This is a genomic window from Nocardioides korecus (assembly GCF_054778395.1).
This window is the reverse complement of the sequence record NZ_BAAGZO010000013.1, coordinates 1-56,354: the sequence shown is the minus strand read 5'-3', so window position 1 is coordinate 56,354 and position 56,354 is coordinate 1. Positions and strand designations below refer to the sequence as shown.

General features: G+C 73.9%; 56 protein-coding genes (1 of these 56 running past the window's edge). 46 read left to right on the top strand and 10 right to left on the bottom strand.

Annotated features, from left to right (window positions below):
- From ACYVDA_RS19675 to ACYVDA_RS19665, 3 genes are all read left to right on the top strand, one after another.
- Positions 1–957 carry the 3' portion of an ammonium transporter gene (locus tag ACYVDA_RS19675; RefSeq protein WP_460820211.1) on the top strand. The gene continues 438 nt to the left of window position 1, outside the view, so the window shows 957 of its 1,395 coding nt (coding positions 439–1,395); its start codon lies off the left edge, out of view; the stop codon is at positions 955–957.
- 12 nt (positions 958–969) lie between these two features.
- Entirely contained in the window at positions 970–1,308 is a 339-nt protein-coding gene (locus tag ACYVDA_RS19670; protein ID WP_460820210.1) for a P-II family nitrogen regulator, read from the top strand.
- Between the two features lie 81 nt (positions 1,309–1,389).
- A complete protein-coding gene (locus ACYVDA_RS19665; protein WP_460820209.1) occupies positions 1,390–3,621 on the top strand; it encodes a [protein-PII] uridylyltransferase in 2,232 nt (743 codons plus the stop codon).
- A gap of 15 nt (positions 3,622–3,636) precedes the next feature.
- Here ACYVDA_RS19665 and ACYVDA_RS19660 read toward each other — a convergent pair whose 3' ends face one another.
- Entirely contained in the window at positions 3,637–4,980 is a 1,344-nt protein-coding gene (locus ACYVDA_RS19660; protein ID WP_460820208.1) for an MFS transporter, read from the bottom strand.
- Between the two features lie 115 nt (positions 4,981–5,095).
- On the opposite strand from ACYVDA_RS19660, the gene ffh reads away from it, so the two are divergent.
- Entirely contained in the window at positions 5,096–6,658 is a 1,563-nt protein-coding gene (ffh, locus tag ACYVDA_RS19655; protein ID WP_460820206.1) for a signal recognition particle protein, read from the top strand.
- An 88-nt stretch (positions 6,659–6,746) separates the two neighbouring features.
- Here the strand turns inward: ffh and ACYVDA_RS19650 are convergent, their stop codons facing one another.
- Positions 6,747–7,715: a hypothetical protein gene (locus tag ACYVDA_RS19650; protein ID WP_460820205.1), complete on the bottom strand. Its 969-nt coding sequence runs from the start codon at positions 7,713–7,715 to the stop codon at positions 6,747–6,749.
- Between the two features lie 212 nt (positions 7,716–7,927).
- On the opposite strand from ACYVDA_RS19650, the gene ACYVDA_RS19645 reads away from it, so the two are divergent.
- From ACYVDA_RS19645 to ACYVDA_RS19570, 16 genes are all read left to right on the top strand, one after another.
- Entirely contained in the window at positions 7,928–9,001 is a 1,074-nt protein-coding gene (locus tag ACYVDA_RS19645) for an amidohydrolase family protein (protein WP_460820204.1), read from the top strand.
- A gap of 2 nt (positions 9,002–9,003) precedes the next feature.
- Positions 9,004–9,870, top strand: coding sequence for a putative protein N(5)-glutamine methyltransferase (locus tag ACYVDA_RS19640; protein WP_460820203.1), 867 nt, complete (start codon positions 9,004–9,006; stop codon positions 9,868–9,870).
- 125 nt (positions 9,871–9,995) lie between these two features.
- Positions 9,996–10,496, top strand: coding sequence for a 30S ribosomal protein S16 (gene rpsP, locus ACYVDA_RS19635; RefSeq protein ID WP_460820202.1), 501 nt, complete (start codon positions 9,996–9,998; stop codon positions 10,494–10,496).
- A 5-nt stretch (positions 10,497–10,501) separates the two neighbouring features.
- Positions 10,502–10,744 (top strand): RNA-binding protein, encoded by a 243-nt coding sequence (locus ACYVDA_RS19630; protein ID WP_460820201.1) that lies wholly within the window; start codon positions 10,502–10,504, stop codon positions 10,742–10,744.
- 164 nt (positions 10,745–10,908) lie between these two features.
- The gene (gene rimM / locus ACYVDA_RS19625; RefSeq protein WP_460820200.1) at positions 10,909–11,418 is read left to right on the top strand and encodes a ribosome maturation factor RimM; all 510 of its coding nucleotides are present in this window, start codon (positions 10,909–10,911) and stop codon (positions 11,416–11,418) included.
- Between the two features lie 2 nt (positions 11,419–11,420).
- A complete protein-coding gene (gene trmD / locus ACYVDA_RS19620) occupies positions 11,421–12,587 on the top strand; it encodes a tRNA (guanosine(37)-N1)-methyltransferase TrmD (RefSeq protein ID WP_460820199.1) in 1,167 nt (388 codons plus the stop codon).
- A 200-nt stretch (positions 12,588–12,787) separates the two neighbouring features.
- Complete coding sequence (gene rplS / locus ACYVDA_RS19615; protein WP_460820198.1) at positions 12,788–13,138, top strand: 50S ribosomal protein L19; 351 nt, start codon at positions 12,788–12,790, stop codon at positions 13,136–13,138.
- A 37-nt stretch (positions 13,139–13,175) separates the two neighbouring features.
- Positions 13,176–13,910 (top strand): signal peptidase I, encoded by a 735-nt coding sequence (gene lepB, locus ACYVDA_RS19610; protein WP_460820196.1) that lies wholly within the window; start codon positions 13,176–13,178, stop codon positions 13,908–13,910.
- A gap of 22 nt (positions 13,911–13,932) precedes the next feature.
- Positions 13,933–14,688 carry a ribonuclease HII gene (locus tag ACYVDA_RS19605; RefSeq protein ID WP_460820195.1) on the top strand — a complete coding sequence of 252 codons (756 nt, stop codon included), beginning with the start codon at positions 13,933–13,935 and terminating at the stop codon, positions 14,686–14,688.
- A complete protein-coding gene (locus ACYVDA_RS19600) occupies positions 14,685–14,996 on the top strand; it encodes a DUF2469 domain-containing protein (RefSeq protein ID WP_460820194.1) in 312 nt (103 codons plus the stop codon). Before ACYVDA_RS19605 ends, ACYVDA_RS19600 begins: the two co-directional genes overlap by 4 nt.
- Positions 14,997–15,099: 103 nt before the next feature.
- On the top strand, positions 15,100–15,549 hold the full coding sequence (locus ACYVDA_RS19595; protein WP_460820193.1) for a TadE/TadG family type IV pilus assembly protein: 450 nt from the start codon (positions 15,100–15,102) through the stop codon (positions 15,547–15,549).
- Positions 15,546–17,471, top strand: coding sequence for a hypothetical protein (locus ACYVDA_RS19590; protein WP_460820192.1), 1,926 nt, complete (start codon positions 15,546–15,548; stop codon positions 17,469–17,471). The genes ACYVDA_RS19595 and ACYVDA_RS19590 overlap by 4 nt, the downstream gene beginning before the upstream one ends.
- A 118-nt stretch (positions 17,472–17,589) precedes the next feature.
- Positions 17,590–17,955, top strand: a complete 366-nt coding sequence (locus ACYVDA_RS19585) for a YraN family protein (RefSeq protein WP_460820191.1) — start codon at positions 17,590–17,592, stop codon at positions 17,953–17,955.
- Positions 17,955–19,712, top strand: coding sequence for a YifB family Mg chelatase-like AAA ATPase (locus ACYVDA_RS19580; protein ID WP_460820190.1), 1,758 nt, complete (start codon positions 17,955–17,957; stop codon positions 19,710–19,712). The genes ACYVDA_RS19585 and ACYVDA_RS19580 overlap by 1 nt, the downstream gene beginning before the upstream one ends.
- Entirely contained in the window at positions 19,709–20,989 is a 1,281-nt protein-coding gene (gene dprA, locus ACYVDA_RS19575) for a DNA-processing protein DprA (RefSeq protein ID WP_460820189.1), read from the top strand. The genes ACYVDA_RS19580 and dprA overlap by 4 nt, the downstream gene beginning before the upstream one ends.
- A 196-nt stretch (positions 20,990–21,185) precedes the next feature.
- Positions 21,186–22,085 (top strand): tyrosine recombinase XerC, encoded by a 900-nt coding sequence (locus ACYVDA_RS19570; protein ID WP_460820223.1) that lies wholly within the window; start codon positions 21,186–21,188, stop codon positions 22,083–22,085.
- Here the strand turns inward: ACYVDA_RS19570 and ACYVDA_RS19565 are convergent.
- Positions 22,038–22,787, bottom strand: a complete 750-nt coding sequence (locus ACYVDA_RS19565; protein ID WP_460820188.1) for a murein hydrolase activator EnvC family protein — start codon at positions 22,785–22,787, stop codon at positions 22,038–22,040. The two genes, ACYVDA_RS19570 and ACYVDA_RS19565, sit on opposite strands and share 48 nt — an antisense overlap.
- A gap of 377 nt (positions 22,788–23,164) precedes the next feature.
- Between ACYVDA_RS19565 and rpsB the strand changes: the two genes are divergently transcribed.
- From rpsB to ACYVDA_RS19540, 5 genes are all read left to right on the top strand, one after another.
- Positions 23,165–24,163, top strand: coding sequence for a 30S ribosomal protein S2 (gene rpsB, locus ACYVDA_RS19560; RefSeq protein ID WP_460820187.1), 999 nt, complete (start codon positions 23,165–23,167; stop codon positions 24,161–24,163).
- A gap of 2 nt (positions 24,164–24,165) precedes the next feature.
- Entirely contained in the window at positions 24,166–24,978 is an 813-nt protein-coding gene (gene tsf / locus ACYVDA_RS19555) for a translation elongation factor Ts (RefSeq protein WP_460820186.1), read from the top strand.
- A gap of 215 nt (positions 24,979–25,193) precedes the next feature.
- Positions 25,194–25,943, top strand: coding sequence for a UMP kinase (gene pyrH, locus ACYVDA_RS19550; protein WP_460820184.1), 750 nt, complete (start codon positions 25,194–25,196; stop codon positions 25,941–25,943).
- Between the two features lie 2 nt (positions 25,944–25,945).
- Positions 25,946–26,500 (top strand): ribosome recycling factor, encoded by a 555-nt coding sequence (gene frr, locus ACYVDA_RS19545; protein WP_460820222.1) that lies wholly within the window; start codon positions 25,946–25,948, stop codon positions 26,498–26,500.
- A 22-nt stretch (positions 26,501–26,522) separates the two neighbouring features.
- The gene (locus ACYVDA_RS19540) at positions 26,523–27,392 is read left to right on the top strand and encodes a phosphatidate cytidylyltransferase (protein ID WP_460820183.1); all 870 of its coding nucleotides are present in this window, start codon (positions 26,523–26,525) and stop codon (positions 27,390–27,392) included.
- A gap of 22 nt (positions 27,393–27,414) precedes the next feature.
- On the opposite strand, the gene ACYVDA_RS19535 is transcribed toward ACYVDA_RS19540, so the two are convergent.
- Positions 27,415–28,512: a DNA polymerase IV gene (locus ACYVDA_RS19535; protein ID WP_460820182.1), complete on the bottom strand. Its 1,098-nt coding sequence runs from the start codon at positions 28,510–28,512 to the stop codon at positions 27,415–27,417.
- 152 nt (positions 28,513–28,664) lie between these two features.
- On the opposite strand from ACYVDA_RS19535, the gene ACYVDA_RS19530 reads away from it, so the two are divergent.
- The 6 genes from ACYVDA_RS19530 to ACYVDA_RS19505 all read left to right on the top strand — a co-directional run bounded on the left by ACYVDA_RS19530 (position 28,665) and on the right by ACYVDA_RS19505 (position 34,176).
- On the top strand, positions 28,665–28,937 hold the full coding sequence (locus ACYVDA_RS19530; protein ID WP_460820181.1) for a hypothetical protein: 273 nt from the start codon (positions 28,665–28,667) through the stop codon (positions 28,935–28,937).
- The gene (rlmN, locus tag ACYVDA_RS19525) at positions 28,930–30,057 is read left to right on the top strand and encodes a dual-specificity RNA methyltransferase RlmN (RefSeq protein WP_460820180.1); all 1,128 of its coding nucleotides are present in this window, start codon (positions 28,930–28,932) and stop codon (positions 30,055–30,057) included. Before ACYVDA_RS19530 ends, rlmN begins: the two co-directional genes overlap by 8 nt.
- 297 nt (positions 30,058–30,354) lie before the next feature.
- Positions 30,355–31,023, top strand: a complete 669-nt coding sequence (locus ACYVDA_RS19520) for an SDR family NAD(P)-dependent oxidoreductase (RefSeq protein WP_460820179.1) — start codon at positions 30,355–30,357, stop codon at positions 31,021–31,023.
- 135 nt (positions 31,024–31,158) lie between these two features.
- Entirely contained in the window at positions 31,159–32,373 is a 1,215-nt protein-coding gene (locus ACYVDA_RS19515; RefSeq protein WP_460820177.1) for a glycosyltransferase family 4 protein, read from the top strand.
- A gap of 146 nt (positions 32,374–32,519) precedes the next feature.
- Positions 32,520–32,927 (top strand): Crp/Fnr family transcriptional regulator, encoded by a 408-nt coding sequence (locus tag ACYVDA_RS19510; protein WP_460820176.1) that lies wholly within the window; start codon positions 32,520–32,522, stop codon positions 32,925–32,927.
- Positions 32,928–32,949: 22 nt separating this feature from the next.
- The gene (locus tag ACYVDA_RS19505) at positions 32,950–34,176 is read left to right on the top strand and encodes an adenylate/guanylate cyclase domain-containing protein (RefSeq protein WP_460820175.1); all 1,227 of its coding nucleotides are present in this window, start codon (positions 32,950–32,952) and stop codon (positions 34,174–34,176) included.
- Positions 34,177–34,182: 6 nt separating this feature from the next.
- On the opposite strand, the gene ACYVDA_RS19500 is transcribed toward ACYVDA_RS19505, so the two are convergent.
- Positions 34,183–35,373 (bottom strand): LOG family protein, encoded by a 1,191-nt coding sequence (locus ACYVDA_RS19500; RefSeq protein WP_460820174.1) that lies wholly within the window; start codon positions 35,371–35,373, stop codon positions 34,183–34,185.
- Between the two features lie 101 nt (positions 35,374–35,474).
- Between ACYVDA_RS19500 and ACYVDA_RS19495 the strand changes: the two genes are divergently transcribed.
- Genes ACYVDA_RS19495 through ispG form a run of 6 tightly spaced genes read left to right on the top strand, consistent with a single transcriptional unit; the run spans position 35,475 to position 42,366 of the window.
- Positions 35,475–36,134 carry a hypothetical protein gene (locus ACYVDA_RS19495; RefSeq protein WP_460820173.1) on the top strand — a complete coding sequence of 220 codons (660 nt, stop codon included), beginning with the start codon at positions 35,475–35,477 and terminating at the stop codon, positions 36,132–36,134.
- A 22-nt stretch (positions 36,135–36,156) separates the two neighbouring features.
- Positions 36,157–37,623, top strand: coding sequence for an NAD-dependent succinate-semialdehyde dehydrogenase (locus tag ACYVDA_RS19490; RefSeq protein WP_460820172.1), 1,467 nt, complete (start codon positions 36,157–36,159; stop codon positions 37,621–37,623).
- The gene (locus tag ACYVDA_RS19485) at positions 37,620–38,660 is read left to right on the top strand and encodes a LacI family DNA-binding transcriptional regulator (protein WP_460820221.1); all 1,041 of its coding nucleotides are present in this window, start codon (positions 37,620–37,622) and stop codon (positions 38,658–38,660) included. Before ACYVDA_RS19490 ends, ACYVDA_RS19485 begins: the two co-directional genes overlap by 4 nt.
- 31 nt (positions 38,661–38,691) lie before the next feature.
- Positions 38,692–39,843 carry a 1-deoxy-D-xylulose-5-phosphate reductoisomerase gene (locus ACYVDA_RS19480; RefSeq protein ID WP_460820171.1) on the top strand — a complete coding sequence of 384 codons (1,152 nt, stop codon included), beginning with the start codon at positions 38,692–38,694 and terminating at the stop codon, positions 39,841–39,843.
- Positions 39,840–41,156 carry a M50 family metallopeptidase gene (locus ACYVDA_RS19475; protein ID WP_460820170.1) on the top strand — a complete coding sequence of 439 codons (1,317 nt, stop codon included), beginning with the start codon at positions 39,840–39,842 and terminating at the stop codon, positions 41,154–41,156. Before ACYVDA_RS19480 ends, ACYVDA_RS19475 begins: the two co-directional genes overlap by 4 nt.
- Before the next feature lie 58 nt (positions 41,157–41,214).
- Complete coding sequence (gene ispG, locus ACYVDA_RS19470; RefSeq protein ID WP_460820169.1) at positions 41,215–42,366, top strand: flavodoxin-dependent (E)-4-hydroxy-3-methylbut-2-enyl-diphosphate synthase; 1,152 nt, start codon at positions 41,215–41,217, stop codon at positions 42,364–42,366.
- A 9-nt stretch (positions 42,367–42,375) separates the two neighbouring features.
- Here the strand turns inward: ispG and ACYVDA_RS19465 are convergent, their stop codons facing one another.
- Positions 42,376–43,803, bottom strand: coding sequence for a hypothetical protein (locus ACYVDA_RS19465; RefSeq protein ID WP_460820168.1), 1,428 nt, complete (start codon positions 43,801–43,803; stop codon positions 42,376–42,378).
- Positions 43,804–43,840: 37 nt separating this feature from the next.
- The gene (locus tag ACYVDA_RS19460; protein WP_460820167.1) at positions 43,841–44,572 is read right to left on the bottom strand and encodes a hypothetical protein; all 732 of its coding nucleotides are present in this window, start codon (positions 44,570–44,572) and stop codon (positions 43,841–43,843) included.
- Positions 44,573–44,676: 104 nt separating this feature from the next.
- Here ACYVDA_RS19460 and ACYVDA_RS19455 point away from each other — a divergent pair, with 104 nt between their 5' ends.
- From ACYVDA_RS19455 to ACYVDA_RS19435, 5 genes are all read left to right on the top strand, one after another.
- Positions 44,677–45,525: a GNAT family N-acetyltransferase gene (locus ACYVDA_RS19455; protein ID WP_460820166.1), complete on the top strand. Its 849-nt coding sequence runs from the start codon at positions 44,677–44,679 to the stop codon at positions 45,523–45,525.
- Positions 45,526–45,628: 103 nt separating this feature from the next.
- Positions 45,629–47,287 (top strand): acid phosphatase, encoded by a 1,659-nt coding sequence (gene acpA / locus ACYVDA_RS19450; RefSeq protein ID WP_460820165.1) that lies wholly within the window; start codon positions 45,629–45,631, stop codon positions 47,285–47,287.
- Between the two features lie 150 nt (positions 47,288–47,437).
- The gene (locus tag ACYVDA_RS19445; protein WP_460820164.1) at positions 47,438–49,210 is read left to right on the top strand and encodes a proline--tRNA ligase; all 1,773 of its coding nucleotides are present in this window, start codon (positions 47,438–47,440) and stop codon (positions 49,208–49,210) included.
- Positions 49,211–49,274: 64 nt separating this feature from the next.
- Positions 49,275–50,249: a zinc metalloprotease gene (locus tag ACYVDA_RS19440; RefSeq protein WP_460820162.1), complete on the top strand. Its 975-nt coding sequence runs from the start codon at positions 49,275–49,277 to the stop codon at positions 50,247–50,249.
- Positions 50,250–50,364: 115 nt separating this feature from the next.
- The gene (locus tag ACYVDA_RS19435; RefSeq protein WP_460820161.1) at positions 50,365–51,723 is read left to right on the top strand and encodes an acetamidase/formamidase family protein; all 1,359 of its coding nucleotides are present in this window, start codon (positions 50,365–50,367) and stop codon (positions 51,721–51,723) included.
- A gap of 27 nt (positions 51,724–51,750) precedes the next feature.
- On the opposite strand, the gene ACYVDA_RS19430 is transcribed toward ACYVDA_RS19435, so the two are convergent.
- The 3 genes from ACYVDA_RS19430 to ACYVDA_RS19420 are packed head-to-tail and all read right to left on the bottom strand — an operon-like array spanning position 51,751 to position 53,749.
- Complete coding sequence (locus ACYVDA_RS19430) at positions 51,751–52,620, bottom strand: alpha/beta fold hydrolase (protein WP_460820160.1); 870 nt, start codon at positions 52,618–52,620, stop codon at positions 51,751–51,753.
- Between the two features lie 59 nt (positions 52,621–52,679).
- Complete coding sequence (locus ACYVDA_RS19425) at positions 52,680–53,129, bottom strand: ferritin-like domain-containing protein (RefSeq protein ID WP_460820159.1); 450 nt, start codon at positions 53,127–53,129, stop codon at positions 52,680–52,682.
- The gene (locus ACYVDA_RS19420) at positions 53,126–53,749 is read right to left on the bottom strand and encodes a hypothetical protein (RefSeq protein ID WP_460820158.1); all 624 of its coding nucleotides are present in this window, start codon (positions 53,747–53,749) and stop codon (positions 53,126–53,128) included. The genes ACYVDA_RS19425 and ACYVDA_RS19420 overlap by 4 nt, the downstream gene beginning before the upstream one ends.
- A gap of 190 nt (positions 53,750–53,939) precedes the next feature.
- Between ACYVDA_RS19420 and rimP the strand changes: the two genes are divergently transcribed.
- The 4 genes from rimP to ACYVDA_RS19400 all read left to right on the top strand — a co-directional run.
- The gene (gene rimP / locus ACYVDA_RS19415; RefSeq protein ID WP_460820157.1) at positions 53,940–54,410 is read left to right on the top strand and encodes a ribosome maturation factor RimP; all 471 of its coding nucleotides are present in this window, start codon (positions 53,940–53,942) and stop codon (positions 54,408–54,410) included.
- On the top strand, positions 54,410–55,426 hold the full coding sequence (nusA, locus tag ACYVDA_RS19410; RefSeq protein ID WP_460820155.1) for a transcription termination factor NusA: 1,017 nt from the start codon (positions 54,410–54,412) through the stop codon (positions 55,424–55,426). Before rimP ends, nusA begins: the two co-directional genes overlap by 1 nt.
- 78 nt (positions 55,427–55,504) lie before the next feature.
- The gene (locus tag ACYVDA_RS19405; protein ID WP_460820154.1) at positions 55,505–55,879 is read left to right on the top strand and encodes a YlxR family protein; all 375 of its coding nucleotides are present in this window, start codon (positions 55,505–55,507) and stop codon (positions 55,877–55,879) included.
- 101 nt (positions 55,880–55,980) lie between these two features.
- Positions 55,981–56,354, top strand: a 374-nt coding sequence (locus ACYVDA_RS19400) for a translation initiation factor IF-2 N-terminal domain-containing protein (RefSeq protein WP_460820153.1), incomplete at its 3' end; no start/stop codon positions are given.

Genomic DNA, 56,354 nt, shown 5'->3' with positions numbered 1-56,354 from the left:
TTCGTCGCGGTCTGGACGCTGCTGGTCTACGCGCCGGTGGCGCACTGGGTCTTCGACGCCGACCGGCCCGGCCACCGCGGGGGCTGGCTGGCCAACACCGTCGGCACGATCGACTTCGCCGGGGGGATGCCGGTCGAGATCACCTCGGGCGCCTCGGCGCTCGCCCTGGCGCTGGTCGTCGGGGTGCGGGTGGGCTTCGGCAAGGACCCCATGCGCCCGCACAACCTGACCCTGGTCATGCTCGGCGCGGGCCTGCTGTGGTTCGGCTGGTACGGCTTCAACGCCGGCTCCGCCCTGGCCGCCGACCACGTCGCCGCCGTCGTCTTCGTGACCACGACCTGCGCCGGCGCGACCGGGGCGCTGGGCTGGCTGGCCCTGGAGCGGCTGCGCGACGGGCACGCGACCTCCCTGGGCGCCGCGTCGGGGATGGTCGCCGGGCTGGTGGCGATCACGCCCAGCGGCGGCTCGGTGACGCCGCTCGGGGCCCTGGTGATGGGCCTGGTCGCCGGGGTGGTCTGCGCGCTGGCCGTGGGCCTGAAGTACCGCTGGGGGTACGACGACTCCCTCGACGTCGTGGGCGTCCACCTGGTCGGCGGGCTGGTCGGCACTATCGGGATCGGGGTGCTGGCCTCGAGCGCGGCCCCGACCGGTGTCGACGGCCTGCTGCTCGGCGGTGGGGTCTCCCAGCTGGGCAAGCAGGTGCTCGGCGCCGCGGTCGTGCTGGTCTACGCCTTCGTGGTCTCCGGCGCCATCGCCTGGGTCGTGCACCGGACGATGGGGCTGCGGATCGACGAGGAGCACGAGGTCACCGGGATCGACCTCGTGGTCCACGCCGAGACGGCGTACGACCTCCACGCGACGGCCGGCGCCCGCAGCAGCGTGAGCCACGGATCGCAGCTCCCCCATCTCCCCAAGGCCACCAGCGGGCCGTTCGCCGCACCCGAGCACCGTGACTGAGAGGCTGGACCCATGAAGATCCTCACCGCCGTCATCAAGCCCCACAAGTGGGAGGACGTCCGCACCGCCCTGGAGGCGGTCGGCGTCACCGGCATGACCGTCAGCGAGGTCAGCGGCTACGGCCGGCAGAAGGGCCACACCGAGGTCTACCGGGGCGCGGAGTACGACATCGCGCTGGTGCCCAAGGTGCGCCTGGAGATCGTCCTGGACGACGAGGACGCCGAGGCCGTCCTCGAGGCCGTCGTGGGCGCCGCCCAGACCGGTCGCATCGGCGACGGCAAGGTCTGGATCTCCCCGGTCGACACCGTGGTGCGCGTGCGCACCGGTGACCGGGACGGCTCCGCGATCTGATGGGCGACCTGATGGGCGATCCGATGGGCGGCGTCCCGCTGGACCGCCCGGTGCGGACGGTCTGAGCGTGCAGGACCGAGGGTGACCGCGGCCGAGCGCGCCGAGCGCACCCGGGTCGCCGACGAGCTCTGCACGTCGGCCTTCGCCGCGGCGGGCTGCCCCGACACCGGGGTCGCCCTGGTCGCGGTCGGCGGCTACGGCCGTCAGGAGCTGGCGCCGTTCAGCGACCTCGACGTCGTGCTGGTGCACGACGCGAGCGTCGCGCCGGGGGAGTGGGCCGGCCTGGTCTGGTACCCGCTCTGGGACTCCGGCGCGACGATCGACCACTCCGTGCGCACCGTCGAGGAGGTCCTGGAGCAGGCCGCGGCCGACCTGCGGGTCGCCACCGGCATGCTCGACGTGCGCCACCTCGCGGGCGACCCGAACCTCACGCTGCGGCTGCGCACCGCCGTCCTGACCCAGTGGCGCCGCGAGGCCCGCACCCGCCTCGACGAGCTGCACGCGCTGGTGACCGGTCGCCGGGGCAGCCACGACGAGCTGGCGCACGCCTCGGTCCCGGACCTCAAGGAGTCCGCCGGCGGCCTGCGCGACGCGACCGTGCTCAAGGCGCTGGTGGCCAGCTGGCTGGTCGACGTGCCCCACGCCGACCTCGAGCGCTGCCGGCTGGCGCTGCTCGACGTGCGCGACGCGCTGCACACCGTGGCCGGCCGCGCGAGCGACCGGGTGGTGCCGGAGTACTGGGACGACCTCGCGACCGCGCTCGGCCTGGCCGACGGACGCGCCGCCCAGGAGCACACCCGCAGCCTGGGGCGGCGGCTGACGCACCTCTCGCGCCTGGCCTGGCGCCGCGCCGAGGCCGTGCAGCGCCGACCCGACCCGACCGGTCGTCGGCGGCCCGTGCTCGAACCGGTCGCCCCGGGGGTGGCCGTGGCCTACGAGGAGATCGTGCTGGACCGCGGCGCCCGGCCCGCGGAGGACCCGCTCCTGCTCCTGCGCTGCGCCGTCGAGGCCGCCGAGCGCGACCTGGTGCTGGCCCCCACCACCGTGGCCCGCCTGGTGCGCGAGTGCCCGCCGCTGGGGGACCCGTGGCCGGCCGGCGCCCGCGACCTGCTCGTGCGCCTGCTCGCCTCGGGTCCGGGCCTGCTCGGGGTCTGGGAGACCCTCGACGAGACCGGGGCGCTGGAGCTGGTGCTGCCCGAGTGGGAGCGGGTGCGGCTGCTGCCCCATGCCTCGGTGGTCCACCGCTTCACCGTCGACCGCCACCTGGTCGAGACCTGCATCGAGGCCGCCCGGCTGATCCGGCGGGTGGCCCGGCCCGACGTGCTGATGGTGGCCGCTCTGCTGCACGACATCGGCAAGGGGCAGCTGACCGAGCACTGCGTGGCCGGGGAGCCGATCGCGCGCGACCTCGCCCGACGGATCGGGTTCGACGCCCGCGAGACCGAGCTGGTCGGCGACCTGGTGCGCTGGCACCTGCTGCTGCCCGAGACCGCGACCACCCGCGACCCCGACGACCCCGCCACCACCGCGGTGGTCACCGCCCGCGTGGCCGACCGCGAGGTCCTCGAGCTGCTCGCGGCGCTCACCGAGGCCGACGCCCGGGCGACCTCGGACAAGGCTTGGACCCGCTGGCGCGCCTCGCTGGTGCAGAACCTGGTGCGGCGGACGGCAGCCGTGCTGGCCGACGAGCCGCTGCCCGAGGACACCATGGTCGACATCGACCTGCCCCCGCGGGTGCGCGACGACCGGTCGGCGGTCTCGGTGATCGCCACCGAGGTGGCCGACGGCTCCCGCGTGCAGGTCGTCTCCGGCGACCGGATCGGCCTGCTGGCCGACGCGGCGGCGATGCTCGCGCTCCAGCGCACCTCGGTGCGGGCCGCGCGCGCGTGGACCCAGGACGGCTACGGCGTGTCGGTGTGGGACGTGGCCGAGACCGGGCTCGACGACATCCGGCTGCGCCAGCGGCTCGAGGCCATCGTCGACCGGCGCATCGACCCCGACCAGCGGCTGGCCCGGGGCACGCCCGTCGCGCTGGAGCCCTCGGTCGCCGTACGTCCTGAGGCGTCGCCGACCGCGACCGTGCTGGAGGTGCGCTCGGCCGATCGGCCCGGGCTGATCCACGCGGTCTGCTCGACCCTGGCGGGCCTGGAGATCTCGGTGCGCTCGGCCCACGTCTCGACGCTGGGGCCGCAGGCGGTCGACGTGTTCTACGTGCGGGAGGAGCACGCCGGTGCGCTGTCGGAGGAGCGCGCCGCCGAGGCCGCCCACGCCGTGCGCCGTGCCCTGGCCGAGCGGTTCGGCCCGCGGGACTGAACCGCCCCGGTCGGCTCAGACGCCGGCGTCGGGGAACGTGCCGGGGTGGACGAACACCTGGCCGCGCTGCATCGACTCGACCGCGCCCGGGTGCACCCGGCGCAGGTGGGCCACGGCGCGGCGCCGGTAGCGCAGCACCTGCACGGCCCCCAGTGCCCAGAAGAGGTACTGCACGCACAGGGCGACCTTGAAGTCCCCCAGGTCGTACGCCGACGCCCCGCGCGGCTCGCGCAGGTCCAGCACCACCCCGACCAGCCACATGGTCAGCAGCGAGGCCAGGAAGCCGCCGATGTTGACCACGCCGTTGGCCCGCCCCACCGCCTCGACCGGGGTGAAGCTGCGGGCCAGGTCGAAGCCGACCATCGAGGCCGGTCCGCCCGAGGCGGTCGTGAACGCCATCACCACGAGCATCCACAGCGGCGCCCGGCCCGGCCAGAGCAGCACCACGGCCCAGGTGGAGGCCATCACCGCCACGACCGTGAGCACCATGTAGGAGCGGTAGAAGGGGAACCGGGTGACCAGGGCGGCCAGGACCAGCCCGCTGAGGATCACCCAGCCGGTCATCGCCATCAGGATCGTGCCGGCGGTGGTCGTGGAGAGCCCCTCGCCCTTGACCAGGAACGGGTAGCCCCACAGCAGGGTGAACACCGTCAGGCCGAACTGCGACACGAAGTGGGACCACATCCCCAGGCGGGTGCCCGGGTTGCCCCACACCAGGCGCAGCGAGCGGCCGAGCTCGGCCATCTTGACGCGGACGACCCCGGAGTCGGCGTACGGCGTGTCCTTGACGAGCAGCGCGACGCCCACCATCAGCACCACCCCGACCGAGGAGGCGGCGGCGAACGAGCGCGTCCAGCCGTAGGCGTGCAGCGCGAAGGACAGCGGGCCGGCGGCCACGATCGCCCCGACCTGCCCGATCTGGCCGGTGAGCTGGGTGACCAGGGGGACCTGGCGGGCCAGGAACCACAGCGAGACCAGCCGGATCACGCTGCCGAAGACCATCGCGTCGCCGGCCCCGATGGTGGCCCGCGCGAGGACCGCGGCGGGGAAGGAGGTGACGAAGGCGAACGCGAGCTGGCCCGAGGTCATCAGCGCCAGCCCGCCCAGCAGCATCGCCTTGGAGCCGTAGCGGTCCATCAGGACGCCCACCGGCACCTGGAGCACCGCGTAGACCAGGAGCTGGAGCACGGTGAAGAAGGCCAGCTGCGTGGCGCCGATGCCGAAGCGGTCGTAGGCGAGCAGCCCGGCGACGCCCAGGGAGCTGCGGTGGAACACCGCCAGGACGTACACCGAGAGGGCCACGGCCCAGATCGCCCACGCCCGTCGCCGGCCGATCTCGTGCTCCTGGTCGACCGCCATGGTCCACATCGTCCCATCGCGGGGACGGCGGTCGGGCCGCGGGTGGTTACGCTTGGTCCTTGATGCGGCCGCGCGCGCGGTCACCACCACCGACGTCTGACGAGGTCCACCACCCGTGTTCGCCACGCTCTCCGACCGGCTCTCCGACACCTTCAAGAACCTCCGCGGCAAGGGACGGCTCTCCGAGGCCGACATCGACGCCACCGCGCGGGAGATCCGGCTCGCCCTGCTCGAGGCGGACGTCGCCCTGCCCGTGGTCAAGGACTTCGTGGCCGCGGTCAAGGAGCGCGCCCGGGGTGCGGAGGTCAGCGGGGCCCTCAACCCGGCCCAGCAGGTCATCAAGATCGTCGACGAGGAGCTGGTCGCGATCCTGGGCGGGGAGACCCGCCGGCTGCGCTTCGCCAAGAACCCGCCGACCGTGATCATGCTGGCCGGCCTCCAGGGCGCCGGCAAGACCACGCTGGCCGCCAAGCTGGCGCTCTGGCTCAAGAGCCAGGGCAAGAGCCCGATGCTCGTCGCCTGCGACCTCCAGCGCCCCAACGCCGTCAAGCAGCTCCAGGTCAACGGCGAGCGGGCCGGCGTCACGGTGTTCGCCCCCGAGCCCGGCAACGGCGTCGGCGACCCGGTGGCCGTCGCCCGCGCCGGTGTGGAGGAGGCGCGACGCACCCTGCACGACGTCGTCATCGTCGACACCGCCGGCCGTCTGGGCATCGACGCCGAGCTGATGCAGCAGGCCTCCGACATCCGCGACGCGGTCACGCCCGACGAGGTCCTCTACGTCGTCGACGCGATGATCGGCCAGGACGCGGTCAACACCGCCCGCGCCTTCCTCGAGGGGGTCGGGTACGACGCGGTCGTGCTCACCAAGCTCGACGGCGACGCCCGTGGTGGCGCGGCGCTCTCGATCGCGAAGATGACCGGCAAGCCCGTCATGTTCGCCTCCAACGGCGAGAAGCTCACCGACTTCGACCTCTTCCACCCCGACCGGATGGCCTCGCGCATCCTCGACATGGGCGACCTGCTCACCCTGATCGAGCAGGCCGAGAAGACCTTCGACGCCGACCAGGCCGCCAAGGCCGCCGCCAAGCTCCAGGGCCAGGGCGGGGAGTTCACCCTCGACGACTTCCTCGAGCAGATGCAGCAGGTCCGCAAGATGGGCTCGCTGACCAAGATGCTCGGGATGCTCCCGGGGATGGGCCAGTTCCGCGAGCAGCTGGAGAACTTCGACGAGCGCGAGATCGACCGGATCCAGGCGATCATCCAGTCGATGACGCCGGCCGAGCGGGCCAACCCCAAGATGATTGACGGCTCGCGCCGCGCCCGCATCGCCCGGGGCTCGGGCCGCAACGCCTCCGACGTCAACCAGCTCGTCGACCGGTTCTTCGAGGCCCGCAAGATGATGCAGCAGATGGCCCGCGGCGGCGCCCCGGGCATGCCCGGCTCGCCCGGCATGGGCCTGGGCAAGAAGGCCAAGGGTCGCCAGGCCCCGCAGAAGAAGAGCGCCAAGGGCAAGCGCGTCTCCGGCAACCCCGCCAAGCGCGCCCAGGGCGCCGTCCCCGCCGAGAAGCCGGCCGCCGAGGCGGGCAGCGCCTTCGGCCTCGGCGCCCCCGACGAGAACGGCCTCCCCGCCGGCTTCGACCCCAGCCAGTTCGGCGACCTGAGCAAGTACCTGAAGTAGGCCGGGGGCTCCCTCCCGGAGCCCATCTGTGGTCGATCGCGTGCACCTGCTGCACGCGATCGACCACAGATGCGCTGGTGAGCCCGCCTCACGGCGGCCCTGCTACGCAGCCGGCCCGGCACGCCACCGCTCGGCCGGCCCACCCGCGGGCCAGCAGCACCGACGCGACCGCGCGCGCCGTCCGGCACGGGTCGAGCACCTGGCCCCACCCCAGCCGCAGGGTGAGCATCCCGTCGCGTGCCGCCTCCACGTCGCGCTGCAGGTCGTCCCACCGGTCTCGGGCGAGCTCGTGCCCCAGACGCCCGTCCAGCTCGACGACCACCCCCAGGTCCCCGTGCACGACGTCGCGCACGACCCGGTGCCCCGCGTCGCCGGCCGGCGACTGCCTCGCCGCCCGGGGGAGGTGGTGGGCACGCTCCACGTGCCGCAGGTACTCCCGCTCCAGCACGGAGTGGACGCCGGTCTCCACGTCGGCCAGGACCGAGGCGAGGAACGCGCGCCGTCGGAGCCGTGGCCTCTCGTCCAGGGCGATCCGCAGCCGCCCGGCCGTCGTCCGGCGACTGCCCACCCCGTCGGCGAGGACGGCGACGGCCGCCCGGTCGTCGGCAGCCGCGGCGGCGAGGTCGAGGAGGACCACCTCCAGCCGGACCCGCGGGGGAGAGAGGTTGCCCAGCACGTCGGTGCCGAACCGACTCAGGCGCACGATCTCGATCCCGGGGCGGGAGGAAACCTTCCGACGTCGCTCGACCGCGACCTGCACCGGCGCGGTGTCGAGGTCCCGGTCGGCGTCGCGTCCGGTGCGGACCCCGTGTCGGCCGAGTGCGGAGCGCCCGGTCAGGGCTGCCGGCGCGAGCAGGAGCACGGCCGCCCATTCACGCTCCGCCCGCGTCGGCTGCCCGGTGTGGGTCACGTAGACGCCAGGGTGGACCACCGACCACTCGCGGCGACGCAGCAGCCTCGCCACGTCGTGGTCGCCGGCCCCTCGGCGGCGGGCCTGGGCGCGGCTGACGACGCCCTCCTGGGTGTCGAGGAGGGCCCTGATCGCACCGGTGTCCACGGGCTGCATCGTCGTCCGCCCGGTCGACCCACCCGCCCGGTCCGGGGAGGCCCTGTGGACGACGCCGCCGGATCCGCGGCCTGTGGACGACGGGGCGGCGGAGGAGGCGCCGCCGCCCCGCGTCTGTGGTCGATCGCGTGCACCAGGCGCACGCGATCGACCACACATCGGCATCCGGGTGGCGCGGGCGACGATCGCGGTAGCGTCCGGCCATGGCTGTGATGCGATTCACCGGGCCGGTGCTGCCCGAGGGCGAGGCGCGCGACCTGTACGTCGTGGACGGGCGGGTCACCTACGAGCCCCAGGCGGGGGCCGAGACGGTCTCGTCGGGGTGGATCGTGCCGGGGCTCGTGGACGCGCACTGCCACCTCGGCCTCGACGACGACGGGGCGGTGGGGCGCGAGGAGACCGAGGCCCAGGCGATCGCGGACCGGGACGGCGGGGCGCTGCTGATCCGCGACTGCGGCTCGGCGGCCGACACCTCCTGGGTGCACGAGCGCGAGGACCTGCCGCGGCTGGTCCGGGCGGGTCGCCACATCGCGCGGACCAAGCGCTACATCCGCAACTACGCGCACGAGGTGGAGCCCGAGGAGCTGGCGGCGTACGTCGCCCGGGAGGCGCAGCGCGGTGACGGCTGGGTCAAGCTGGTCGGCGACTGGATCTCGCGCGAGAGCGGGGACCTGGCGCCGTCGTTCCCGCCGGAGGCCTTCGCCGAGGCCATCCGCGTGGCCCACGAGCACGGCGCCCGGGTGACGGCGCACTGCTTCGGCTCCGAGGTGCTCGCCGGGCTGCTCGACGCCGGCATCGACTGCCTCGAGCACGGCACCGGGCTGACCACCGACCTGGTCGAGCAGATGGCCCGCGACGGCGTCGCGCTGGTGCCGACGGTGATGCAGCTCGACAAGTTCCCGGCGTACGCCGAGGCCGGGGCCGCGCGCTTCCCCGACTACTCCGCGACCATGACCGACCTGCACGCCCGTCGCGTCGAGACGATCATGAGCGCGCACGAGGCCGGCGTCGCGCTGTACGCCGGGTCCGACGGCGGCGGGGTGGCCCGCCACGGCAACCTCTCGGGCGAGGTGCTCGCCCTGGCCGGGATCGGCCTGACCCCCGAGCAGGCCCTGGGCGCGGCGTCGTGGCGGGCCCGGGAGTGGCTCGGCCTGGACGGCACCCTGGCCGAGGGCACGGCCGCCGACTTCGTGGTCTACGACCGCGACCCGCTGGCCGACCTCTCGGTCCTGGCCACGCCCAAGCGGATCGTGCTGCGCGGGCAGCTGGTCGGCTGAGCGTGGGCCGGACCCCGGACCCAGCCCCGGCCCCGGACCCGGCGCCGGCGCTCGTCGCCGCCCTGCGTGCGGCCGGGTGCGTCTTCGCCGAGGACGAGGCCGCCCTGCTGACCGAGGCGTCGGCCGGCTCGGGCGCCGACCTCGACCGGCTGCTGGCCCGACGGGTGGCGGGGGAGCCGCTCGAGCAGGTGCTGGGCTGGGCGGCCTTCGACGGCCTGCGCGTGCGGGTCGCGCCGGGGGTGTTCGTCCCGCGGCGGCGGACCGAGGCGCTGGCCCGGCTGGCCGTCGAGATGGCCGCCGGGCTGGCCGTCGCGGGGGAGGCGCCGCTCGTGGTCGACCTGTGCTGCGGCTCCGGGGCCCTGGCCCTGGTGGTGGTGCGCGACGTGCCGCGCGCCGAGGTGCACGCGGCCGACCTCGACCCCGACGCCGTGGCCTGCGCCCGGCTCGACCTCCCGCCCGACCGGGTCCACCACGGCGACCTGTGCGAGGCACTGCCCGCCCGGCTGCGGGGTCGGGTGGACGTGCTGGTCTGCAACGCGCCGTACGTCCCGAGCGCGGAGGTGGCGCTGATGCCGACCGAGGCCCGTGACCACGAGCACCTCCTCGCCCTCGACGGCGGCGCCGACGGCATGGGGTTGCACCGGCGGGTCGCGCTCCAGGCGGCCACCTGGCTGGCCCCCGGCGGACGCCTCCTGCTGGAGACCAGCCGACGGCAGGTGACCCTGACCGTGGCGGCCTGCGAGGCCGCCGGACTCGTGGCCCGCGTGCACCGCGACGAGGAGCGCGAGGCGACCGTGGTCGAGGCCGCACGGACTGCTCGGCCCTCGATTGGTCCGACGGCCGCCCCGTCTGGCAAGATGGGACGCTGAGTCGTGCTCGTCCGGCCCCTCTCAACCGACCGGGCACGCCCACCAGGCACCGCACCGCACCTGGCCCCACTGGGTCGCGCGTCGGGCCAACCACCCCACACAACGTTCAAGGAGACACCACAAACGTGGCCGTCAAGATCCGTCTGAAGCGCATGGGCAAGATCCGTCAGCCCTACTACCGCGTGGTCGTCGTCGACTCCCGCAAGAAGCGGGACGGCAAGGTCATCGAGGAGATCGGCAAGTACCACCCCAAGGAGGAGCCCTCGTTCATCGAGATCACCTCCGACCGGGCGCAGTACTGGCTCGGCGTGGGCGCCCAGCCCAGCGAGGCCGTCGCCGCGATCCTCAAGGTCACCGGTGACTGGCAGAAGTTCAAGGGCCTCCCGGGCACCGAGGGCACGCTGCGCACCAAGGAGCCCAAGCGCGACAAGCAGGAGCTCTTCAACGAGGCCCTCAAGGACGCCGCCAACGAGCCCAAGGCCGGCGCGACGACCAAGAAGGCGTCGAAGAAGATGACCCCCTCGACCACCGAGGACAAGTCCGCCGAGGCGACCCCCGCCGAGGAGACTCCCGCCGAGGCGCCGGCCGAGGCCGCTGCCGACGACGCCGCCAAGACCGAGGCCTGAGCCTGATGCTCGCCGAGGCCCTGGAGCACCTGGTCCGCGGGATCGTGGAGCACCCCGACGACGTCGTGGTGCGCGACAAGGAGCTGCGTCGCGGCTCGATCCTCGAGGTGCGCGTGCACCCCGACGACCTCGGCAAGGTGATCGGTCGCGGTGGCCGGACCGCCTCGGCGTTCCGCACCGTGGTCGGCTCCCTGGCCGGCAAGGACGGCGCCCGGATCGACTTCGTGGACGTCGACCGACGCCGCTAGCCCCCGGCGTACGCGTCGCACCTGGCAGTTTCCCAGGTGATGAACCTTTCCTGCCTCTCTGCACACGTCGCATCGTGTGCAGAGAGGCAGTTCGGGTTCATCACCTGGGAAACCGTCGCCGCCCCAGCACCACCAGCGCCACCCGAGAGCACCAAGGAGCAGTCGTGGAGGACTACGTCGTCGTCGGGGTCGTGGGACCCGCGCACGGCATCAAGGGCGAGGTGTACGTCGAGCCGCGCACCGACGAGCCGGCCCGGCGCTTCGCCGCGGGGGCGGTCCTGACCACCCCGAGCGGGACCATGACCGTCACCACCTCGCGCGACCACTCCGGGCGCCTGGTCGTCCGGTTCGCCGAGCTGACCGACCGCAACGCTGCCGAGGGCGCGCGGGGCACCGAGCTGCGCACGCTCGTGGACCGCAGCGAGGCGCCCGAGGACCCCGAGGAGTTCTACGACCACCAGCTGGTCGGCCTGCGTGTGGAGACCGGGCAGGGCGACGCGGTCGGTGAGCTCCTCCGCGTCGAGCACAACGGTGCCCAGGACCTGCTCGTGATCGGCACCGAGCGCGGCGAGGTGCTGTTCCCGTTCGTCACGGCCCTGGTGCCCGACGTCGACGTGGCGGGCGGACGGATCGTCCTCGACGACCGGCCGGGTCTGCTGCCGGAGCTGCCCTGAGCATGCGCATCGACGTCATCAGCATCTTCCCCGACTACCTGGCGCCGCTCGGGCTCTCGCTGCCCGGCAAGGCCCAGGCCTCGGGCCTGCTCGACGTCCGCGTGCACGACCTGCGCGACTTCGCCCACGACCGGCACCGCACCGTCGACGACACGCCGTACGGCGGGGGCGCGGGGATGGTGATGAAGCCCGAGCCGTGGGGCGAGGCGCTGGACGCCGTCGGCCTCGAGGGCGCCACGCTCGTCGTGCCGACGCCGTCGGGCCGCCCGTTCACCCAGGCGCTGGCCGCCGAGCTGGCCACCCGCGAGCACCTGGTGCTGGCGTGCGGGCGCTACGAGGGCATCGACCAGCGCGTCGTCGACGAGGCCGCGACCCGCACCGAGGTGCTCGAGGTGTCCCTGGGCGACTACGTGCTCAACGGCGGAGAGGTCGCCGCCCTGGCCGTCGTCGAGGCGGTCGTGCGGCTGCTGCCGGGGTTCATGGGCAACGCCGAGTCGCTGGTGGAGGAGTCCCACGCCGACGGCCTGCTGGAGTACCCCGTGTTCACCAAGCCCGCCTCCTGGCGCGGCCACGACGTGCCGGCCGTGCTGCTCTCGGGCGACCACGCCCGGATCGCGGCCTGGCGCCGCGAGGAGTCGCTGCGGCGCACGGCCGAGCGGCGGCCCGACCTGGTCCACCCCGCCTCCGCGGTCACCGTGGGCGGCCTCGAGGGCGAGCTGCGGGCGGCCGAGCCGGCCGACGCCGGTGAGCTGCTCACCCTCCAGCTGGCCTGCTGGGTGCAGGAGCAGCGCGCCAACCCGGGCGTGGAGATCCCACCCCTGGGCGAGGACCTCGGCGACGTGCAGGCCTGGCTGGGGGAGTGGACGACCTGGGTGCTGCGGGTGGGGGGCCGCCTGGTCGGCGCCGTGCGCGGCCGTCGGGCCAACGGACACTGGGAGATCGGCCGGCTGATGGTCGCCCCCGACCTCCAGGGCCGCGGGCTGGGCCGGCACCTGCTCACCACCGTCGAGGACGCGGCCCCGCCGCGGCTGACCTCCTTCGAGCTGGTCACCGGGGCGGGCAGCGAGCGCAACCTGCGGATGTACCGCAAGGCCGGCTACCGACCCTCGCGCGACCCCGGTGGGGCCGTGGGCACGGTCCGGCTCAGCAAGCGCCGTCGGCGGGCCTGAGCCCCGGGTCGGTGGCGGCGCAGCGATTTCGTCGTACGCCGTCCCTCGTGGCAGAATTCGTCCTTGGCCCGTACGCCGCGGTCTCCTGCCACAGGGGGACGACCGCCCGGCACCCAACGATGACGCACAGCGACGTCGGGGCCACCCATCATCGAGCACCACGAACCGGGACTGACCTGTGGCAGTCACGAGGAGACACCATGACCAACGTCATCGACGAGCTGAACGGCGCCCACCGGCGCGACGACGTCCCCGCCTTCCGGGCCGGCGACACCGTCAAGGTCCACGTCAAGGTCATCGAGGGCAGCCGCTCGCGTGTCCAGGTCTTCCAGGGCGTCGTCCTGAAGGTCCAGGGCTCCGGCATCGGCCGCACCTTCACCGTCCGCAAGGTCTCCTTCGGTGTCGGCGTCGAGCGCACCTTCCCGCTGCACTCCCCGATCTTCGAGAAGATCGAGATCGTGACCCGCGGTGACGTGCGTCGCGCCAAGCTCTACTACCTGCGCAACCTGCGCGGCAAGGCCGCCAAGATCAAGGAGCGCCGCGAGGCCTGAGCCTCCTCGTCGTGATGACGGTGGTTAGGCTCGCGTGGTGACCGACGTGGACGAGGCGCCCCCCGCACCAGGCCAGCAGCCGCGAGGGCGGGAGCGCCGCCGCAAGGGCCGCAAGCCCCTCCCGCTGTGGCAGGAGACGATCCTCCTCCTCGGCCTGGCGCTGGTCCTGGCCATCGTCATCAAGAGCCTGTTCGTGCAGGCGTTCTACATCCCGTCGGAGTCGATGGAGCCGCAGTTCGTCAAGAACGACCGGATCCTGGTGCAGAAGGTCTCCTACTGGGGTGGCAACTCGCCCAGCCGCGGCGACATCATCGTCTTCGCCGACCCGGGCAACTGGCTCGGCGCCGACGAGAAGGCCAGCGCGCCGGCCTCGCCGCTGACCCAGGTGATGGAGCGCATCGGGCTCTACCCGACCGGGGGCCACCTGGTGAAGCGCGTGATCGGGCTGGGCGGCGACCGTGTGGTCTGCTGCGACTCCCGGGGCCGCATCACCGTCAACGGCCAGCCGCTGGACGAGAAGGCCTACCTGCCCCGGGGGATGGCCCCGTCGCAGTCCGACTTCGACGTCCGGGTGCCCCAGGGCAAGCTCTGGGTCCTCGGTGACAACCGCGGCTTCTCCTGCGACTCCCGCTGCCACCTCGGCGACCCCGGTGGCGGCTTCGTGCCCGAGAGCGACGTGGTCGGCAAGGTGTTCTCGCTGATCTGGCCCTGGGACCGGGCGCAGTTCATCCACCGCCCCGCGACGTTCGCCGGGATCCCCAGCGCGAGGTGACCGACGTGAGGAGCCTCCTCGCATGAGCACGCTGCCCCGCGGTTCCACCGTGCGACGCGACGCCGGGCTCTACGGCTACGAACGGGCCCTGCGCCGCGCCGGGCTGTCCCCGGTCGCCGGCGTCGACGAGGCCGGACGCGGTGCGTGCGCCGGCCCCCTGGTCGCGGCCGCGGCGATCCTGCCCGAGGGCAGGGCCGGGATCGTGCCCGAGCTGGCCGACTCCAAGCTGCTCACCGCCCGGGCCCGCGAGCGCTGCTACGCCCAGGTGGTGCGCCGGGCGCTGGCGTGGTCGGTCGTGGTGGTCGAGCCCGGTGAGTGCGACCGGCTGGGCATGCACGTGGCCAACGTCGAGGCGCTGCGTCGCGCCCTGGCCCGGCTGGAGGTGCGGCCCTCCTACGTCCTGACCGACGGGTTCCCCGTGGACGGGCTCGAGGTCCCGGGCCTGGCGATGTGGAAGGGCGACCGGGTCGCGGCCTGCATCTCGGCGGCGTCGGTGATCGCGAAGGTCACCCGCGACCGGATCATGGGCGAGCTGCACCGGCACCACCCGGCGTACGACTTCGCGACGCACAAGGGCTACATCACCGAGGAGCACGCCGCGGCGCTCGCCGAGCACGGCCCGAGTCCCGTCCACCGGATGCGGTTCGTCAACGTGCGCCGCGCTGCTGGCATCATCGACGCCGAACCCCTGCGCCTGGACTCCCAGCCCGGGCTGTGGGGGTCCGAGGACCAGACCCACCCGATCGACCCCACCCCTACGCACGAGGAGGCCCCGTGAGCGCCGAGGATCTCGAGAAGTACGAGACCGAGATGGAGCTCACCCTCTACCGCGAGTACCGCGACGTGGTGGGCATCTTCAAGTACGTCGTGGAGACCGACCGCCGCTTCTACCTGTGCAACCAGGTCGACGTGAAGGCCCGCACCGAGGCCGGCGACGTGTTCTTCGAGGTGACCCTGACCGACGCCTGGGTGTGGGACATGTACCGCCCTGCCCGGCGGCTGGCCAAGAACGTCAAGGTGCTGACCTTCAAGGACGTCAACGTCGAGGAGCTCAGCCACAGCGAGATCGAGCTGCCGGAGAGCTGAGGCGCCGGTATAGCCCAGACCTGGATAACGGCCACGAAACGGACTTAACGCCTCTATTCTTCGGGTGCGGTCCGCGTGGACCCGTGCACAGGAGGCAGGCCAGGTGTCCCGGTTCGGACGACGCGACGAGGGCGGTTCCGCCGCCGTGGAGTTCGCGCTGGTCCTGATGCCGCTGCTGACGATCCTGTTCGGTCTCATGCAGTACGCCATGTACTTCTACTCGATGCAGGGCGGGGCCGACGCGGCCCGGCAGGCGGCCCGGTTGAGCTCGGTCGGCGTCCCCACCAGCTGCACCGACTTCACCTCCCGCATCACCAGCTCGCTCTCCGTCGGGGGTGCGACGAACCTCGCCGTCACGCGGTCCTACACCAAGGGACCCGGCAACTCCGCGACGACCGTCGAGATCGGTGACCAGGTCACGGTCCGGGTCACCTTCAAGAGCATGGACTTCAGCCTGCCCTTCGTCCCGCTGCCCAACGGAGGCACCGTCGACAACAGCGCCGTCGTACGCGTCGACTACGTGCCCAACGCCGCCATCACCGCGTGCCCATGAGGTCCGCCACTGTGGTGCTGGGCCGGGTGCGCGGCCGGCGCGAGGAGTCCGGGGCCACGGCCGTGATCGTGGCGATCATGTCGGCGCTGCTCTTCTCGATGGCCGGGATGGCCGTCGACCTCGGCAACGCCTGGGCGCGGGGACGGGCCAGCCAGGAGGGCGCCGACGTCACCGCCATCGCGGCCGGGCACCTGCTGCCGGCCACGCCGGCCAACCGGAGCGCCATCGCGACCGAGGTCGCAACCCGGCTCAACGCCAACCGTCCGATCGGCCAACCGGTCGCGGTGGCGGCGAACCTGCTCAACAACGACCCGGCCGACGGCGAGATCACCTTCTCCGGCCCGGGCGGCACCTCGTGCTCGTCCAGCTGCGTGCGGATGACGGTCACGCCCCCACCCGCGAAGGTGGACTTCGGCTTCGCCGCCGTCATGGGGTTCTCCGGGACGACCGTCCAGCGGCCGGCGACCGTCGAGGTGCAGTCGGGTCTGCCCCCCAAGCAGAAGATGCTGCCGTTCTGGTTGCCGAGCGGGTGCGGCTACGGCCCGACGCACGCCGACACCACGCAGGGGAACAGCCCGGGGCCGGCCGCCCCCGCGGCGTACGTCGCCCCCGCGGCAGCGGCCCGGGCGGAGCTCGCGGGCAGCGCCATCGTCGCCGCGGCGCCCAACCCGCAGCCGGTGGGCACCCACACCCTCGGTGGTCCGGCCCTGGTCTCGGCGGTCGCCGGCTCCACCACGACCCTGTCCGGCTACTCCGTCTCGGGGACGGGCGCACAGTACAAGAAGGTCTCCCTGCGGGCGTTCAAGCCCGACGGCAGCTCCTACGTCGACTTCGCCGCCCAGACGACCGGCGACGGCGCCCTGCCCTCGATGCAGGTGGGACCGGCTGACGTCACCGGGACGACCGGTGACTGGTACCTCTACGCGCTGGCGGCCAAGGCCAACGGCGACATCGTCTACTCCTCGAACTACCTGGTGATCCGGGTGACGGGGACGGCCCCCACGCCCACGCCGACACCCACACCCACGCCGACCCCCACCCCGACGCCCACGCCGACCGCGACGGCGTCGGTGACCCCGACCCCCACGACGGCGGCGTCGCCCACGGTGACTCCCTCACCCACGGCGACCACCACAGGGGTGGCCTCCGGGTGCGTCGGGCAGGACCGCGGCAACTTCGGCCAGCTCTCGAGCCCCCGGGCCGACCAGTCCAACCTGCAGAAGGCGTTCGCGCGCAATATCGCGGCCGGCATCGACCACGTGCTGATGCCCTACGTCTTTCCCAGCAACGTCTCGGAGACCAAGGACTGCGGGTCCGGGGCCAGCCTGCTGCCGGGGGCCAAGCTCGACACCGTGGCCGGCCCCGGCGGCAACGGCACCAACTGCATCCAGGGCGACACCGGCAACGACGGCCCGAAGACCTACGACGGCCTCGTGGCCGGGACCGACGAGCTCAAGGGGCGCCTGGACTCCTCCAACGGCACGACGACGTGCGCCGGTCGCTCGAACCTGAACGTCTCGGGCAAGCTCATCAACAACGACTCCCTGGCCTGCTTCCTGCGACCCGGCTTCTCGCTCAGCTCGATCGCGGCCGACAGCGGGGTCACGACCGCGATGCTGGACCCGGCGGTGGTCAAGTCCCCCCGCTTCGTGTGGCTGCCCGTGGTGTTCGCCAACGACCGAGCGCAGAAGAACTACCAGCCCATCCGCAGCTTCGTGCCGGGCTTCATCACCTCCGAGACCCAGACCACCGGCCCGGCGGACGGGTCCGGTGCCATCAACGGGCTGGACATCAACGGCAACTCGGTCAAGGTCCTGCACGTGTTCACCTTCAACCAGGACGCCCTGCCGGCCAGCGAGAAGTCCGACACGACGGGGTACAACCCCGCGGTCGGTGGCGCCATCGTGCGGCTGGTCGGCTAGGACTCCTCCCGAGGTCCCCGCCCGACCGGTGTCCACAGGGCGGTCGCGGACCCGGGTCGTCCACAGGCCCGGGGACCGGCGCTCGCCACCCCGGTCGTGCGGAGGTGGGCTGACCCGCATGAGTGGAACCCCGCGCAACGACAGTCTCGGCGCCTACGGCGAACGGGTCGCGGCCCGACGTCTCGTCGAGGACGGCATGGAGGTGCTCGAGCGCAACTGGCGCTGCGAGCTGGGCGAGATCGACCTGGTCCTGCGGGACGGTGACGTGCTGGTGGTGTGCGAGGTCAAGACGCGCACCTCCTCGGCGTACGGCCATCCACTGGAGGCGGTCGACCGGCGCAAGTGCGACCGCCTGCGCCGGCTGGCCGCCCGGTGGCTGGCCGAGCACGACGTGCGCGCCTCCGGGGTCCGGATCGACCTGGTGGGCGTGCTCCTGGACGGCCCGGGACGCCCCGGTCTGGCGCACCTCAAGGGCGTGGGCTGATGGTCGCCACGACGCACACCGTGTCCCTCCAGGGCGCGACCGGCCACGTCGTCGACGTCCAGGTCGACCTCTCCGACGGGCTGGTCGGCACCGCGCTGGTGGGGCGGCCCGACACCTCGATCACCGAAGCCCGCGACCGGTGCCGCGCGGCGGTGCTCAACTCCGGGTTCGTGTGGCCCAACACCCGGCGCACCACGATCCTGCTCTCCCCGGCCGACCTGCCCAAGCGTGGACCGCACTTCGACCTGGCCATCGCCGTGGCCGTGCTGGCGGCAACCGACCCGAAGTTCCCGCGCCACCGGCTCGAGCAGGTCGCGATGATCGGCGAGCTGACGCTGGACGGGCGGCTGCGCTGCGTGCCCGGGGTCCTGCCGATGACCATGGCCGCCTCGGCCCGCGGGGTGGACACCGTGCTGGTGCCCGAGCCTCAGGCGGGAGAGGCGGCGATGGTGCCCGGGATGCGGGTCTTCGGGATCCGGTCCCTGGCCCAGGCCGTGGCCCTGCTCGGGGACCGGGAGATCCCGGAGGCACCGCCGGTCGAGCCGATGTCGGGCACGCCGCTGCTCTCCTGGCGCGGCGAGGAGCGGCTCGAGGAGCTCGACCTGGCCGACGTGCTCGGCATGGCCGACGCCCGCTACGCGGTCGAGGTCGCCGCCGCCGGCGGGCACCACCTGATGCTGACCGGTCCCAAGGGGGCGGGCAAGACCACCTTGGCCGAGCGGATCCCCGGTCTGCTGCCGGACCTCGACGCGGGTGAGTCGCTCGAGCTGACGGCCGTGCACTCGCTGGCCGGGACGCTGCCCAGCGGCGCCACCGCCCTGGTCAGACCGCCGTTCCGGGCTCCGCACCACTCGGCGTCGCGCACCGGCCTGCTCGGTGGCGGCACCGGTCGCGTCCGCCCCGGGGAGGTCAGCCGCGCCCACCTCGGGGTCCTGTTCCTCGACGAGTTCCCGCTGTTCCCCACCGACGTCGTCGAGGCCCTCCGCGAGCCGCTCGAGTCCGGCGAGATCTCGATCTCGCGCGGCGAGGAGGACGCGACGTACCCCGCCCGCGCGATGTTCGTCTTCGCCTGCAACCCGTGTCCCTGTGGCGAGTACAGCCCGAGCAGCCGCGACCACCGGTGCACCTGCCGGGAGGTGCGGCGCCGTGACTACCGCCGCAAGATCTCGGGGCCGGTGGCCGACCGCGTGGACATCACCCGCTTCGTCGAGCCGCTGTCGCCCGCGGTGGCGGGCGCCCTCGCGCTGCCCTTCGACCGTCCCGAGCCCACGGCCGTCGTGCGGGACCGGGTGACCCGGGCACGTCGCGAGCAGCGGGAGCGGTACGCCGGCGAGGGCTGGCGGCTCAACGCCCACGCCCCCGGTCCGGTGCTGCGCGAGCGGTGGCCGCTGGAGGAGCAGGCGGCGGAGCGGCTCGAGGACGAGGTCCATGCCGGCCGCCTCACCCGACGAGGGGCGGTGCGGGTGCACCGGGTGGCCTGGACCGTGGCCGACCTCGCCGGCACCGAGCGGCCCGGCCTGGCCGAGGTCGACGTGGCCCTGCGGCTGCGCACCGGGGAGCCGCTGCTCCTCGACTCCATCCCGAGGCACGCCGCCGGCGGCCGACCCGACGACGACCTGCGCCAGGACGGCGGAACGGAGGACGACGAGGTGGGGGACGACGAGGTGGAGCCGGGGGACGCCGCGTCGGTCGACCGCGGTCGGACGACCGCGCCGTTCCTGCTCGCGCTGCGGGCCGTCGAGGGAGAGCTCCGGTGACCGGCGACCCGGTGGACGGCGCTCCGCTCGAGGACGACCGGGCGCCCCGGGCCGACGGGGTGGCCCGCTCCGAGCGTCTCGCCCGGGTGGTGCTCTCCCGGATCGCCGAGCCGGGCGATCCCCGGATGACCCGGCTGGTCCACGTGCACGGGGGCGAGGCGATCCTCGCGGCGCTGCTCCGTCAGGCCGACGTCGCCACGGAGCAAGGCCCCGACGACCGGGGCGAGCGGGGTGACGAGGTGAGGGTGCTCGGGAGCGACCTGGCCGAGCGCCTGCGCGGGGTGGACCCCGAGGTGGAGCTGGCCCGGGCCGCCGAGCGCGGGATGCGCTTCGTGGTCCCGGGCGACCAGGAGTGGCCCGCCGGGCTGGACGACCTGCGGCACGCGCCGCTCCTGCACGAGCGCGGCGGAGTCCCCGTCGGCCTGTGGTGCCGGGGGCCTGCGCGGCTCGACGCGGTGGCCCGACGTGCCGTGGCGGTGGTGGGCTCGCGCTCGGCCACGACGTACGGCGCGGACGTCGCCACGCAGCTGTCGGCGGTCCTGGCCCGGGCGGGGTGGACGACGGTGTCCGGCGCCGCGTTCGGCATCGACCAGGCCGCCCACCGGGGCGCGCTGGCCCAGCAGGGGCCCACGGTGGCCGTGCTGGCCTCGGGGGCGGACCGGGCCTACCCGAGCGCCCACCGGGCCCTGATCGACCACGTCGCCGAGGTGGGCCTGGTCGTCTCCGAGGCGGCGCCGGGGTGCGCTCCGACGCGGATCCGGTTCCTGGCGCGGAACCGGTTGATCGCGGGGCTCGCCAGCGGCACCGTCGTCGTGGAGGCGGCCGTGCGCAGCGGCGCCCTCAACACCGCGAGCTGGGCCGCGGGTCTCGGCCGCCCCGTCATGGGGGTCCCCGGCCCGGTCACCAGCGCGCCCTCGGCCGGGGTGCACCAGCTGATCCGTGCCCGCGACGCGCTGCTGGTCACCCGCGGCGAGGAGGTGCTCGAGGTGGTCGGGCCGATGGGGGAGACCGTGCTGGAGGACCCGCGCGCGCCGGACACCCCGCGCGACCGGTTGGGCGCCCGGGGTCGTCAGGTGCTCGACGCCGTCCCCCTCGTCCGGCCCGCGACGACGGCCGCCGTGGCGCGCGCCGCCGGCCTGGGGCCGCGGGTGGTCGCCCGGACGTTGGACGTGCTGCTCGAGGCGGGCGTCGTCGTGCAGGTCCACGGGCGGTGGCGGGTGGCGCCCGAGCTGGTGCCCGGCGACGTCGGCGGGCAGCTCGCGATGGACCTGCCCTGACCCCCTGACCCACTGACCCCTGACCCCCTGACCCCGGAGCTGCGTGACCGGCGCCGCCGGTCGGCCCGGCATGTCGGCCGCGCCGCGACGGCCCGGGTCCTAGGCTCGGGGGATGCCGCCCGCCAGCGCTCCGCCCGCTCCCGGGGACGACTCCGGCGTGGCCGCGTCGCGGCGTGGAGGGGAGCTGCCGGAGCCGATGGCCCGGGCCCTGGGGGACTACGAGCGGCACCTGGTCTCCGAGCGCGACCTGACGCCGCACACGGTGCGCGCCTACCTCGGTGACGTGGCCGGGCTGCTGGAGCACGCCGCCGCCCTGGGCCACACGAGCCCCGCGACCCTGGACCTGCGCACGCTGCGCAGCTGGCTGGCCAAGCAGCAGACGCTGGGCAAGGCGCGGTCCACGATGGCCCGGCGGGCGACCGCCGTACGTGTCTTCACCGCCTGGGCCCACCGGACGGGTCGCGCTCCCGACGACGCGGGCGCGTCCCTCGGCTCACCCAAGGTGCACCACTCGCTGCCGGCCGCCCTCGACGCGGCACAGGCCCGGTCGCTGCTCGAGGCGGCGGCCGCCCGAGCCCTGGACCACGGGGCCGTCGGGCTGCGGGACGTCGCGGTCCTGGAGCTGCTCTACGCCACGGGCATCCGGGTCGGGGAGCTGTGCGGGCTCGACGTCGACGACGTCGACCGCGGCCGACGGGTGCTCCGGGTGCTGGGCAAGGGCCGCAAGGAGCGCACGGTCCCCTTCGGTCTCCCGGCGGACCGGGCGATCGGCAGCTGGGTCGAGCGGGGACGTCCCGAGCTGTTCGCGCCGGGGGCGGGTGGCGCCCTGTTCCTCGGCGCGCGCGGCGGTCGGATCGACCAGCGCGCCGTGCGGACGCTCGTGCACGCCCGGCTGGCCGACGTCCCCGACGCTCCCGACCTCGGGCCCCACGGCCTGCGGCACTCCGCGGCCACCCACCTGCTCGAGGGGGGCGCCGACCTGCGCACCGTCCAGGAGCTGCTGGGCCACAGCTCGCTGGCCACCACGCAGATCTACACCCACGTCACCTCAGAGCGCCTGCGCTCGGCGTACCGCCAGGCCCACCCGCGCGCCTGAGCCGGCGTCGGCCACCCACCAGGGAAGGGGCGGCGCGAGCGCGGGCCCCGTGATGGGCGTCCGTGCGAGGCTCTCCGGGACGCCCGCGACCACGTCCGCACCGGGAACGGCGGGCCACCCGGGCCCGGATCCCCCCGGGGTCGGCAGGAGTCGGAGGGGACCGAGACCGACCAGCACCAGCGGATCGAGGTACGCCGCGCCCCGCCGCAGCCCCCAGTGCAGGCACGCCCGCGGGAAGCAGTGGCTGCCCGCGAGCCGCAGCCGGCCCAGGACGGCCCCCCGCGAGACGAGGTCGCCGACCCCCACGGTCGCGTCCACGGGCTCGTACGTCGTCCGGAGCCCGCCGTGGTCCACGACCACGACCCCCCGGCCCGCCAGCACCGCGGCGAACACCACGGTGCCGGCCAGCGAGGTGAGCACGGCCTGGCCCGGGTGACCCTTCAGGTCGACCCCGCGGTGACCCGCCCCCCACGCCGAGGCCGGTGGCGCGAAGCCCCGGTCGACCTGGGGGCGCGGGGCGAGGGGCCAGACCCCGTCGCGCGAGGGCGCCGGCCGGCCCGACCCGGAGCCGGCGGGCCCGGGGGAGCCGGCACCGGGGGACCACGAGGGGACGGGGCCGGACGCGGCGGCCCCTGCCGCGACGGGAGAGGCGGGCAGGAGCAGCGGGGCGAGCAGCAGGCCGGCGGTGAGGGAGAGGTGCACGAGGGTGATCCTGCGGACCGAGGTCCCCGGGTCGCCAGGCCGGCCGGCTCCGCCTGTGGACGACGTACGCCGGTGCACCGCCTGTGGACGCGCCGGCAGCGGGCGCGGCCGCCGGTGAGCGTTTCGACAACGCGGACCGGGGCGACCTACACTGACCGGAGCAACCCGCACGGGTTGACTTCGCACGCTCGTCCACCGTGCCACGCCGATCTTTCGCAGGCGTGGAGCAGCACGGGCGAGGGTCCTCGGTCCTGGAGACAGGTCGGACCCCGCACGAGCGTCAGGGCAGGCCCCCAGCGTCACCGGGAGAGCACTGCACAGAACTGAAAACCAGTTCGTGCGCACACGCGTGCACGGGCACCGACCGAAAGAAGACCATGGCAGTCGTCACCATGCGCCAGCTCCTCGAGAGCGGCGTCCACTTCGGGCACCAGACCCGTCGCTGGAACCCCAAGATGAAGCGCTTCATCATGACCGAGCGCAACGGCATCTACATCATCGACCTGCAGCAGTCGCTGTCCTACATCGACACGTCCTTCGCCTTCATCAAGGACACCGTCGCCAAGGGCGGCACGATCATGTTCGTCGGCACCAAGAAGCAGGCGCAGCAGGCGATCGCCGAGCAGGCGACCCGCGTGGGCATGCCCTACGTCAACCAGCGCTGGCTCGGTGGCATGCTCACCAACTTCCAGACGGTGCACCAGCGGATCAACCGCCTCAAGGAGCTCGACGACGTCGACTTCGACGACGTGGCCGGCTCCAGCCGCACCAAGAAGGAGCTGCTCCACATGCGTCGCGAGCAGATCAAGCTCGACAAGACGCTGGGCGGCATCCGCGACATGACCCGCACGCCCTCGGCCGTGTGGATCGTCGACACCAACAAGGAGCACCTCGCGGTCGAGGAGGCCCGCAAGCTGCGGATCCCGATCATCGCGATCCTGGACTCCAACTGCGACCCCGACGTCGTCGACTACCCGATCCCGGGCAACGACGACGCCATCCGCGCCGTGGGCCTGCTGACCCGCGTCATCGCCGACGCCGTCGCCGACGGCCTGATGGCCCGCTCGGGCGTCAAGTCCGGCGACGCCGCCCAGGCCGGCGAGCCCCTCGCCGACTGGGAGCGCGACCTGCTCCAGGGTCAGGACGGCGAGAAGGTCGAGGCCGCCGCCGTCGCCGCGACCGGTGGCGACGCCGCCACCGAGTCGACCCCCGCCGCCGAGGCGACCGGTGCCTCCAGCGAGTCCACCGAGGCGCCCGCCGCCACGTCGGCCCCCGCCGACGCCCCCGCCGAGGCTCCGGCCGACGCCGAGGCGACCGCGGAGACCGCCACCACCGACACGACCTCCACCGAGGCCGGCGAGAAGAAGGAGGACTGAGCGTGGCGATCACCGCCGCCGACGTCAAGAAGCTCCGCGACATCACGGGCGCGGGCATGATGGACTGCAAGAAGGCCCTGGGCGAGGCCGACGGCGACTTCGACGCCGCCGCCGAGCTGCTCCGCATCAAGCTGGGCAAGAAGGCCGCCGAGCGTGGCGCCGAGCGTGAGGCCACCTCCGGGCTGGTCGTCAACTCGGGCGGAGCCCTGGTCGAGCTGAAGAGCGAGACCGACTTCGTGGCCAAGAACGAGGACTTCGTCGCCACCGCCCAGCGCATCGCCGATGCCGCTGAGCAGGCCAAGGCCGCCGACGCCGAGGCCCTCAAGGCCGTCGAGCTCGACGGCAAGACTGTCGGGGAGGTCGTCGCCGACCTCGCCGCCACCATCGGCGAGAAGATCGAGCTCGGTCAGGTCGCCTACTTCGAGGGCCAGTCGGTCGTCTACCTGCACAAGCGTGCGGCCGACCTGCCCCCGGCGGTCGGCGTCCTGGTGGAGTACGACGGCTCCGACGCCGAGGTCGCCCGTGGCGCTGCCATGCAGATCGCCGCGATGCGCCCGCAGTACCTCACCCGCGACGAGGTCCCCAGCGACGTCGTCGACAAGGAGCGTGAGATCGGCGCCGCCATCGCCCGCGAGGAGGGCAAGCCCGAGCAGGTGATCGAGAAGATCGCCGAGGGCCGCCTCAACGGCTTCTTCAAGGACGTCGTGCTGCTCGACCAGCCGTCGGTCTCGGAGAACAAGAAGTCGGTCAAGGCCGTCCTCGACGCCGCCGGCGTCACCGTGAAGCGGTTCGCCCGCTTCGAGGTCGGCGCCTGAGCGTCACCGCACTGATCCGACCGGGCCGGCACGACACACGTCGTGCCGGCCCGGTCGCGTCCGGGGCCGGTCCCCGGACCGACCCGGCCCACCCCGTGCGCGGGGTCCCGGTGACCCGCTAGGTTGCGCAGTGGAGTGCCCGGCCGGCTGGCGATCCCGGCGCCGGGCCTTCGTCGCGCCGATCCACGGGCGGCGCCCAGAGGAGGAGGAGAGTCATGACCGGTTACAAGCGAGTCCTGCTCAAGCTGTCGGGCGAGGTGTTCGGCGGCGGCAAGGTCGGCGTCGACCCCGACGTCGTCCGCGCGATCGCCCAGGAGATCGCCGAGGTGGTCCGCTCCGGCGTCCAGGTCGCGATCGTCACCGGTGGCGGCAACTTCTTCCGCGGCGCGGAGCTGCAGCAGTCCGGGATGGACCGCGCCCGCGCCGACTACATGGGCATGCTCGGCATCGTGATGAACTGCCTGGCCCTCCAGGACTTCCTGGAGAAGGAGGGCATCGAGACCCGGGTGCAGACCGCCATCACCATGGGGCAGGTCGCCGAGCCCTACATCCCGCGCCGCGCCATCCGGCACCTGGAGAAGGGCCGCGTCGTGATCTTCGGCGCCGGCGCCGGGCTGCCCTACTTCTCCACCGACACCGTCGCCGCCCAGCGGGCCCTCGAGGCCAAGTGCGAGGTCGTGCTGATGGGCAAGAACGGCGTCGACGGCGTCTACACCGCCGACCCGCGCACGGACGCCTCCGCCCGCAAGTACGACGAGCTCACCTTCAGCGACGCCCTCCAGCAGGGCCTGAAGGTGGCCGACGCGACGGCGTTCGCGCTGTGCATGGAGAACGGACTGCCGATGGTGGTGTTCGGCATGACCCCGCCCGGCAACATCCTGCGGGTCGTCGAGGGTGAGAAGATCGGAACCCTCGTCGGCGCCGCGAGCACCCACGAGAGCAACCGCGAACAGGAGCAGCAGTGACGATCAACCAGACCCTGGCCGAGGCCGAGCAGAAGATGGGCAAGGCCGTCGAGGTCGCGCGCGAGGAGTTCGCCGCCATCCGTGCCGGCCGGGCCCACCCCTCGATGTTCTCCAAGCTGACGGCCGACTACTACGGCACCCCGACCCCGATCCAGCAGCTCGCGGGCTTCACCGCCCCCGAGGCCCGCGTGATCCTGGTGCAGCCCTACGACGTCGGGTCGATGGGCGCCATCGAGCGCGCCATCCGCGACTCGGACCTGGGCGTGAACCCCTCCAACGACGGCAAGCTGATCCGCTGCGTGTTCCCCGAGCTGACCGAGGAGCGCCGCAAGGAGTACGTCAAGATCGCGCGCACCAAGGCCGAGGAGGGCCGGGTCTCGGTCCGCGGCGTGCGCCGCAACGCCAAGCAGGCGCTGGAGAAGCTGGAGAAGGACGGCGAGGTCGGCAAGGACGACGTGACCGGCGCGGAGAAGAAGCTCGACGCCAGCACCAAGAAGCACACCGACCAGATCGACGAGATCCTCAAGTCCAAGGAGTCCGAGCTGCTCGAGGTCTGAGACCTCGTCGACGCTCCCGGACATGACCGAGACCACGCCCGTGACCACGCAGCCCCGGCAACCCGCCCCCAGGAAGGACCCGGGGCGGGCCGGTCGCGACCTCCCCGTGGCCATCGGGTCCGGGCTGGCGCTGGGCGTGGCCATCATCGTGTCGCTGGTCTTCTGGAAGCCGGCCTTCATGCTGATCGTGGCGGCCGCCGTCGTGGTCGCGATCTGGGAGATGCACCGCGGCCTCCGGGCGCGCGACATCGACATCCCGCAGGAGCCGTTGATGCTCGGCGGGGTGGTGATGGTCGTGGTCGCCTACCTCTTCGGCACCCCCGCCCTGGTCACCGCGACGGCGGTGACCTCGCTGGTCACGATGCTGTGGCTGCTGCGCCGCGGTGTGGCGGGCTACGTCCAGAACGCCACCGCCGCGGTGTTCACGCTCATCTACGTGCCGTTCCTCGGGGCCTTCGTCGCGCTCCTGCTCTCGGAGGACCGTGGCGTCGAGGCGATCATCACCTTCATCGTGGTCACGATCGCCTCCGACATCGGGGGGTACGCCGCCGGCGTGCTGTTCGGCAAGCACCCGATGGCCCCGGTGATCTCGCCCAAGAAGTCCTGGGAGGGGTTCGCAGGGTCCGCCCTGTCGTGCGTGGTGGCCGGCTGGCTGCTCGTGGTCTACCTGCTCGACGGCGACTGGTGGGTCGGCGTCGCGCTCGGCCTGATCGCCGTCGTGATGGCCACCCTGGGCGACCTGTGCGAGTCGGTGATGAAGCGCGACCTCGGGATCAAGGACATGAGCCAGGTGATCCCCGGGCACGGTGGCCTGATGGACCGGCTCGACTCGCTGCTGGCCACGATCGCCCCGATCTGGCTGCTGCTGCACTACCTCGTGCTGCCCCGCTGAGGGACCGGCGCGGCGATCCCGGTCAGGGGTTGCCGCGGCGGCCGTGGGTGCGCGGGGGGTCGTACCCACCCTCGGGCGGGACCATCTCGGCCCGCACCCCGAGCAGGCGCACGGGTCGCGGGTCGGCCAGGGCGCGGTAGAGCTCTCGGGCGGTCCCGGCCAGCACCTCGACGTCCCGGGTCGGGGCGGCCAGCGTGCGCACCCGGGTCAGGGTGGTGAAGGGCGCGAACCGGACCTTCAGGTGCACCCGGGCGCACGCCCGGCCCTCGGCCCGGAGGTCGACCAGGACCTGCTCGGCCAGCACCCGGAGGGCCTCCTCGACCTCGCCGGGGTCGGTCAGGTCCTGCTGGAAGGTGGTCTCGCGGCCGTGCGCCCGGGCCACCCAGGGCGTGTCGTCGACCACCGAGCTGCCCTCCCCGCGGCCCAGGCGGCCGTAGTGGGGGCCGGTGCTGGGGCCGAGCTCCGCCGCCAGGAGGTCGTCGGGCGCGGCCGCCAGCTGACGGACCGTGCTGATCCCCAGCGCCTCCAGGCGCTGCTGCACCCGCGGTCCCACCCCCCACAGCGCCCGGGTGGGCCGGTCGCCCATCACCTCGAGCCAGGTGTCCGCGGTGAGCCGGTAGGTCCCCCGCGGCTTGCCGAAGTCGGTCGCGGTCTTGGCCCGCACCGTCGTGTCGCCGATGCCCACCGAGCAGTGCAGCTCGGTCGCGGCCAGGACGGCCGCCTGCAGGCCGCGGGCCACGTCCTCGGGGTCCTCGGGCTCCTCGCGGCCGCCGGTGGTGATCCCGACGAAGGCCTCGTCCCACCCCAGCACCTGCACCCGGGCGCCGGGCCAGGCCCGCAGGGTGGCCATCACGACGGACGACGCCTCGTCGTACGCCGGCTTGTCGACCGGCAGGAACACCGCGTCCGGGCACCTGCGCGCCGCCACCCGCAGCGGCATCCCGGAGCCCACGCCGTGCTGCCGGGCCTCGTACGACGCCGTGGCGACGACCCCGCGCTCCGTCGGGTCGCCGCGGCCGCCCACCACGACGGGCCGACCCGCCAGCTCGGGCCGGCGCAGGACCTCGACGGCGGCGATGAACTGGTCCATGTCGACGTGCAGGACCCACGGGCGCGTCATGACCCCATCGTGCCCCGGTCGGCGGCCACACGGGCCTCCTCGGCGACCAGACGGGCCCCCTCGGCCGCCACACGGGCCTCCTCGGCGACCAGACGGGCCTCCTCGGCGAGGAGGGGGTGCCCGGGGAGGCCGGGGCGTGCCAGGGTGGGCGCGTGCTGGGGGTGAGCGGGGGCGCGGCCGGGACCGCGGCGGCGGTGCACGGGCTGTTCGTGGGGCTCGGGGTGCTCGGCGCCGTGGTGGTCTTCGTGCTCGAGGCGCGACGCCGGGGGCACACCGACGACCGGCTGCTGGTGGTCGTGACCGGGGTGCTGGTCGGCGGGGCACTGCTTGTGCGCCTGGGCGCGTGGCTCACCCGCACCTCACCGTGCGGGACGGGATTGGGCGGGACCCGGCCCCGGGTGGGAGGATGGGCGGGTTGTGAGTGAACCGATCAAGACCCTGCCCCTGGTCTTCGAGGAGCCGCGTGGCCGCGGGAAGCCGCCGCGCCACCTCGCCGACCTCGACACCGCCGAGCGCAAGGCGCGGCTGGAGGAGCTCGGCCTGCCCGGTTTCCGCGCCACCCAGCTCTCCACGCACTACTTCTCGCGGCTGGTCGACGACCCCGCGCAGATGACCGACCTGCCCGCCGGTCAGCGCGACGAGCTGGTCGCCGGCCTGCTGCCCACGCTGATGACGCCGCTGCGCACGCTCGAGGCCGACAAGGGCGCGACGGTCAAGACCCTCTACCGGCTCTTCGACGGTGCGCTCGTCGAGTCGGTGCTGATGCGCTACCCCGGCCGCGTGACGATGTGCGTCTCGAGCCAGGCCGGCTGCGGCATGGCCTGCCCGTTCTGCGCGACCGGCCAGGGCGGCCTCCAGCGCAACATGTCGACCGCCGAGATCGTCGAGCAGGTCGTCGCCGGCGCGCGGGCGCTCTCCCGCGGCGAGGTCGCGGGCGGTCCGGGCCGGGTCTCCAACGTGGTGTTCATGGGCATGGGCGAGCCGATGGCCAACTACAAGGCCGTGATCGGCGCCGTGCGCCGGCTCGTCGACCCCAGCCCCGCCGGGCTCGGCATGTCCGCGCGCGGGATCACCGTCAGCACCGTCGGCCTGGTCCCGCGGATGGAGCAGCTGGCAGGAGAGGGCATTCCGGTGACCTTGGCGTTGAGCCTGCACGCCCCCGACGACGAGCTCCGCAACGAGCTGGTCCCGGTCAACACCCGCTGGAAGGTGGCCGAGGCCGTCGGCGCCGCCTCGGCGTACGCCGCCACGACCGGGCGCCGCGTCTCCATCGAGTACGCCATGATGCGCGGCATCAACGACCAGGCCTGGCGCGCCGACCTGCTCGGCGACGTCCTCAACGAGGCCGGCGACCGCGGCTGGGTCCACGTCAACCTGATCCCGCTCAACCCCACGCCGGGGTCGAAGTGGACCGCGAGCGACCCCGAGGACGAGCGCGAGTTCGTCCGCCGCCTCGAGGCCAAGGGCATCCCCACGACCGTCCGCGACACCCGCGGCAGCGAGATCGACGGCGCCTGCGGCCAGCTCGCCGCCCTCGACGACTGAGGGTCTGCGCCGAGGGGGCTGCTCCGTACGCCGAGAGGGGTGTCCCTGCACGCCGTACGCCGCCGAGAGGGGTGTCCGCGCACGTCCCCCAGCCCTGACTGGGGGTTCCGCGCACGTCGCAAGAGCCCGACCGGGGGTTTCATGCACGCCCGCACAAGCGGCCTCGGTGAGTCGCGTGCACGGATGCCCCTTTCAGCGGCGTACGGCGTGCACTAATCCCCCTCTCGGCGGCGTGTGGCGTGCGCTGATCCCCCTCTCGGCGGAATAGGGACGCGGGGGGAAGTGGTTGAAGACTGCATGACTACTCTCGCCATCATCGGTGCAGGCAAGGGCCTCGGTGCCGCCGTCGCCCGTCGTTTCGGACGTGAGGGCTTCTCGGTCGCCCTGATCTCGCGCCACCAGGGACGCCTCGACGCGCTGGCCGCGGAGCTGGAGCAGGACGGGGTGCAGGCCCGGGGCTTCACCGCCGACGTCCGCGACCCCGCGAGCATCGCCGCGGCCCTCGAAAAGGCCACCGAGACGCTCGGCCCGATCGAGGTCCTGCAGTACAGCCCGCTGCCGCAGAAGGACTTCATGCGGCCGGTCCTGGAGACCACCCCCGCCGACCTCGTCGGCCCGGTCGAGTTCTCGATCTACGGCCCCGTCGCCGCGGTCCACCAGGTCGTCCCGGGCATGCGGTTCCTGCCCGAGGGGTCCAAGCCCAGCATCCTGTTCGTCAACGGCGGCTCAGCGGTCAAGCCCGGCCGCACCGTCACCGGGACCTCGATCGCCTTCGCGGGCCAGAAGGCCTACGTCGACCTCCTCCACGAGGTGCTCGGCGAGGAGGACATCTACGTCGGTCAGCTCATCATCGGTGGCGCCATCGTGGCCGGCGACGAGGAGAAGGACCCCGACGTGCTGGCCGAGCGGATCTGGACCCTCCACGAGGAGCGCACCACCCTGCGCGACCAGGTCTCCGCCGACTGAGTCCCGCCCACGCGCCGCACGGGCCCGGCGCCCCCCACGAGGGGGCGGCCGGGCCCGTTCGCGTGCACCTGAGGTTCACCGACACGTCGGTCACCGCTGGTGGTGCGTTCCGACGGCCCCGCCACTGTCGTGGGCGTGGACAACGTCGTCGCACTGCGCCGCTCAGCCAACGTCCTGCCCGGTCGCCCGCTCCCTCCCGGGGGCGCGCTGCCCGGGTCCCGACTCCGTGTCCTGGTGGTCACCGAGTCCTTCCTGCCACAGGTCAACGGGGTCACCAACTCGGTGCGCCGCGTCCTGGAGCACCTCGCCCGCGAGGGCCACGACGCGTTGCTCGTGGCACCCTCCGGGCCCCGGGAGTACGCCGGCGTGCCCGTCCACCACGTCCGCAGCGTCGCGATGCCGACCTACCGGGAGTTCCCGATCGGCCTCGCCACGCGGCGTCACCTGCGCCGCCTGGCCGCCGCCTTCGCCCCGGACGTGGTGCACCTGGCCTCGCCGGCGTGGCTCGGTCACCAGGCGGGGGAGGCCGCGCGCGAGCTGGGCGTGCCCGTGGTCGCGGTCTACCAGACCGACCTGGTCGGGTTCGCCGAGCGCTACCCCTTCCCCGGGGCGGCGGCGGCAATGCGTTCGCTGACCCGCCGCGTGCACGGCCCTGCCGACCGCACGCTGGTGCCGAGCAGCGCCAGCCAGGCCCAGCTCGCCGCGCTCGGCGTCGAGCGCCTGCACCGCTGGGGCCGGGGGGTCGACACCGACCTGTTCCACCCCGGGCGGCGCGACCCCGCCCTGGCCCGCGAGCTGGGGCTGGGACCCGACGAGCGGCTGGTGGGGTACGTCGGGCGGCTCGCGGCCGAGAAGGAGCTCGAGCTCCTGGCCCACCTGCGCGACGTGCCTGGCGCCCGCGTGGTCCTGGTCGGGGGCGGACCCGAGGAGCAACGGCTGCGGTCGGTGCTGCCCGGGGCCGCGTTCCTCGGCGTACGGCACGGCGAGGACCTGGCCCGCGTCGTGGCCAGCCTCGACGTGTTCGTGCACACCGGCCGCACGGAGACCTTCTGCCAGTCGGCCCAGGAGGCCCTGGCCAGTGGTGTGCCCGTCGTCGCGCCGCACGCCGGAGGGCCGGTCGACCTCGTCCACGAGGGCCGCGACGGCTTCCTCTACACCCCCGGCGACGGCCGCGCCCTGGCGGCCCGGGTGGGCCTGCTCCTGGGGGACGACGCGCTGCGGCGGAGCCTGGGCCGCGCAGCCGTCCACGGGGTCGGCGGGCGGTCGTGGCAGGCCGTCAACGACCAGCTCCTGGACCACTACCGGTCGGTGCTCCCCGCCCGGGAGACGCGCTGGGGCCGTACCGGCTGACGACGCCGCGGCGCGGAGGTCACGTGCGGCGGGGAGAGAGGCTTCTCACCCGTCCGCGGAGCCGGACAACGTGGCGAATCGGTGGACACGGGCTCGCGGTGAGGCGAGACTTCGACCCGGGAACCGCCCGACCACGAGGAGAACTGATGGCCACGGAGCCGAAGCCGGAGAAGCTGGGTCAGCTCAACCGGTTGAAGGACCTGAGCGACCGGGACCTGAAGAAGGTCGTAGACAAGGGCCAGCACGTCTCGCTGCCCGCGAACTGGTCCCTGATCTGGGAGAAGACCCCCGCCGACAAGGCCTACCTGATCGTCGAGGGCACGGTCTCGGTGCGCAAGGGCAAGGAGGAGGTCGCCCAGCTCGGCCCGGGCGACGTCATCGGCGAGATGGCCATCGTGGGTCACAAGCTGCGCTCGGCCAGCGTCGTGAGCATCACCCCGGTCGAGGTCATCCACTTCACCCGTGAGGCGCTCCAGGAGCTGCTCGACGAGGTCCCGGCGTTCGGCACCGCTCTGCGCGGCACCACCGAGGACCGCCTCGGCTCGGTCTCCTGACCCTCGACCCGCGCCACCACCGATGACCCCGACCGAGGACACCCGCACGCCCGCGAGAGCGAGCAGCGGCGAGGAGACGTCGGGGGCCGGCGGGCTGGACCCCGAGGAGCTGGTCGACCGGCTCGAGGCGTTCCTGCTCGGGGAGTCGCCGACGCTGACCGGCGAGGACATCGCCGCCGCGGCCGGGATCACCCACGAGTCGGCCCAGAAGCGCTGGCGCTCGCTGGGCTTCAGCGCCGTCGACGCCGACGTCGTGGCCTTCACCCACGCCGACCAGGAGGCGCTGCAGCTCACGCAGCGGCTGGTCGACGTGGGCCTGATCAGCGACGAGGACGAGTCGGCGCTCGCCCGCACCCTGGGGCGCAGCTTCGCGCGGCTGGCCGAGTGGCAGATGGGTCTGCTGGCCCACCTGGTCGACCTCGACGAGATGTCGGTCGAGGACCTCCGTGAGCTCATGGACGTCATCACCCCCACCGTCGAGCAGCTCCAGAACTACGTCTGGCGCCGCCACACCCTCAGCGCCGCCTCGCGGCTGCTGCTCGCGGGCGGCCGCGGGGCGGGGGAGCCGACCGCCGCGTCCGAGGCGGGTGCACCGGACGGCGCGGGCACCCCGGACGGGGCCGGCGCGACCGCCGGCGCCGAGGGGACGGAGAGCGCCGACGACGCCGTGATGGGCGTCGGGTTCGCCGACATCGTCAACTACACCCGGCAGAGCCGCTCGCTGACCCGCAGCGAGATCGCGCGGATGATCGACCGGTTCGAGGACCGGGCGCTGGAGCTGGTCACCGCCCACCACGGCCGGGTGATCAAGTCCATCGGCGACGAGATCCTGTTCGTGGCCGACGACCCCCGCGACGTCGCCCGCCTGGGCCTGGCGCTGGTCGCCGAGCACGAGCGGGACGCGGACTTCCCCGAGCTGCGGGTGGGTCTGGCCTGGGGACCGGCGCTGGCCCGGTTGGGCGACGTGCTCGGACCGGTGGTCAACGTGGCCTCCCGGCTCACCTCGACCTCGCGCCCCGGCCGGGTGCTGGTCGACCGGGCCCTGGCCGAGGAGCTGGAGAGCCTCGAGGAGTCGGCCGGGCGCACCGGATCGACCGCCGACGGGTTCCGGCTCCGCCGGCTGCGGCGTACGTCGGTGCGGGGCTACCGCCGTCTCGAGCCCTGGTCCCTGCGCGGCCCCACGCAGGCGAAGGTCCCCGACGAGTCGGCGCCCGACGAGGACCCCGCGGGGGACCCCGGCGACTCCTGAGCCACCTCAGGCCAGCAGGCCCACCACGTCGGCGACGTCGTCGACCAGGTGCGCCCGCCCGGCCAGCGGCCGGCCCTGCGCCAGGGCCTCCAGCAGCGGCCAGGCGGGCACCGTCGCGGTCCACTGCTCCCGGCCGACGAGCACCATCGGCGCGACGTCCTCGGCGTCGGCGTAGTAGTTGCTGCACGCCGCCTGGAACACCTCCTGCACCGTGCCCGCGGCGCCGGTGAGGAACACGATGCCGGCGCGGCAGACCTCGAGCAGGACGTCCTCGCGGATCGCGTTGCGGAAGTACTTGGCCACCTGCTCGGCGAACACGTTCGGCGGCTCGTGGCCGTAGTACCAGGTCGGCACCCCGATCGAGCCCCCCACCGAACCCCCCGCCGAACCCCCCGCCGAACCTCTGGCCGGGTCCCGATCGGTCCCGGGAGCCCTCCACGCCGGCGCGTCGTCGAGCTCCGCGACGACCTCGAGCGCGACCCGCGCCCAGGAGGTGGTGTCGGGGTGGAAGGACGGCACCGCGGCGAGCCGGGTGAGGGCGTCGGCGAGGACGGCGTCGTCGTGGCCGGCGAGCCGGGCGCCCAGGTTGGCGGCCTCCATCGCGCCGGGCCCGCCCCCGGTCACGACGGTCAGGCCGGCGCGGGCGAGGTCACGGGCCAGGTGCGCCGCCTCGGCGTACGCCGCCTCGTCGCGCTGCAGCGCGTGCCCACCCATCACCCCGACCAGCCGCCGGTCCGCGACGAGCTCGGCGAGGGCGTCGTCGATCGAGCTGTCGTGCACGGCCGCGGCCAGGGTGTCCTTGACGACGCCGTGGCGCAGGCGCTGGGACCAGCCGTAGATCCGGGCGTCGGGGGTTCCCGCGTAGCCGTCCTCGCCGGTCAGCCCCGCGTAGAGCTCCTCGGCGGCGTACAGGTGCCCCCGCCACGGGTCGAACGGCACGTCGGGGATCGCGGGGAACAGCAGCGCCCCGCCCGCCCGCAGCCGACCGGCCACCGGCTCCTGCCCGTCGTCCTCGGGCAGCGTGCATCCGAGCAGCACGGCCCCGCGGGGGTCCAGGCGGCGCAGCACGTCCCCGCGCTCGCGCAGGTCGAGCGACTGCAGCTGCCAGCCCGCCATCCGTCCGTCGCCGTCCAGGGCCTCCGCGGCCCGTCGGTCGAACTCCTCGAGCGTCTCGATCTCCACCGGCCGTCGCGTCACGCAGGCGATCCTGCCCCACCGGGGTGCGACGCCGGCGGGGGACGCCGGGCGCCGGGCGGGGAGCGGGGGGAGCCGCCGGGACCGCCACTACCCTGCCGGTCATGAGCACCACGCCGCCCGCCGTGCCGCCCGACCCCTCGACCCAGCCCCCGACCCAGCCCCGGGAGAACGTCAGCTACACCCTGCTCGACCGCGCGGTCGTCACCGGTCGCGCCGACGAGCCGGTGCTGCCGGGCTGGTCCCACGCCCGGCTGCTCGAGGAGGTCGCCGCGCTGGGCGGGGTGCTGCACCACCTCGGGGTCGGGCCCGCGGCGCCCGTGCGGCTCGACCTCGTGGCCGAGGCCGACGCGGTCGTCGCCGCCCTGGCCACGGCCCGCCTCGGCGGGGTCGTGCACGCCGAGGCGGCCGGTGCCGCGCCCGCCGCCGACGTGGCGGCCCCGGTGGTGATCGCCTCGGAGGACACGCCGCTGGCGACCGGTCCGGCGCCCGCGGGGTCGGTGCGGCTCGTGCGCCGACGGCGAGGGGGTGGGGCCGCGACGGCGGCACCGGTGCCCGCCCCGCAGGACCAGGCCGCGGGGGAGCAGGACCTGGAGTGGGACGCGATGATCCGCGCCGGGCGGACGGACCCCGCGGCCTGCGTGCTGGTGGACGCGGGATCGGCGTACGCGCCGGGCCGCACGGTGGCCGAGGTGCTCGCCGACCTCCGCACCTCGCCCCCGCCGTACGCCGAGGGAGAGCTGAGGCGACTTCTCGGAGTGTGACCGGGATCCCTAGGCTGGGCGCATGACCACCCACCCCGACGCCCAGGCCGTCGTCGACGGCGCCCCCCACCAGCTCTACATCGGGGGCCGGTGGCGCGACGCGAGCAGCGGCGCCACCTTCGAGGTCGAGGACCCGGCGACGGGCGAGGTGCTGTGCTCGGTGGCCGACGGGACCGTCGAGGACGGGCGCGCGGCCATCGACGCCGCCGTCGCGGCGCAGGCCGACTGGGCGGCCACCTCGCCCAACGAGCGCTCGGAGATCCTGCACCGCGCCTTCGTGCTGATGCAGGAGCGCAGCGACGAGCTGGCCCTGCTGATGACCATGGAGATGGGCAAGTCGCTGGCCGAGGCCAAGGGCGAGCTGACCTACGCGGGCGAGTTCTTCCGGTGGTACTCCGGCGAGGCGCTGCGCATCGACGGCTACTACAAGAACGCCGGCAACGGCGCGAGCCGCGTGCTGGTGATGAAGCAGCCCGTCGGCCCCTGCTTCTTCATCACGCCCTGGAACTTCCCGGCCGCCATGGGCACCCGCAAGATCGGGCCGGCGATCGCCGCCGGCTGCACGATGGTGGTCAAGCCGGCCGAGCAGACGCCGCTGACGATGCTGGCCCTGGCCCGGCTGCTGGAGGACGCCGGCCTGCCCGCCGGCGTGCTCAACGTGGTGACCACCTCGACCTCGGGCGAGGTCTCCGCCCCGATCATCGCCGACCCGCGCCTGCGCAAGCTCAGCTTCACCGGCTCCACCGAGGTGGGCCGCAAGCTGATCGCCCAGGCCGCCGACCAGGTCCTCAAGGTGTCGATGGAGCTCGGCGGCAACGCGCCGTTCGTGGTCTTCGAGGACGCCGACCTCGACGCCGCGGTCGAGCAGGCGATGGTGGCCAAGATGCGCAACATGGGCGAGGCCTGCACCTCGGCCAACCGCTTCCACGTGCACGCCTCGGTGGCCGACGAGTTCGCCACCAAGCTGACCGAGAAGATGTCCGCCCTCACGCTGGGGCACGGCGCCGACGAGGGCACCGACGTGGGCCCCCTGATCGACGCCGACCAGCGCGGCAAGGTCGCCGAGCTCGTCGACGACGCCGTGGCCAAGGGTGCTCGCGCGCTGACCGGCGGCGGGGCGCGCGACGGGGCCGGCTACTTCTTCGAGCCCACCGTGCTCGCCGGCGTGACGGCCGACGCCCGCCTCCTCAAGGAGGAGATCTTCGGACCGGTCGCGCCGATCGCGACCTTCACCACCGAGGACGAGGCGGTCGCGGCGGCCAACGACACGGAGTACGGCCTGGTCTCCTACCTCTTCACCCGCGACCTGTCGCGGGCGCTGCGGGTCAGCGAGCGGCTCGAGACCGGGATGATCGGGCTCAACCAGGGCCTGGTCTCCAACGCCGGTGCCCCCTTCGGCGGCGTGAAGCAGTCCGGCCTCGGCCGCGAGGGCGGCAACGAGGGGATCGCGGAGTTCCTCGAGACCAAGTACGTCGCGGTGAAGATCTGAGCGACGGGGAGACCCGGGAGGGTCGCGGCCGACCGACCCTGCGCGACGTCGCGCAGGTCGCCGGGGTGAGCCCCAAGACCGTCTCGCGGGTGGTCAACGGGGAGCCGGGCGTCTCCACCCCGGTGCGCCTGGAGGTCGGGCGGATCGTGGCCGAGCTGGGCTACCGGCCCGACCGCAGCGCCAGCAACCTGCGGCGAACCGACCGCCGCACGGGCCTGGTCGGCGCGCTGCTCCAGGACGTGGCCAACGAGTTCTCCTCGGGGATGCTGCGCTCGATCACCGACGTCGCCCACCGCCGCGGCGCCGTCGTGCTCACCGCCAGCATCGACGAGGAGCCCGCCCGTGAGCTCCAGCTCGTGCGCGACCTGCTCGACCGCCAGGTCGACGGGCTGGTGATGATGCCGGCCTCCCAGCGCCAGGACTACCTGGCCGCGGAGCAGGAGGGGCAGCCCGTGGTCTTCGTCGACCGCCGCCCCACGGGTCTGCAGGCCGACGCGGTCACGGTCGACAACGCCGGTGCCGCGCGGCACGCGGTGGAGCACCTGCTGGCCCACGGCCACCGACGGATCGGTCTGCTCGGCGACCTGCTCACCATCCCCACCGCGCATGAGCGCCTCGACGGGGCCCTGGGGGCGCTGCGCGACGCGGGGGTGCCCGGGGACGGTGACCTGGTCGCCTTCGACCTGCGCGACGAGGCCGACGCCATCGGCGCCGCCAGCCGGATGCTCGGCAGCTTCGACCCGCCGACCGCCCTGGTCGCGATGCGGTTCTCGGCGACGTACGGCGCGGTCCGCACCCTGCGCGCCCTGGGGCTGGCGCACCGGGTCGCGCTCGTGGGATTCGACGACTTCGCCCTCGCCGACCTGATGCAGCCGCCGGTCACGGTGGTGCGCCAGGAGATCGCCCGGATCGGCGCCGAGGCGGCGCGGCTGCTGTTCGCGCGCATCGACGGGGACACCTCGCCCTGGCAGCACGTCGTGGTCCCGCACCAGCTCGTCCAGCGCGGCTCCGGGGAGATCCGGGGACCGGAGGCCTGAGCCCGCGGCGACGTCGGCCACAATGCCTGGGGTGAGCACCCCTCGTCGTGACGTCGTGATCCTCGGCTCGACCGGTTCCATCGGCACCCAGGCCCTGGACGTCGTCCGCGCCAACCCCGACCGGTTCCGCGTCGTGGCCCTCACCGCCGGGGGCTCCCAGGAGGAGCTGTTCGCGGCCCAGGTGGAGGAGTTCTCCCCGGCGTGGTCCGGGCTCGGCGAGGACGCCTCGGTCGAGGCCGCCGGTCTGGCCTGCGACGTCGTCCTGAACGGCATCACCGGCGCGGTCGGGCTGCGACCCACCGTGGCAGCGCTGGAGGCCGGCACCACCCTGGCCCTGGCCAACAAGGAATCGCTGATCATCGGCGGCCCGGTCGTCACCTCCCTGGCCGCCCCGGGACAGATCGTGCCGGTCGACAGCGAGCACAGCGCCCTGGCCCAGTGCCTGCGCGGCGGCGCCGAGCAGGAGGTACGCCGACTGGTGCTGACCGCGAGCGGCGGGCCCTTCCGCGGCCGCACCCGCGAGGAGCTGGGCCAGGTCACGCCGGCGCAGGCGCTGGACCACCCGACCTGGGCGATGGGGCCGGTCGTGACGATCAACTCCGCGACCCTGGTCAACAAGGGCCTGGAGGTGATCGAGGCGCACCTGCTCTTCGGCATCCCGTTCGACCGCATCGAGGTCGTGGTGCACCCGACCAGCGTCGTGCACTCGATGGTGGAGTTCGTCGACGGCTCGACCCTGGCCCAGGCCAGCCCGCCGACCATGCTGATCCCGATCGCCCTGGGCCTGGCCTGGCCCGACCGGGTGCCCCACACCGCGCCGGCCGTCGACTGGACCACCGCCCAGACCTGGGAGTTCGCGCCGCTGGACGACGAGGCCTTCCCGGCCGTGCGGCTGGCCCGCGAGGCCGGCGAGCGCGGCGGCACGTCGCCCGCGGTCTACAACGCCGCCAACGAGGTGTGCGTGCAGGCCTTCCGCGACGGCCGGCTCCGCTTCGTCGACATCGTGGACACCGTCGCCCGGGTGCTGGCCGGCCACGCCGAGGGGACGGCGACCGGTCACGACGTACGCTCGCCGGCAGACCCCGCCGGGACCCCCGCCGGTCCCCTGACCGTCGAGGACGTCCTGGCCGCCGACGCCTGGGCCCGCGAGCAGGCCCGCACTCTCCTCGAGGACGCCTCATGACCGTGCTGACCTACACCCTCGGGGTGGTCCTGTTCGTCGTGGGCGTGCTGGTCTCCGTCGGGCTCCACGAGGCCGGCCACCTGATCCCCGGCAAGCTGTTCGACGTCAAGGTCACCCAGTTCTTCATCGGCTTCGGCCGCACCCTGTGGTCGCGGCAGAAGGGGGAGACGGAGTACGGCCTCAAGGCGATCCCGCTCGGCGGCTACTGCAAGCTCGTCGGGATGCTGCCGCCGGACCAGGCCTCCGACCCCGACCGCGTGCGCAGCCGTGCGACGGGGATGTTCGCCCAGCTGGTCGACGACGCGCGCGACGCGGAGTACGAGCACGTCGGGCCCCACGACCACGGCCGGTTGTTCTACGACAAGCCGTGGTGGCAGCGGGTGGTGATCATGGGCTCGGGCGTCGCGATCAACCTGGTGATCGCGTTCGTGCTGTTCGCGATCGTCTTCATGGTCCACGGCGTCCAGACGGCGACCACCACGGTCAGCTCGGTCTCGCAGTGCGTCATCGCGGTGACCAAGGCGACCGAGAACGCCCCCACCCGCGACTGCACCTCCGCCGACCCGGCCGCCCCGGCGAAGGAGGCGGGCTTCCGGCCCGGCGACCAGATCGTGTCCTTCAACGGCGAGCGCGTCACCTCCTGGAGCCAGGTGCAGACCGGGATCCGCGCCAACGGCACCCGCACGGCCACCGTCGTGGTGGAGCGGGACGGCCAGCGCGTCACGCTGCGCCCGACCACCGTGGTCTCGCCCCGCCAGGACGTCTCCAACCCCGAGCGGATCACCAAGGTCGGCTTCCTCGGGCTGGCGCCGACGACGGTCAACCAGCGTCAGGGCGTCGGATTCGTGGTGACCACCATGGCCGACGGCACCTGGCAGACGGTGAAGACGATCGCCGCGCTGCCGAACAAGGTCTACCACGTGGCCCGTGCCGCCCTGGGGCTGGAGAAGCGCGACCCCAACGGCCCCATGAGCGTGGTCGGGGCCGGCCGCGTCGCCGGTGAGATGGCCTCGCAGCAGTCGGTGCCGGTCTCGGACCGGTTCTTCTCGGTGCTGGCCCTGCTCGCCTCGCTCAACCTCTTCCTGGGCCTGATCAACCTGCTGCCGCTGCCGCCCTTCGACGGCGGCGGGATCGCGACGACGCTCTACGAGACCGTGCGGCGCCGGCTCGCGCGGCTGTTCGGGCGCCCGGACCCCGGGTCCGTCGACAGCGCCAAGCTGCTGCCGGTGACCTACGTGATGGCGGCCGTGATCCTGGTGGTGAGCCTCGTGCTGATCGTCGCCGACGTGGTCGCGCCGGTCTCGCTGGCCTGACGCCGGCCCCGGCGCCACCGTCGGACGCCCGCGCACACCGGGAACCTAGGATGGGCCCATGACATCTGTGTCCCTCGGCATGCCCGCCGCCCCGCCGCCGGTCCTGGCCCCGCGCCGCCCGACCCGCCAGATCCAGGTCGGCAAGGTCGGGGTCGGCAGCGAGTCGCCGGTCTCGGTGCAGTCGATGACGACCACGCTGACCTCCGACGTCAACGCCACGCTCCAGCAGATCGCCGAGCTGACCGCCGCCGGCTGCGACATCGTCCGGGTCGCCTGCCCCTCGCAGGACGACGCCGACGCGCTGCCCGCGATCGCCACCAAGAGCCAGATCCCGGTCATCGCCGACATCCACTTCCAGCCCAAGTACGTCTACGCCGCCATCGAGGCCGGCTGCGCGGCCGTGCGCGTCAACCCGGGCAACATCCGCAAGTTCGACGACCAGGTCAAGGAGATCGCCCGGACCGCCAAGGACCACGGCACCTCGATCCGGATCGGCGTCAACGCCGGGTCCCTGGACAAGCGGATCATGGACAAGTACGGCAAGGCCACGCCCGAGGCGCTGGTCGAGTCCGCCGTGTGGGAGGCCTCGCTGTTCGAGGAGCACGACTTCCACGACTTCAAGATCTCGGTCAAGCACAACGACCCCGTCGTGATGGTCCGCGCCTACGAGCTGCTCGCCGAGGCCGGCGACTGGCCGCTGCACCTCGGCGTCACCGAGGCCGGCCCCGCCTTCCAGGGCACGATCAAGTCCGCGACCGCCTTCGGGGCGCTGCTCTCGCAGGGCATCGGCGACACCATCCGCGTCTCCCTCTCGGCCCCGCCGGTGGAGGAGGTCAAGGTCGGCATCCAGATCCTGCAGTCGCTCAACCTGCGCCCGCGCAAGCTGGAGATCGTCTCCTGCCCCTCGTGCGGCCGGGCCCAGGTCGACGTCTACAAGCTGGCCGAGCAGGTCACCTCGGGCCTGGAGGGCATGGAGGTGCCGCTGCGCGTGGCCGTCATGGGCTGCGTCGTCAACGGCCCCGGCGAGGCCCGCGAGGCCGACCTGGGCGTGGCCTCGGGCAACGGCAAGGGCCAGATCTTCGTCAAGGGCGAGGTCGTCAAGACCGTGCCGGAGAGCCAGATCGTCGAGACCCTGATCGAGGAGGCCCTCCGCATCGCCGAGACGATGGAGGCCACCGAGGGCGCCTCCGCCGAGGTCACCGTCAGCTGACCCGGGCCCTCACCAGACGGTGTAGAGGAGCTGCTGCACCACGAGCGCGGTCAGCAGCTGCAGGCCCAGGCCCCAGCGGCGCCAGGCCGGCGGGAGCAGGGCGCAGCCGACCAGCAGCCAGGGCGCGAACGGCAGCCAGATCCGCTCGACCTCGGCCTTGCTCATGCCCGAGGCGTCGGCGGCGGCCACCATGGCCACGCCCGACGCGGCCAGCAGCAGGACCGCGCGCGACCCGCGCCAGGCGGTCCGCGCGGTCGCGGTGAGGTGGGCCACGGCCGGGGCCACCAGCGGCCCGGCGCTGATCAGCAGCAGGGCCAGGTTCGCCCACCACCAGTACGACGCCGGACGCCGGTGGGCGACGCCCTGCTGGTAGCGCGCCACCAGGTGGGGGTAGACCTCCCACCATGACCAGCCGGCCACGGCGAAGCCGAGCACCACCACCAGCGCGGCCGCCGCCGTGACCGGCAGTGGACGCCACGCGCGGGCCACGACCAGGACGGCCACCGCCGGGATGCCCAGGATCGGCAGGCCCCACGACATCATCACCACCGCGCCGAGCAGCAGGCCCGCCAGCACCGACCAGGCCACCCAGGTCCGCCGGCCTCCTCGCCCCGCGTGGTCGTGGCAGGACGCGGTCGCCGCCAGGGCCAGGCAGGCCAGCCCCCAGGCGCCGACCGCCGCGAAGACGGCGTCGCCGGAGACGGCGGAGAAGACCGCGGACGGGGCCAGCACCAGGAAGGGCGCCGCCCGCCGGGCCATCGCCTCGGAACCGAGGGCGCGCAGCGCGACCAAGACGGCCACGGCCGTGGTGGCCGCGAGCAGGGTGACCACGACCCCGGCGGCCAGGTCGCCCCCGAGGCCGACCCGGACGAGCACGACGAAGAACAGCAGGGCCCCCGGTGGGTGGCCGGCGACGTGGGTGGGGAAGGGGTGCTCGGAGTACAGCGGCATCCGCGAGACCCAGGTGCTCAGCAACGTGGGCACGTCGGTCACGGCACGGGCGGTGGGGAGGTACTCGTAGGGGTTGCCGAGCTGCCGCGAGAGCCCGGACGTCCCGTCGACCAGGGCCAGGACCAACATCCAGGCCAGCCCCGCCAGGTAGGACACGACCAGGAGGCGGCGCCAGCCGAGCCGGTCGGCCAGCGCGGCGGCCCACCGCAGCGACGCCAGGGCGAGCAGCACCGCGACCACCGTGGCCGGGCCGGGCACCTTGGGCCGCCACAGGCCGTGGAGCGGCGGGACCTCGTCGGTCGAGGCGTTGCGCGGGGCGCGGGCGAAGACGGCCGTGCCGGTCACGTCGGGGTAGAGGAAGGCCCAGGCCACCAGCGCGACGGCCGCGGCCAGCCCGACCCAGGGAGCGGCCCTCACGACGGCGGACCCACGCGGAGCTGCGGTCGGGTCCGGGGGTGCGTCGGGGGAGATGTGGACGTCGGGCACGGGCCCGAGCATGGCAGGGCCGTCCCGAGCGTCGGGGTCAGCCCAGGAAGGAGGCGGCCCGCTGGACGGTGTCGGCCGCGGCCTTGCCGGCGCGGTAGGCCGCGCTCCGGCCGGAGAGGAACTTCAGGTCCTTGACGGCCTTGGCCACCGCGGCGCGGTCCCCGGGGTCGGTGGCCGTGGCCTGCTGCCAGGCGGGTCCCTGCTGACGGGTGGCCAGCGGCGCCTGCCTGGTCAAGGTGGCCAGGGCCGCCTTCACCTGCTTCGGCGCGGGGCCCGTGCGGACCTTCGCCTTCTTCCCGGTGCCTGTCCGGCGGGTGGCGGCCTTGGCGCGGGCGGCGTACGTCGCGCCGGGGTCCTCCAGGCTGGTGAGCCGCCGGGGGAGGTCGTAGGCGACCAGGCGCCGGTTGAAGGCCTGCAGCTGCGCGATCGACTTCTTCTGCCCGGCCAGGGTGCTGCCGCAGTCCCGGGCGGTCGCGGCGGCGACGTAGTGGTCGAGGGTGGCGACCACGTTGTCCCAGCGGCCCGGCAGCGCCGAGGGGGTGGTCGCGCCGTCCTGGGCGGCCACCGCGCCGCGCAGCTGCTTCCACTGGGTCCGGCAGGCGGTGGTGGCCGCGTCCGGGGCCTTGCTCGGGGTGGAGCGGGCGGCCGGGGAGTCACCGGTGCCCGCGGAGCCCCCGCACCCGGCGCCGAGCAGCAGGATCATCGGGACGGCCACCGACGCGGCTGCGCGCACCGGTGCGGACGGGGTGCCAGGGGGTCCGGTGAGCATGCAGGTCACCGTAGTGGTCCGGGTGCTCCCAGGACCCGGAAAACCCCGGGTGACCCTGTCGAAGGCGGCCACGCGGCCTCGGGGCTCTGCCGTAGGCTCCGGGCGTGCCCCGTCCCAGCCCCGCCGTGCGTGTGCTGGGACCCGCCGACACGGCCGCCGCGCTGGCGGTGGTGGGCCGCGACCCGGTGGTCAACGTCTTCGCCGACTACCGCGCCCGGATCACCCAGCTGGACCCGCGCTGGCTGGGCGGCGAGGTGTGGGGCTACTACGAGGACGACGCGCTGGTCTCGCTGGCCCACGTGGGCGCCAACCTGGTCCCGGTCTGCGCGACCCCGGCCGCGTGCGACGCCTTCGCCGACCGCGCCGCGAGGTCGGCCCGCAGCAGCTCCACGATCGTGGGCCCGCAGGCGGCCGTGCGCCGGCTCTGGGCCGGGCTCGAGGGTCGCTGGAGCGAGCCCCGCGACATCCGCTGGGACCAGCCCCACCTGGTCACCCGGACGCCGTCGACGGAGGTCGAGCCCGACCCGCTGGTGCGGCGCACCACGCGGGACCAGGTCGAGACCCTCTACCCGGCCTGCGTGGCGATGTACACCGAGGAGGTGGGCGTCTCCCCGGAGGTCGACGGCGGTGCCGACCTCTACCGGGCCCGGGTCAACCAGCTGGTCGGCCGCGGCTGGTCCTTCTCGCGGATCGTCGACGGCCGGGTCGAGTTCAAGGCCGAGGTGGCCTGCGCGACGACCGGGGCCTGCCAGGTCCAGGGCGTGTACGTCGACCCCGAGCTGCGCGGTCGCGGCCTGGCCAGCGCCGGGATGGCCGCCGTCGTCCAGGCCTGCCTGCTCGACGTCGCCCCGGCGGTCTCGCTCTACGTCAACGCCCACAACACCGCCGCCCGTGCGGCGTACGCCCGGGTGGGGTTCGAGCAGACCGAGACCTTCTCGACGATCATGTTCTAGGGCCGACCGGTTCACCTCCTCGACACCGGGTCCTCGACATCCGTCCACCTGGCGGGTGAAGGTTGAGCGCAGCAACGAGCACCCCCCGCCTCGAGGAGCACACGTGACCCGTCAGCGCACCACCCGCACGCGGACGTCGGCCCTGGCCGCGCTCGCCGCCCTGGCCGTCGTGGCCGGAGGCGCGGCCGTCGCCACCCCGGCCGACGCCGCCGCCCACCACGCCACCGCCAAGGCCGCCAAGAAGCACGCCAAGCACCGCAAGCACCACCGCTCCACCGGCCGCCTGCCCGGCGGCTACAAGCACCTGGTCGTGATCTACGAGGAGAACCACTCCTTCGACAACCTCTACGGCGGCTGGGGCTCGGTCGGCGGCCAGACCGTCAACGGGCTCCCGCAGGCCACCGCGGCGCAGAAGACCCAGGTCGGCCAGGACGGCACCGCCTACGGCTGCCTCCCGCAGGACGACGTCAACCTGACCTCGCCGCCGCAGCCGAACACCTGCCAGGACGCGACCCACGGCATCACCGCGAGCAACTTCGCCAACGCGCCGTTCCGCATCGAGGACTTCATCAAGCCCGAGGACACCACCTGCCCGGCGCCCGGCGTCTACGCCCCCAACGGGGCGCTGAAGGGCAGCGGCGAGCCCGGCGGGTGCACGCGCGACATCGTGCACCGCTTCTACCAGGAGCAGTACCAGATCGACGGCGGCAAGCAGGACCGCTACACCACCGGCTCCGACGCGGTCGGCCTGACCCAGGGCCACTACGACACCAAGGCGCTGCCGATCTACCGCTACCTGCACGCCCAGGGCGCCCCGAAGTACACGATCGCGGACTCCTTCTTCCAGGCCGCGTTCGGCGGGTCGTTCCTCAACCACCAGTGGCTGATCGCCGCCCGCTCCCCGCTGGACACCAGCGACGGCGGCCAGGGCGCGAAGCACTCGGTCCTGGACAGCAACGGGATGCCCACCACCTACCCGCAGTACAAGGCCGACAACCCCGGCGTGGTCGACGGGCAGCTGACCGAGAAGTGCCGCGGCACCTCGGCCGACAACTACGCCCGCGCCTGCGGGGCGTACGCCGTGAACACCGTCCAGCCGGCCGTGCAGCCCAAGTCCGCCTCGGGCGCCTCGATCCCGCTGATCGACGACGCGAAGTACCCCAACATCGGCGACCGCCTGTCGGCGAAGAAGGTCAGCTGGAACTGGTACTCCGGTGGCTGGGACGACGCGAACTCCGGTCACCCGGGCCCGCTGTTCCAGTACCACCACCAGCCCTTCAACTACTTCGCGAACTACGCCCCCGGCCAGCCCGGGCGCGCGCACCTGCAGGACGAGAAGCGCTTCATCGCCGCCGCCAAGAAGGGGACGCTGCCCTCGGTCTCCTTCGTCAAGCCCTACGGCGCGGAGAACGAGCACCCCGGCTACGCGAGCGAGTCGACCGGCTCGGACCACCTCGTGGACCTGCTCAAGACGATCCGCTCCGGCCCGGAGGCCAAGGACACCCTGGTCGTGGTGACCTACGACGAGTTCGGCGGCCAGTGGGACCACGTCGCCCCGCCGCAGGGCGACGCGTGGGGCCCCGGCACCCGGATCCCGGCGCTGGTCATCGGCGGTCGCCAGAAGAAGTCCGGCGTGGACCACACGTCGTACGACACCACCTCGATCCTGGCCACCATCGAGCGCAGCTTCGGGCTCGCCCCGCTGTCCAGCCGTGACGCCGGGGTCAACGACCTCAAGCGCGCGGTCGTGTCCCGCAACTAGCAGCACCCCTGCGAGAGGGTGCCGGGTCGTCTCGACCCGGCACCCTCCGTGGTCCCCTCTCGTGGTCCCCTCTCGTGGTCCCCAGGCGTCGTCCCCGGGCGTCGACAACCGGTTCGTCGCAGCGGTGCACGCGCCGTTAGCCTTCAGCCCATGATCTTGCGGATGTCGTCACTGTTCGTGCGCACGTTGCGGGAGGACCCCGTCGACGCCGAGGTGCCGAGCCACCGGCTGCTGCTCCGCGCCGGCTACATCCGCCGTGCGGCGCCGGGCATCTACACCTGGCTGCCCCTGGGCCTGCGCGTCTTCCGCAAGGTCGAGCAGGTCGTGCGCGACGAGATGGACGCGATGGGCGCCCAGGAGCTGCAGTTCCCCGCGCTGCTGCCGCGCGAGCCCTACGAGACGACCGGTCGCTGGACCGACTACGGCGACGGGATCTTCCGGCTCAAGGACCGCAAGGGCGGCGACTACCTGCTCGGGCCCACCCACGAGGAGATGTTCACCCTCGTGGTCAAGGACCTCTACTCCTCCTACAAGGACCTGCCGGTCTGGCTCTACCAGATCCAGACCAAGTACCGCGACGAGGCGCGTCCCCGCGCCGGCCTGATCCGCGGTCGCGAGTTCGTGATGAAGGACTCCTACTCCTTCGACACCTCCGACGAGGGCCTCGACGCGTCGTACGCCGCCCACCGCGAGGCCTACGTCCGCGTTTTCGACCGGCTCGGCTTCGACTACGTCATCGTCAAGGCGATGTCGGGGGCCATGGGCGGCTCGCGCTCGGAGGAGTTCCTGGCCGCCAGCCCGATCGGCGAGGACACCTACGTGCGCTGCACCCGGTGCGACTACGCCGCCAACGTCGAGGCCGTCACCGTGCGACCCCCCGCGGCGCGGTCGTACGCCGACCTGCCGGCCGCCCACGCCGAGCAGACCCCCGACACCCCGACCATCGACTCGCTCGTGGCCCACCTCGAGGAGGCCTACCCGCGCAGCGACGGCCGGGCCTGGACCGGCGCCGACACCCTGAAGAACGTGGTGTTCTCGGTCCGCAGGCCCGACGGCACCACCGAGGCGGTGGCGTTCGGCGTCCCCGGCGACCGCGAGGTCGACGAGAAGCGCGTCGAGGCGTTCCTGGGTGAGGGCACGACCTTCGAGCCCTACTCCGAGGAGCAGTTCGCCGCCCAGCCGACCCTGGCCAAGGGCTACATCGGCCCCGGTGCCCTCGGTCTGGACGAGCCGGCCGGGATCCGCTACCTGCTCGACCCGCGCGTGGTCGAGGGGACCGCGTGGGTGACCGGTGCCGACGTGCCCGGCAGCCACGTGCTCGACCTGGTCGCGGGCCGCGACTTCACCGGCGACGGTGTCGTCGAGGTGGCCGAGGTGCGCGACGGCGACCCGTGCCCCGCCTGCGAGGACGGCGTCCTGGAGACCGCGCGCGGCATCGAGATGGGCCACATCTTCCAGCTCGGTCGCAAGTACGCCGAGGCGCTGGACCTCAAGGTGCTCGACGAGAACGGCAAGCTCGTGACCGTCACGATGGGGTCCTACGGCATCGGCGTCTCGCGGGCGGTCCCGGTGATCGCCGAGGACAACCACGACGAGCTCGGTCTGGTCTGGCCCCGCGAGGTCGCCCCGGCCGACGTGCACCTGGTCGCGACCGGCAAGGACGCGGCCGTGTTCGAGGCCGCCGCCCGGCTGGCCGGGGACCTGGAGGCCCGCGGGGTCGAGGTGCTCTACGACGACCGGCCCAAGGTCAGCCCCGGGGTGAAGTTCAAGGACGCCGAGCTGATCGGCGTGCCGACGATCGTCACCGTGGGCCGCGGCCTGGTCGAGGGCAAGGTCGAGGTCAAGGACCGTCGCTCGGGCGAGCGCAGCGAGGTGGCCCTCGACGACGCCGTCGAGCACCTGGTCGGGGTGGTCCGGGGCTAGACCGGTCTGGTCGAACCCCGGGCGGGGCCCTAGGTTGGCACTTCCTGCTCGGGAAGGACCCCTCGTGTCTCGAAACTCCGCCTCGCGGCGCTGCCTGGCCGTCGGCCTGCTGGCGCTCGCCACCGGCCTGGTGGCCCCGGCCGCCGGCTCCACGGCTGCCTCGGCCTCCACCGGCGCCCCGCACCCGCGGACCGCGGTGTCCACCGCCTGCGTGGACCGTGCGACCGGCACCGGTGCCGCCGCGGCGCGCGGAGCCGGGGGGCACGGGCCGGACACCCGTGGCGTCTCGGCCGCCGAGCAGCGCCGGATCGAGGCCCGCACCCGCACCGTCCTGTCCCAGCGGTCGGCCGAGCGTCGTCGTGCCGCCGCGGCCAGCATCGGCGCCATCCCGGTCTACGTCCACGTCATGCGCGCCAAGAACGGCGCCGGGGACGTCACGGCCCGCCAGATCGACCGGCAGATCGCGGTGCTGAACGCGACGTACGGCGGCCGCGACCCCGACGGCGCGGGTGTCGCCACCGGCATCGGGTTCTACCTCGCCGGCACCAACCGGTTCGACAACGACGCCTGGCACCACGACCGGGCCAGCACGTCGTACCGCACCAAGACGCGCCAGGGCGGCCGGAACGCCCTGAACATCTGGCTCGTCGACTTCGACTACCTGGGCATCGCGACCTTCCCGTGGGACTACGCGCGCCAGCCCGGCATCGACGGGATCCGGGTGCAGTACTCCTCGCTGCCCGGCGGCGGGATCCCAAACTACGACCTGGGCAAGACCGCGACCCACGAGACCGGTCACTGGCTCGGGCTCTACCACACCTTCCAGGGCGGGTGCGCCGACCCGGGTGACGAGGTCGCCGACACCGCGGCCCAGGCCTCGCCGAGCACGGGCTGCCCGACCGGCCGCGACAGCTGCCCGGCCCCGGGCCTGGACCCGATCCACAACTACATGGACTACAGCTACGACAGCTGCTACTTCACCTTCACCGCCGGCCAGGACGACCGGATGCACCGGATGTGGACGGCCTACCGCGGCTGAGGCGGCCCACCGGGCCTGCCCGGGTCTGCCCGGGCGGCGTAACCCGCGCGTCACACGCCGCAGCGGGCCGGTAACAACGGCCTGCTGGTGTGGGGTCCCCCGACCCAGGAGACCCATGTCGCCCTCGTCACCGTCACGCCCCGACCTGCACGACCACCTGGCCGGCGCGCCCCTGCCCACCGCGGTCCACGCCGACTCGGTCGAGGAGCTCGGGGCACGTCTGGGCGGCCTCCTCGGCCGCCGGGCGATGCTGCGCGCGGCCGCCGTCGGCGCGCTGGGCACCGCCGGGGTGATCGCGGCCGACGAGACGGCGGCGGCGGCGCACCGGCCGGCCGCCCGCCCGTCGCCGGTGCACGTCCTCCAGCCCGGGCAGGGCCCGCGACGTGGACGCTACGTGCCGGCCCGGGCCGAGGAGGTCCTGTGGGGGCGACTGCCCAACCGCGACACCGACCCGGTCGCCATCGTGCCCTCGGGGTCGGTGGTCACCCTCGACACGATCTCCCACGAGGGGGTCCTGGAGGACCAGGGCCGTGACCCCCGCGCCTTCTTCGAGCAGTACGGCGTGGGGGAGCGGCAGGTCCTGACCGACGCGATCGCGGTCGCGGCCCGGACCCCCCACGACGGGCCCGGTCCGCACGTCGTGACCGGTCCCGTCGCCGTGCAGGGGGCCGAGCCGGGCGACGTGCTCAAGATCGAGGTGCTCGACCTCCCCCTGCGGGTGCCGTACGGCGTGATCTCCAACCGCCACGGCAAGGGCGCCCTGCCCGGGGAGTACCCGGAGAAGTTCCAGGGCGACCCGGCCTCCGCGGCGTACTTCAACGCGGGGGGCAACATCAGCGTGTTCACCGCGGTCCAGCGCGCCCGCGGGACCCTGCGCGGCCGGCTGCCCGGAGCCGTGCCGGTCGGCTTCGACCTGCACCCGTTCATGGGGATGATGGGCGTCGCCCGGGACACCTCGAAGCTGGTGGACTCGGTGCCGCCCACCGACGCCGGCGGCAACATCGACATCAACGACCTCACGGTCGGCTCGACGCTCTACCTCCCCGTGCAGGTCGCGGGGGCGATGTTCTACAGCGGCGACCCGCACATGGCCCAGGGCGACGGCGAGGTCGCCCTCACCGCGATGGAGGGGTCGCTGCGCCCCACCTTCCGGCTGACCGTGGTGGAGAAGGGGTCGCGGAAGGCGCCGCGGGCGGCCTTCGACGCGCCCTTCGCGGAGAACCCCGAGCACTGGATCCCGATCGGCCTCTCGGACCCCGACGGCCCCGAGAACGGCGGCAACGCCACCAGCCTGGACCTCGCGATGAAGGACGCCGTGCGACGGGCCCTGGCCTTCCTCACCGACGACCTGGGGATGGCGGGCCCGGTGGCCTACGCCTACCTCTCGGCGGCCGCGGACTTCCAGTGCTCGCAGGTCGTGGACCGGACCACCGGGATCCACGCCCTGATCCGCAAGGCCGACTTCGGGCGCTGAGGCCGGGCGGGGCCGGTCCCGGCCCCGTCAACCGGTCGCGAGCAGGTCGGCGAGCATCGTCTCGAGCCGTCCCAGGCCGATCGAGAGGTGTCCCTCGCCCTCCTCGACGTGGGCCTGCACGCCCGGCACCCGCTCGGCCAGCCAGCGGCCGTGGGCCACGGGCACCATCAGGTCCTCGGTGCCCTGCCAGAGCGCGACGCGCCCGGTGATCGAGGCCAGGTCGAAGCCCCAGGGCGCCACGAACGCGAGGTCGTCGTCCAGCCAGCCGTCGACGCCGGCCGAGACCGCGTGCCGGAAGCTGCGGGCGACCGCCTCGGCGTACTCCCCGGTGAGGACGGCCTTGTCGGCCGGCGGCAGCAGGGAGTCGAGCTCGGCGGTGATCTGCTCGGGGGTGATCGCGGCGAGCCCGGGCCGGTGGCCGTCGAGGTAGGCGCGCAGCTGCTCCTCCGAGGCGGTGGCGGCCCCGAACTCGTCGAGGTTGTCCTGCCCCATGCCCTCGAGGAAGGCGAGCCCGTCGGCGTCGTACGGCGCCACCCCGGCCAGCACCAGCGTGGCCCGCACCCGCTCCGGCAGCAGGGCCGCGCAGGCCAGGGCGTGCGGCCCGCCCCCGGACCAGCCCGCGACCCGGCAGGTCTCGATGCCGAGGTGGTCCAGCACGGCCGCGGTGTCCTGCGCGACGTCGGCCACGGTGCGTCCGGGCCTCCGGGTCGAGCCGGCGTAGCCGGGGCGCGACCAGGTCACCAGGCGCAGGCCGAGGGCGTGGGCGGTGCGCTGCATCAGCGGCTCCTGCAGGACGCAGCCGGGGGTGCCGTGGTGGAAGACCAGGACGGGCCCGTCGTCGGGGCCGGTGACCTCGAGCTCGAGGGAGCGGCCGTCGGGCAGGGTCAGGGAGCTCATGCCCGAGTTCTACACCCGGGTGCCGACCGGCACGCGACCCCGGGTCCGATGCGTTCGGCCTAGTCGATGCCGGGGAAGGTCCGCGGGCGTCCGGCGAAGGTGAGCTCGCGCAGGGCGCTGGCGTCCAGGGCCGAGATGGCCCACCGGCGGTCGGCGCCGGCCGTGTGGGCGACCAGCTCGCCGTAGGTCAGCGTGACCCGCTGCTCGATGGTGCGGGCCGTGGCCTGGACCTGGGCGGGGGTCCCGGTGGGTCCGGGGGGTGCGTAGTCGGTGCCGGCCGCGACCGGGTCCTGGCCCCGTGCGGCGACCAGCTCGGTGAGCCGGTCGCGGGAGGCTCGGTGGTCGACGTACGCCGCGGAGAGCTGCTTGAACAGGGCCGGCTGCCGGGACCGGGAGGCCTGGGCGCCGAGCAGTCCGTAGAGGTCGACGGCCGCGTGCTCGGCGGCGAGTGCCTTCTGCAGGGCCTGGACGGTGCTCGTCGGCACGTCGCCGGTCGGGGAGGTGCTCATCGGGCGAGCCCGGCCCGACGCTGGGCCAGGGCGGCCCCCATGGCCGCGAGCAGCCGGGCGAACTCGCCGCTCTGGGCCCGGACGGCCAGGCCGTCGAGGTCGGCGTGCAGCCGGTCCTCGAGCGCGACGACGGCAGCCAGGGCCCGCGCCCGGGTGCGGGGGACCGTGGGAGTCCGGGGCGAGGTGGGCGACGGGGTCGAGGCGGCACCGACGCTCGGGCTGGTGGTGGGGCTGCTCGTGGAACTGGCGGTGGGGCTGGGGGTGGGGCTGGTCGTGGGGGAGGCGGCGCTCCGCGGGACCGCGTCGACCAGGGAGGCCTCGTGGGCCCGGTGGACCGCGATCAGCGGGGCCAGGGTGCCGGCCAGCCCGGGGTAGCGGGCCGCGGTCGCGCTCACCTGCTCGCGCGCGGCCCGGACCGACTCCAGGGCGCGGGTGGCGACCCGGACGTCGGGCGTGGGGACGGGTGGGGTGTCGGGGCCGGCGCCACGGCGCACCGCCTGACCGACCTCGCCCAGGGAGCAGCCCGTCAGCAGCGGGGCCGCGGCCAGGCCGCCCGCGCCGGCGAGGACGCCACGGCGGGACACGCCCGCAGCGGCCGCGGGAGGGAGGGGCTCGACCACGCGGCAGATCCTAGGTGCTGGTCCGCCCGGGGCCGGTGAGGGTGCTGCGGGACACTCCCGCGTCGGTCGAGGGCACGTGGCCGGGGCGTTAGGGTTGGGGTCGCGCCCCTCGCGCCGGACCGCACCGCGGATCCCGACGCGGGCGCTCGCCGACGCATCGCCACAACAGCACAGCAGGAGGTCACCAGCCATGGGCACCGTGGACGCCAAGGACCGCCTCACCCGCGAGCTCGCGGAGCCGATGACCGCGCTCGGGCTGGACCTGGAGGCGGTCGAGATCAGCACCGCCGGGTCGCGGCGCGTGCTCCGGGTCGCGGTCGACCGCGACGGCGGCGTGTCGATGGACGACATCGCCGACGCCACCCGGGCGATCTCCACCGTGCTGGACGAGACCGACGCGATGGGTCGCGCGGCGTACACCCTCGAGGTGTCCTCGCCCGGCGTCGACCGCGCCCTGACCCTGCCGCGCCACTGGCGCCGCAACACCGGCCGCCTGGTCAAGGTCTCGTTGGTCGAGGGCGGCCCGGTCACCGGCCGGATCACCTCGACCGACGACGACGGCGCCGTGCTCGACGTCAGCGGACGCGAGCGCCGGGTGTCCTACGCCGAGGTCAGCAAGGCCAAGGTCCAGATCGAGTTCAAGAAGAGTGAGGACGCCTGATGGACATCGACATGAACCTCCTGCGCATGCTGGAGCGCGAGAAGGAGATCCCGTTCGCGGTGCTCGTGGAGGCCATCGAGCAGGCCCTGATCACGGCGTACCACAAGGGCGGCGACGCGCAGGAGCGTGCGCGCGTCGAGCTCGACCGCAAGACCGGTCACGTCGTGGTGATGGCCCAGGAGCTCGACGACGAGGGCAACGTGGTGGGGGAGTACGACGACACCCCCGCCGGGTTCGGCCGGATCGCCGCGACGACCGCGAAGCAGATCATGCTCCAGCGCCTGCGCGACGCCGAGGACGAGCGCAAGTTCGGGGAGTTCGCCGGCAAGGAGGGCGACATCGTCTCCGGCCTGGTGCAGCAGGGGCGCGACCCCAACGACGTGCTGGTCGACCTGGGCCAGCTCGAGGCGCTGCTGCCGGCCGGCGAGCGCGTGCCCGGGGAGGACTACTCCCACGGCGTACGGCTCAAGGCGCTGGTGGTCAGCGTGCGCCGGGGCATGCGCGGTCCGCAGGTGATGCTGTCGCGCACGCACCCCAACCTGGTCAAGAAGCTCTTCGCCCTCGAGGTGCCCGAGATCGCCGACGGCACCGTGGAGATCGCCGGCATCGCCCGCGAGGCCGGTCACCGCACCAAGATCGCGGTCCACACCCGGGTGCCCGGCGTCAACGCCAAGGGCTCCTGCATCGGTCCGATGGGCCAGCGGGTGCGCAACGTGATGAACGAGCTGGGTGGCGAGAAGATCGACATCGTCGACTGGTCGGACGACCCGGCGACCCTGGTCGGCAACGCCCTGAGCCCGGCCCGCGTGACCAGCGTGACCGTGGTCGACCTCGCGGCCCGCTCGGCCCGCGTCGTCGTACCGGACTTCCAGCTCTCCCTGGCGATCGGCAAGGAGGGCCAGAACGCCCGCCTCGCCGCCCGCCTCACCGGCTGGCGCATCGACATCCGCTCCGACGAGGCCCCGTCGGACCCGCTGCCGGACCGGTCGCGGCCCCCGGTGGCGCCGCCGGCCTGAGCCCGCCGACCGGGGTGGAGGGCCACCAGGGACCGACCGGTTAGAGATCGGTCGGCCGCACCGGTAGAGTGGTCGACGGTGGTTGACCTACTCGACAGCAGCGTGCCCGGCTCCGGACCCGTCCGGACCTGCATCGGCTGTCGGCAGCGAGCCGCCAAGCGTGAGTTGTTGCGGCTGGTCGCCGGGACGGACGCGGACGGCCAGGCCGGTTCCTGGTCCGTCGTGCCCGACCCGTCGAGCACCGCACCGGGTCGAGGAGCACACCTGCACCCCACGAGCGCCTGCCTGGCGCTCGCTGAGCGCAGGCGGGCCTTCGCCCGGGCCCTGAGGCACGACGTCGGGACCCGAGGGCCCCTGCGGACCGAGCGCCTGCGGGAGCACCTCGACCAGCACCAGCACGACTCAGCACCGAACCAGTCAGCACCCTTCCAGAACGGGAGCACCAGCTCATGAGCCTGCGATGAGACACCTCGCGATGAACACAGCACGATGAGCAAGCACATCAACTAGCGGTTCGCTGCCCTCCTGGACGGGCTCGGACCAGGAGGAAATTCGTGGCAAACACCCGAGTCAGCGATCTCGCCAAGAAGTACGGCGTGCCGAGCAAGGAAGTCATCGGACTCCTCGGCGACCTCGGCGAGTTCGTGAAGGCCCCCTCGTCGGGCATCAACCCCCTCGTCGAGAAGCGTTTCAACGACACCTACGGCGCCGACCTCAACTCGCGCGCCGAGGCCGCCGCGGCCAAGAAGGCCGCCAAGAAGGCGCCGGCCCGCCCGGCCGCCCCCACCCCGGGCCCGGCCGCGTCGCGCACCCCGTCGCCGTCGGCTCCCGCCGAGGACGACACCGCGAGCGCCCCGGCCGAGCAGCCGGCCCCGTCCACCCCGGTCGCCCCGGCGGCCGAGGCGACGGCGACGCCCGAGCGCACCGC

What these genes read in the sequence shown, in the direction of transcription:
- ACYVDA_RS19540 (WP_460820183.1), top strand. Translation starts at nt 26,523, where the DNA reads ATGACCGAGACCACGCCCGTGACCACGCAGCCCCGGCAACCCGCCCCC.
- ACYVDA_RS19605 (WP_460820195.1), top strand. Translation starts at nt 13,933, where the DNA reads ATGAGCACGCTGCCCCGCGGTTCCACCGTGCGACGCGACGCCGGGCTC.
- ACYVDA_RS19660 (WP_460820208.1), bottom strand. Translation starts at nt 4,980, where the DNA reads ATGGCGGTCGACCAGGAGCACGAGATCGGCCGGCGACGGGCGTGGGCG.
- ACYVDA_RS19495 (WP_460820173.1), top strand. Translation starts at nt 35,475, where the DNA reads ATGAGCACCACGCCGCCCGCCGTGCCGCCCGACCCCTCGACCCAGCCC.
- ACYVDA_RS19510 (WP_460820176.1), top strand. Translation starts at nt 32,520, where the DNA reads ATGGCCACGGAGCCGAAGCCGGAGAAGCTGGGTCAGCTCAACCGGTTG.
- ACYVDA_RS19670 (WP_460820210.1), top strand. Translation starts at nt 970, where the DNA reads ATGAAGATCCTCACCGCCGTCATCAAGCCCCACAAGTGGGAGGACGTC.
- rplS (WP_460820198.1), top strand. Translation starts at nt 12,788, where the DNA reads ATGACCAACGTCATCGACGAGCTGAACGGCGCCCACCGGCGCGACGAC.
- ACYVDA_RS19535 (WP_460820182.1), bottom strand. Translation starts at nt 28,512, where the DNA reads ATGACGCGCCCGTGGGTCCTGCACGTCGACATGGACCAGTTCATCGCC.
- trmD (WP_460820199.1), top strand. Translation starts at nt 11,421, where the DNA reads ATGCGCATCGACGTCATCAGCATCTTCCCCGACTACCTGGCGCCGCTC.
- ACYVDA_RS19585 (WP_460820191.1), top strand. Translation starts at nt 17,590, where the DNA reads ATGAGTGGAACCCCGCGCAACGACAGTCTCGGCGCCTACGGCGAACGG.
- ACYVDA_RS19490 (WP_460820172.1), top strand. Translation starts at nt 36,157, where the DNA reads ATGACCACCCACCCCGACGCCCAGGCCGTCGTCGACGGCGCCCCCCAC.
- ACYVDA_RS19435 (WP_460820161.1), top strand. Translation starts at nt 50,365, where the DNA reads ATGTCGCCCTCGTCACCGTCACGCCCCGACCTGCACGACCACCTGGCC.
- ACYVDA_RS19570 (WP_460820223.1), top strand. Translation starts at nt 21,186, where the DNA reads ATGGCCCGGGCCCTGGGGGACTACGAGCGGCACCTGGTCTCCGAGCGC.
- ACYVDA_RS19430 (WP_460820160.1), bottom strand. Translation starts at nt 52,620, where the DNA reads ATGAGCTCCCTGACCCTGCCCGACGGCCGCTCCCTCGAGCTCGAGGTC.
- nusA (WP_460820155.1), top strand. Translation starts at nt 54,410, where the DNA reads ATGGACATCGACATGAACCTCCTGCGCATGCTGGAGCGCGAGAAGGAG.
- ACYVDA_RS19475 (WP_460820170.1), top strand. Translation starts at nt 39,840, where the DNA reads ATGACCGTGCTGACCTACACCCTCGGGGTGGTCCTGTTCGTCGTGGGC.
- ACYVDA_RS19590 (WP_460820192.1), top strand. Translation starts at nt 15,546, where the DNA reads ATGAGGTCCGCCACTGTGGTGCTGGGCCGGGTGCGCGGCCGGCGCGAG.
- ACYVDA_RS19445 (WP_460820164.1), top strand. Translation starts at nt 47,438, where the DNA reads ATGATCTTGCGGATGTCGTCACTGTTCGTGCGCACGTTGCGGGAGGAC.
- ACYVDA_RS19425 (WP_460820159.1), bottom strand. Translation starts at nt 53,129, where the DNA reads ATGAGCACCTCCCCGACCGGCGACGTGCCGACGAGCACCGTCCAGGCC.
- ACYVDA_RS19630 (WP_460820201.1), top strand. Translation starts at nt 10,502, where the DNA reads ATGCTCGCCGAGGCCCTGGAGCACCTGGTCCGCGGGATCGTGGAGCAC.
- ACYVDA_RS19460 (WP_460820167.1), bottom strand. Translation starts at nt 44,572, where the DNA reads ATGCTCACCGGACCCCCTGGCACCCCGTCCGCACCGGTGCGCGCAGCC.
- rimP (WP_460820157.1), top strand. Translation starts at nt 53,940, where the DNA reads ATGGGCACCGTGGACGCCAAGGACCGCCTCACCCGCGAGCTCGCGGAG.
- ACYVDA_RS19520 (WP_460820179.1), top strand. Translation starts at nt 30,355, where the DNA reads ATGACTACTCTCGCCATCATCGGTGCAGGCAAGGGCCTCGGTGCCGCC.
- rpsB (WP_460820187.1), top strand. Translation starts at nt 23,165, where the DNA reads ATGGCAGTCGTCACCATGCGCCAGCTCCTCGAGAGCGGCGTCCACTTC.
- pyrH (WP_460820184.1), top strand. Translation starts at nt 25,194, where the DNA reads ATGACCGGTTACAAGCGAGTCCTGCTCAAGCTGTCGGGCGAGGTGTTC.
- ACYVDA_RS19505 (WP_460820175.1), top strand. Translation starts at nt 32,950, where the DNA reads ATGACCCCGACCGAGGACACCCGCACGCCCGCGAGAGCGAGCAGCGGC.
- ACYVDA_RS19645 (WP_460820204.1), top strand. Translation starts at nt 7,928, where the DNA reads ATGGCTGTGATGCGATTCACCGGGCCGGTGCTGCCCGAGGGCGAGGCG.
- ispG (WP_460820169.1), top strand. Translation starts at nt 41,215, where the DNA reads ATGACATCTGTGTCCCTCGGCATGCCCGCCGCCCCGCCGCCGGTCCTG.
- ACYVDA_RS19580 (WP_460820190.1), top strand. Translation starts at nt 17,955, where the DNA reads ATGGTCGCCACGACGCACACCGTGTCCCTCCAGGGCGCGACCGGCCAC.